Raw genomic sequence first — 57,671 nt, 5'->3', positions numbered from 1 at the left:
CACCATTCGATGCCCGTTTGTGCGTTCATCAACCCTTTTTGTACCAGAATGTAGCTTCCGAATTCCCGACTGCCTACTCGCAAATTATCCTGAGGGATACGGGACTTCAAATCCTCGAAATAACGGATGCGTTCCAAAAACCAGTTTTTGCGCTCGTTCAGAATGCGTCTCATGCTTCCATCTTCGGCAATGCCTACACATAAAATACGCAGATTGAATTCGTCACGCGTAACCGGAGCGGTTACGGGAGTGATCATCCAATCCAGCAGTTTTTCAATACCTTTTTCCGTGACTGCATACATTTTTTTGTCCGGTTTGTCAGACTGTTGCACCCAGCGGGAGGCTAAAAGCTCATCGTTTTCCATTTTGGAGAGGAGGGGATAGATCTGACTGTGTTTAGCCTGCCAATGTGGCTGGATTTTCAGCATTAGATCATAGCCTGATGACTCCTCGCGGGTAAGAAGCCCGAGCAATCCGTAGGAAAGTATGTTCATGCACATGTCTCCTTAATATTAGGGCTGGGCCAGCGAAAACAAATGCAAATTGTTCTCATTGACCGCTTTCATAAAAGTGTACACTGAAACTGTATGGTTTGACAACCTGACAGAACAACTGCCTCAATTTAGACAAAAAAGAGTGCGGACCCGGAGGTCAGCACCCAAACCATTTTAGAGAGATGTCTATTGCCCATAGCCCTCTGCGACAAGATCAAGTTCACCTGTATAGGAGTCGATGACCATGCCGTGTACGGGTACATTGGGCGGAAGCAATGGATGTTTCTTGATCACTTCCACAGTATGTTTTACCCCTTCTTCAACGCTGTCAAACCCGCGCAGCCACTTTTGCAAACGAATGCCCGAGTTCTCCAGCGTGCTCATGACTTCCTCAGACACACCCCGTTCGACCATATGTCCAATCATGGTCTCTGCGTGTAGGGAAGCCATACCACATTCCGTATGTCCAACAACCAGTACTTCATCGGCACCAAGCTCATAGATGGCGACAAGAACACTACGCATAACAGACCCGAAAGGTTGAGAGATAATTGCGCCAGCGTTTTTGATAATTTTCACATCGCCATTCTTCAGGTTCATGGCCTTGGGCAGCATTTCCACCAGACGGGTATCCATACAAGTGATGATGACCATCTTTTTGGTTGGAAACTTGCCAGCCGTATACTTTTCGTATTCTTTAGTCTCGACAAATGTTTTGTTGTAAGCCAGAATCTCTTGAATGTTGTTCATGTCCATTGCCTCCTGTTATCCAATACGATGAGCACAGCCACTTGCATCCAATGCAGCTTGTCCTACGTCCTTTGGTTTCATTTATTATATCACGGTCAGCAAATTGCATTATTCCGCGATTTAGAGGAATAATGCAATTTGCATCTGTCAAAAGTTGATTATACGCATTGCAAAAAGTATCATCAATAGGGAATCCAACTTTTTTTTGAAGAGGTGAACGTTAATAATGGAACAACAAGCACAGCAACAGCTGGAATCCTTCCGTAATCTGGCTCGCAAAATCAAGAGTTATCATGAAGCCATTGGTTTGCTTCACTGGGATCTGCGCACAGGTGCGCCCAAAAAAGGTGTACCAACACGTTCGGAAACACTTGGAATGCTGTCTACCGAAGCATTTAAGCTGCAAACCTCGGCTGACATGAAATCCTACCTGGATACATTAACAAGTCCAGAGGTGCTGGAACAGCTGGAAGATATCGACCGCCGTCAGGTGGAAGATTGTCAGAAAGAATATGATCGCAGTCAGTCCGTACCACCGGAAAAAGTACAAGCGTATACCGTACTTACCGCCAAATCGGAAACGGCTTGGGAAGATGCCAAGCATAATAGCGATTTTGCAGGGTTCTCTCCTTACCTCACCGATATTGTGAAGCTCAAGCAAGAGTTCATAGACTACTGGGGTGTGAAAGATACTCGGTATGATACCCTTCTTGATATGTATGAGCCGGAACTGACCGTTGAAAAGGTAGATGCGGTATTTGCCCGTCTCAAAGCGCGTTTGGTGCCCCTGCAAGAGAAGATGAATGCGTCGGGCAATAAGCCGAACACGGAGTTCCTGAACCAGCTGTTTGACAAGGAACAACAGGAAAAATTCAGTCTGTTTATTCTGGGACAAATGGGTTATGACTTCGAAGCTGGAAGACTCGATGAGAGTGTTCACCCGTTCGCAACAGGCCTGAATCCGGGTGATGTGCGAATCACGACGAACTATTTGCAAGATGATGTGACGAGTGCGGTCTTCAGTTCACTGCACGAAGGTGGACATGCCTTGTATGAACAAAATATTGACGACAATCTGGCAGGTACTCTTCTTGCCGAAGGGACGTCCATGGGTATCCACGAATCCCAGTCGCGCCTCTGGGAAAATATGATTGGCCGCAGCCTTCCATTCTGGACGCGCTATTATAAAGATTTGCAACAGCACTTCCCTCAATTAAGCGAGGTAGAACTGGAAGACTTCTACCGGGCAATTAACCGGGTTGAAAGCTCTCTGATCCGGATTGAAGCCGATGAGCTGACGTACAATCTGCATATCATCATTCGTTATGAAATTGAGAAAATGCTGTTTAACGAAGGCCTGGAAGTCAAGGACCTGCCAGAGACATGGAATGCCAAATACAAAGAGTATCTTGGTGTGGTGCCGCCGAATGATGGTATGGGTGTGCTTCAGGATGTTCACTGGTCGGGCGGTGACTTTGGTTACTTTGCTTCTTACTCGCTCGGCAATATGTATGCTGCACAGATCCTACATACACTGCGCAAAGAAATGCCGGAGTTCGATGCCCATATTGCCGAAGGTAACCTAATTCCCATCAAGGAATGGTTAACTGACAAAATTTATCGTTATGGCAAAAGTCGTACCCCTTCCGAATTGATTGTGGCCGTAACGGGTGAAGAGTTGAACCCGGACTATTTGGCAGACTATCTGGAAGCAAAATATACCGAGATTTACAAGCTGTAGGACAGCTATAACATCAACATATAATTTTGAAGAGCGGGGCAGAATTGCCCGGCTCTTCTTTTGCATGCAAGTTCTTAACCTTTTGTTAGGCATCAGCATATCCATAGTAGAGAGAACAGCTGAAACCAGTGAAGGAGGGAAATATCATGAAATACACGCCCTGGTTCATCCGGGCCATCGTCATTTTGCTCATTATCATTGTGGCTCTCACCAGCTGCAATAAAGATAAGGATGTAAACAAAATTACGATTGGCGAAGTCACACGTTCTGTGTTTTACGCACCGGAGTATGTGGCTGTGGCCCAAGGTTTTTTTGAGGAGCAGGGGCTTGAAGTGGACATTCAGACGACGGCTGGCGGAGACAAAACGATGGCAGCATTACTGGCTGGCTCAGTAGACATCGCATTGGTAGGAGCAGAGACGTCTATTTATGTCTACCAACAAGGCGCAGAAGATCCGATTATTAACTTTGCTCAGCTTACACAGACGGACGGAACGTTTCTGTTTGCTCGTAATCCCGATGGCGAATTCAATTGGGATCAACTGAAACAGAGTACATTCCTTGGACAAAGAAAGGGTGGCATGCCTCAAATGGCAGGCGAATTCACGCTGAAAAAACATGGCATCGATCCGCAGAATGATCTGGAATTGATTCAAAATGTGGATTTTGCCAACATTGCTTCTGCATTCGCTTCAGGGACGGGGGATTACGTGCAGCTGTTTGAACCTCAGGCGTCCATCTTTGAGAAAGAGGGTCGCGGCAAGGTTGTAGCCTCGTTTGGAACGGAAAGTGGCCATCTGCCTTACACGGTCTTCATGACCAAACAAAGTTATATCCATGATAACAAGGACATCGTTCAGAAGTTCACAAACGGCTTGCAAAAAGCACAAACTTGGGTAGATTCCCATACGGCTGAAGAAATCGCTGAAGTGATCAAGCCCTACTTCAAAGATATTGATCCGGCCATTTTGATAAGCAGTGTGAACCGTTACAAGGAACAGGGCACATATGCAACCGATCCAGTCATTGATGAAGATGAATGGAATAACTTGCTGGACGTTATGAGTGCTGCGGGAGAACTGAAACAGCGGGTGGATTCTCAAACGATTGTCGATAACTCCTATGCAGAGCAAGCAGCATCAACGAAGTAACCAGGTATTCAGGAAAGGACGTGAGCATGTATGCCTGAATCCGAAACGGTGATCAGACTGGAAGGGATTTCGCAAGTCTATGTCAGCGAGCGCGAAGCATCACTGGTTATCGAGAATTTGAATCTTCAGGTCGAACAGGGAGAGTTCGTAAGTCTTGTCGGCCCAAGCGGATGTGGTAAAACCACATTGCTGTCGATCATCGCCGGGCTGCTCACACCGACCACTGGCGAGGTCAAGGTTAAGGGGAAACGTATCGAAGGTCCATCTGCTCAAATCGGCTATATGCTGCAACAGGACTATCTGTTTCCGTGGCGTACCATTTTGGATAATGCCCTGATTGGACTTGAACTGACAGGTACCCTTAATGAACAGAGTCGTGAGCGTACGCGTGAGCTGTTGGCAGGTATGGGGCTTGCTGGCACCGAAAGCCAGTATCCTTCCGAGTTATCCGGGGGCATGAGGCAACGGGTGGCTTTGGTACGTACACTGGCTACGGACCCGGGAATACTGTTGCTGGATGAACCCTTCTCCGCACTCGATTATCAAACCAAGCTGCAGCTGGAGGATCTGGTTTCGGACACATTGAAGAAATCCGGCAAAACTTCGGTGCTTGTCACCCATGATCTGTCGGAAGCTATTGCCGTCAGTGATCGCGTCATTGTGCTGGATCGCAATCCGGGTCGCATTCGGCGAGAGTTCATCATTCCAGAAGATTTGCGGAATGCACAGCCTTTTTACGCAAGGGAGCAGCCGGGGTTCAATGAGCTGTTTCAGGCGTTATGGAGTGAACTGGATCAGTCCGGAGGAGGTGAGAAGAACGGGTGAATCAGACGAACCAGAAGCAGGAAATGCGTGATAAATGGATGAGACAGCTGCACCAAAGCCATATTCAGCAGGTTGCCAGATGGCGACATAAAGTGCTGGCGGTGCAGCTGTCCATGCTGGTGTTTATGTTTTTGCTGTGGGAACTGGCGGGAAGGCTGCGCTGGATTGATGTGCTTTTGTTCAGTTATCCCAGCAAAATTTTTAATCAGATCTGGAAGGACATCGTCAGTGGAGAACTATGGGCGCATGTCGGGGTAACCGTAGGGGAAACGGCAGTCGGCTTTTTGCTGGGGACACTCGTCGGAACACTGCTTGCGGTTCTGATCTGGTGGTCTCCTTTTTTGTCCAAAGTGCTTGATCCCTATATGGTCGTGTTCAACAGCATGCCAAAGGTCGCGCTGGGTCCCATCTTTATCGTCATGTTTGGTGCAGGATTTACGGCCATTGTCATGACGACTTTGTCAATTACAGTTATTATTACTACACTTGTTGTGTATAACAGTTTTAATGAAGTAGATCAGAACTATATTAAGGTTATCCGTACGTTTGGTGGTGATCGCTCCGAAATTTTCACCAAAGTAGTATTGCCCGCTTCCTTCCCTGCCATTGTTTCTACCTTAAAAGTAAACGTGGGGATGGCCTGGGTCGGTGTAATTGTGGGTGAATTTCTGGTCGCCAAGCAAGGGCTGGGCTATCTGATCATTTATGGATTTCAGGTATTCAACTTTACCCTTGTTTTATCGAGCCTGCTGATTATTGCGGCTGTCGCCACAGCGATGTACCAGCTCGTTGTATATGTAGAACGCAAGCTGCTGGCAGGACGCAGATAATGGTGTGAAGCATTGTGCGTGTATAAAAAATCATTCACAATATGTATACAATTTCACAAGAGGTGTCACGTTGCCCGAACCCGTAAAATCAAGTACCATACAATTACGAATATTCCGCGCAGTCCGGAATGAATGCGACGATTGGAGAAGAGGGCCTAGAGGCTTTTCGTCGCATCAATCAAATTGCCTGCGTCCCTCATCCGGGGCGCGTTATTGTGACCGACATGCATGCGCATGTCGGTTGATGCCGTTTATGAGTTTAATAGGTAATGGAGATATGCTGTTCTTGCAAATACAATTCTTTTGATTAGAGAAGAAATGGTTTTTGGCAGGATGTGTAATACTATGGATATGATATAGAACAGTAGACGCTATTAGGCAGTGGACAGGCGTTCACCTGGATAGGTATGGCTCGCTTGCTTTGACATTTTTGCAGCTTAGAGGAGAGGGAATGTTAGATGGGTTTTAGGGTAATTAAAACCGCAATCGCCGCGCTGATGGCCGTGCTGATTGCGGACTGGTGCGGCTTGCCTGGACCAACATCAGCTGGCTTGCTAGCCATTCTTGGCGTTGATGTAACACGAAAAAGAAGTATTCGCACCATATCTGCCAGATTCTTCGCTTCCGTAGTGGGGCTTTTATTTGCAAGTGTACTTTTTCACTTTCTTGGTTTCCATTACTGGGTACTGGCAGTCTACATACTAATTGCGTTTCCCGTTATCGTTCGAGCCGGATTCAAGGAAGGTATTGTGACGGGATCTGTCGTTGTGTTCCGGGTATTTGGCGGCGGTGAGATGGATGTTCATGTGGTTTTGGTACAAATTGGACTGCTGCTGATTGGTCTCGGTTCCGCGATGGTTGTCAATCTGGCCTATATGCCGGCTGCGGACCCGCAGATGCTGCGTATTCGCAAAAGAATTGATGAATTATTCTCGGTCATCTTCAAGGAGTTTGCAGCTACACTGCGCAATCCGAATGAAGTGTGGGCAGGAAAAGAGCTGATTGAAGCCGATAAGGCGGTGCTAGGCGGCATTGAAGCGGCCAAACGCTCGTTGGAAAATCAGGTCATCCACCCGAACGAGGGATGGAGTGTCTACTTTTATATGCGCAAAACGCAACTGGATTCCATCCAACATATGATGCATCTCGTATCCCAGATCTATCAGAAGATGCCGCATGCGGAAATGGTATCGGAGCTGTTCGACCAGCTCAGTCAGGATGTACTCACTGAATCTTACACCGGACGCACAGAAAAACTTCTCGCAGATGTGCAAGAAGAATTCAAACGAATGGAGTTGCCGGATACAAGGGAAGAATTCGAGATTCGTTCCGCGATTCTCCAGCTGTGCCGGGAACTCGCGCTGTATCTGAAAATAGCCAAGAAGGACAAAGCACCGTCTCCGATATCGGACCGGTCCCAATCTACAAATGAATAATAGAAAATAGTTGTCACCCTAGACGGATGCCCTGCATACACTTGTAAAGAATGATTGTATGGAGGAGGTTTAAAGATGTCATTGAGTCATAAACATCAATGTAGAGAGATCATCACGAAGGCGATCTGCGGCAAAGGTCGTAAGTTCTCTACCGTAACACATACCGTGACTCCGCCACATGGTCCGACCAGTATTTTGGGGGCTTGGATTATCAACCACCAATATGAAGCCGTATCAGCGGGGGACGGAATTGAAGTTATTGGTACTTACGATATCAACATTTGGTATTCCTATGACAAAAACTCACAGACGGATGTAGCCAAAGAAACGGTGTCGTATGTAGAGCATGTGCCTTTGTCCTATCTGGACCCGAAACACCGGGCTACCACGGTAGAGGTATCTGCGGATGCAACGCAGGAACCAAGCTGTGTGGAAGCCACGGTGTCGGCAGGTGGAGGCAGCGTAATTATCCGGGTAGAACGGGAATTCGCTGTTGAACTGGTCGCCGAAACCAAAGTTTGTGTGAAAGTGTGCACGGATGGCTGTGGAGATTACGAAGACAAGGATTATGACTTCGGCAGTGGAGATGGAGATTATGACGATCTCGATCCTGACTTGCTTGACGATGAGCTGTAAGCTTAGCGTTCTTAATTCATAAACTTAAGGTATCATATGCGCCGCGAGCGGCAGTGAAGAGGGCGTAAGCCCTCTTTTTTTCATTTTGGGCGAGAAACGGGAGGATGGACAGGATGAATGTGATGGAAGAGGCCGAGGAGGCGGTGCGCCGATATGAACGCATGCTCCCTCGCGAACGGACAAATCGCCTGAAACGATCCGGGATTGAAGTGCTTGCTTCGCAAGGCAGGCGTGATCGAGAGTTGGGATTGCGTGTTCGTTACGATGTAGAGATATGCTGTCTGCAAGCGATCCGTATCAAACGTAGGGACACCAGCGGTATGGGTGGAGCGCAAGAAAGTGTACTGGATCGCGAAGCCGCATCAACGTTGTTCAAACGTATTGAACGGCTTGCAACCAAAACCTTGTACACAGTTGGACTGGATCACGGTGCAGTAAGACTGGAAGCCTCTGGAAAGAGCGGTTGTGCAGTCATTTCGATTAACCCAAAGCCATGGAAGGGCATGACTGATCTCTCTGCCATGTATCGTGCAGGCTGGAAGCAGCTTCAGTCTGAGCTGGATGAAGAACGGCATCATAATGCAGCCCCGATACTTGGAATGGACCCCGAGTTCCTGCTTGTGCAGATGCCAGAGTCCAAAATCGTGCCCGCCTCCAGATTTCTCGAACGAACAGGCGTAGCTGGCTGCGATTCTGTGACGATTGGTGGACGACGAATATATCCTGTAGCCGAACTGCGACCTGCCCCAAGCTCTGAACCGCGTGAACTGCTCGCTCATCTGATGAGAGCCTTTGCGGCCGCATCCCGAAGCATTAGTGATCATTCGCTGATCTGGCAGGCAGGGGGAATGCCCCAACGTGGATTGCCACTCGGTGGACATGTTCATTTCAGTGGCGTTACGTTAAACGGGGAGCTGCTGCGTGCACTTGACAATTATCTGGCATTGCCACTCGCTGTTCTTCAGGACCCGCGAGGTTCTGGCAGACGTCCACGTTATGGGGCATTGGGGGACTTTAGGCTGAAATCCTACGGTGGATTCGAATACCGCACTTTACCCAGTTTTCTGGTATCTCCTCTGGTTGCCAAAGGTGTCGTTGCTCTGGCTGGTCTTATCGCAAGAGACTATCAGCAACTGCGTCAACGTCCATTGGCGAAGGAGGATATTCATACTGCTTTTTATGAGGGGAACCGTGAGGTGATGCAAGCGTATATTCCGGCATTGCTGGATGACCTGACGAAAATGGATGGTTTTGAACGTTATGAACAATACGCGGCTCCTTTAATTAGCCAGCTAAGACAGGGTAGGACATGGGACGAGAGTCGGGATATACGTAAACTCTGGAATATTCGAGCAGGTTCATGAAGAGTGGGCACTTTTTTGGTATAATGAGAAATAAGTCGATTTTGATCATCGTTACGGAAGAAATGGATCAGCAACCTGTGAGGGACGCGGCGGATGGCCGAAACATGAGGCGGTGGCACGAATCAGTTGCCTGACCGCCTTATTGCTCCTTCCGGTACAGCGTCTCTTCCTGACAACATTGGAACGGATGGAGGATACTCATGGCTCAGTATACGCCAATGATTCAACAATATTTGCAAGTGAAGGCCGAAGCGCAGGACGCTTTTCTTTTTTTTAGATTAGGTGATTTCTATGAATTGTTCTTTGAGGATGCGGTCAATGCTTCCCGTGAGCTTGAAATTACATTAACTGCACGCGCAGGAGGGGGAGAAGATAAAATCCCGATGTGCGGCGTGCCTTATCATTCGGCTGACAATTACATACAGCGCTTGATTGAAAAAGGATACAAAGTGGCCATCTGTGAACAGATGGAAGATCCAACAGTAACCAAAGGCATGGTACGGCGTGAAATTGTACGAGTCATTACACCGGGAACGGTGATGGAAGGCAAGACATTGGGGGATAAGTCCAATAACTATATGGTTTGCCTGACTGGAAACCAGAACACACTTGCACTGGCGGCCTGTGACTTGTCTACTGGGGAACTCTACGTGACCTCAGTTCCATACTCCCAAGAGTGGCTCAAGGATGAAATCGGGATCTACGAACCTTCGGAACTGGTGGGGGATGCTGCGCTGCTGGATACGGTGGCTACTCAGGCATCTCCAATCGGTCGACCTGTGGTGTACACACCGTGGACGAAGAGTAAAGAAGATTTGGTGCGTCAGCAATTCGGCGAAGCGGTATGGGCACGTCTGGAGCCTGAACGCCAAGCGTGTATAGCGCGTCTTTTCTCCTATTTAAGTGAGACACAGAAACGTTCACTCGGACAATTGACACAGGTTTCAACGTATGAGCCTGACCACTTTATGATACTGGACCCGTTTACTCGGCGTAACCTGGAACTGGTGGAAACCGTACGTGAGCGTTCCAAAAAAGGTTCGCTGTTATGGCTGCTGGACCGCACAGAGACGTCCATGGGTGCACGAATGCTGCGTCGTTGGGTAGATAAACCCTTGCTGCAAAAAGGCAAAATCAATGAGCGTTTGGAAGCGGTAGATACACTGTATAACCAGTTTATATTGCGGGAAGATCTGCGTGCTGAACTCAAAGACATCTATGATTTGGAACGTCTGGTAGGTCGAATTGCCTTTGGTAACGCTAACGGACGGGATCTGAATGCACTCAAGCTGTCATTGGACAAAATTCCGGGGCTGCGTCAGTATTGTGAAGATTCGCCTTCCACAACCCTGCAGCACATTGCTAGTGTTATGGATGATTGCAATGATTTGCGAGATGCAATCGGTCAGGCGATCGTTGATGAGCCGCCTGTGTCGGTCCGAGATGGTGGCTTAATTCGCGAGGGCTATCATGAGAGGCTGGACGAGCTCCGAGAAGCATCGGTGAATGGCAAGCAGTGGATTGCAGAGCTGGAAGCCAGAGAGCGTGAAGCGACCGGCATTCGTTCTCTGAAAATCGGTTACAACAAAGTATTTGGATACTATATTGAAATTACCAAGTCGAATCTGGCTTCTTTGCCGGAAGGCCGTTATGAGCGGAAGCAGACCCTTGCCAATGCCGAGCGTTACATTACGCCCGAACTGAAGGAGAAGGAAACACTGATTCTCGAAGCGCAGGACAAGATGGTCGATATTGAGTACGGCTTGTTCGCGGAATTGAGGGAACGGCTCAATCAGGAGATCGCCAGGCTGCAGAAGTTGGCTGAGCTGGTCGCAGAGATTGATGTGTATCAGTCCTTTGCGGTCATCAGTGCAGAGCGCAATTTCGTAAAGCCTACATTGACTGATGGATATGATCTAGTCGTCGAACAGGGACGTCATCCGGTGGTTGAAGCGGTGATGCGAGATGGAGCTTTCATCGCCAACAATACTGCAATGCAGAAGGACGAGGCGCACATTCTGCTGATTACCGGTCCGAATATGGCGGGGAAAAGTACGTATATGCGGCAGGTGGCACTGATTTCGATTCTGGCTCAGATTGGCTGTTTTGTGCCGGCAGGACAAGCTGAAGTGCCGATCATGGATCGCATTTTCACACGAATTGGTGCAGCAGACGACCTCATTGGCGGGCAAAGTACGTTTATGGTGGAGATGGCTGACATTCAGGTGATGACGGATAAAGCAACACCACGCAGTCTGATTATTATCGACGAATTGGGACGTGGAACATCCACTAGTGAAGGTATGGCCATTGCTCAGTCCGTTATTGAATATGTGCATGATATCATTGGCTGCAAAGCGCTTGTATCGACTCATTTTCATGAGCTTGCTCATCTGGAAGAGAGTCTGGACAAGTTGGCGAATTACTCCATGGCCGTTCAGGAGAGTGGGGACAAGGTTAATTTCCTGCGCAAATTGATTGCAGGGGCAGCCAGCAGCAGCTACGGAATCTATTGCGCACGGCTTGCAGGTTTGCCAGACAGCATCATTGAGCGGGCAAATGGCTTGCTGCACGGTTTCGAACATGCGGCTGCCCAGGTTGCAGTCGGCAGCGAATATGCAGGCAATAGCAAACAGCAGATTGGCGTTGATGTGCGAGGCGGTGCGGAGTTCCAGGCTGCAGATCACTCGTCATTGATCCGGGAGAGCGAGTCTGCGGTACCTGTTGAGTTCACAGTTTTGAGTGAAGATTCAGCAGGTAAACAACACGACAAGAAACAACACGAAAAGAAACAAAACGGTAAGCAGCAGTCGGGCTCCAAACATGCGGACGTGGTTCAACTGTCCATATTTGGTGATGACGAGCCAAGTGTAACTGCGAAACCGGATGTGGTTGCGGTTGACAAGCCCGCCCGGGAGTTTATCCGTCATATGAAAGATATTGATGTCATGAACATGACGCCGCTTCAAGCGATGCAGATATTGAATGATCTTAAGTTGAAGGCACAGCAATTATCCTGAGTATAGGGGAGGGGAAAACCTGTGGCGAAAATACATGTACTTGATGAACATATTGCCAACCAAATTGCGGCGGGTGAGGTCGTTGAACGGCCTGCTTCAGTTGTCAAGGAGTTGTTGGAAAACTCGGTAGATGCAGGTGCCACCAAAATTGAAGTAACAGTGGAAGAGGGCGGCCTGCTCAGCATTCGTGTCAAAGACAACGGTTCCGGTATCGAGGCTGAGGATATGGAAACAGCCTTTTATCGTCATGCAACCAGCAAAATAGCCCAGGGCCGCGATTTGTTCCAAATCACAAGTCTTGGATTCCGTGGAGAAGCCCTGGCCAGTATTGCCGCTGTATCTAAGGTAGAAGTGTTATCGGCCAGTGGAAATGACGGGCGAGGGCGCCGTATCGTAATTGAGGGCGGCAAACTTTGCTCCCATGAGGATGCAACCTCACCTCAAGGCACAGAATTTGCAGTGAAAGAACTATTTTTTAATACGCCAGCCAGACTTAAATATATGAAAACGATCCAGACCGAGCTGGGTCATATCTCGGATGTACTTTACCGCATGGCAATGTCTCATCCAAACATTTCGTTTAGGCTGCGTCATAATGAGAATGTGCTGCTTCAGACGCTGGGGAACGGGGATCTGCTGCAAGTGGTGGCAGCGATCTATGGTACAAGTGCTGCCAAAGCGATGCTCCCGATCCAGGGTGAAAATCTGGATTATCGTGTGAGCGGGCTCATCAGTTTGCCGGAATGGACTCGTGCCAATCGTGGCGGCATGTCAACCATTGTGAATGGACGATATATTCGGAATTACGGTCTCAATCAGGCTATTCTAAAGGCGTATCATACCTTGCTGCCTATTAATCGGTATCCGCTTGTCGTGGTGCAATTGGAAATGCATCCGTCCCTGGTCGATGTGAACGTACATCCGGCGAAGCTGGAAGTTCGTTTCAGCAAGGAAGCAGAGCTGTATGAGTTTGTTGAAACCACACTGCGAGGTATATTGCGGCAGGAAGTGCTTATTCCACAGGTAACCAAGCAGCAAATTAGACGTGGAGACAACAGTTCCTTTATTCAGGAACAATTCCTCTTTCCAAGAGGTCCTTTGAAGGATGAATCCGAATCGGCAGGTTATGGACAACAAGGTCCGTTGGGGAAACAGCCTGAGCTTGGTAAATTGACTCCGGAGGATGATGATCTGGATGCTCCGGCTGATGTGCAATCAGGTCCTGATGGAAATGGTGTGGGTCAGATGTTACCGTTGCCTGAAGCTCCACCTGAGATACCGCCCTCCTATGATCCATTTGGGATGATAAGCGGGGAATCAGGATCTAATGTACTGAAGCATAATTATAGTGATAACGAAAATTCCCATAGCGGTCCAGCTTCTGCTGTGAGTGGAAATAACGGTGCTGCTGAAGATCGTGCTTCGCAAGATGCCGCACCTTCCGCAGAGGATATTGGGTCATCTGCTCCTGCTTCACAGGGTGCTGCTTCTGCCTATCGTTCCCATTCGGTGAATTCTCCGGTTAGAGAAGGTCGTTCATCTTATAATCCGTCTGCACCGGGTGCAAAAGGAGAGCGGAGCTGGAAGGCTGCAAGTTTACCGGACCCGGAAAGACTGGCATCTGCTGTTAAATCAGATGTTTCGATGCCTGCATTTCCTGAATTAAGCCTGATTGGACAGCACCATGGGACGTATTTGATTGCCCAAAATCAAGACGGTCTATATCTGATCGATCAGCATGCGGCTCATGAACGAGTGAATTATGAGTATTACTACGAGCAGTTTGGCAATCCCGCTCAAGCCTCACAGGAGCTGCTGCTGCCCATTACACTGGAGTTCACACCATCCGAGACCGAAAAGCTCAAAACAAGACTGGCTTGGTTCGAGCAGGCAGGTGTTTATTTGGAACATTTCGGCGGACAGACCTTCCGGGTGCGTTCCCATCCGTTCTGGTTCCCCAAGGGGGATGAGAAGGACATTATTGAAGAGATGTCAGAATGGGTTCTAAGTGAACGAAGTATTGATGTTGCCAAGATGCGAGAAGCGGCGTCCATTATGTGCTCCTGCAAGGCTTCTATCAAAGCCAATCAGAAATTGACGGATCAGGAGGCGGAAGTATTGATTCAGCGTCTTGGTTCCTGCCGTCAACCATATACTTGTCCACACGGGCGACCGATTGTGGTGTCATTTTCAACCTATGATCTGGAGAAATTGTTCAAACGGGTCATGTAGCTATTTAGGAGGAAGTTATGTATATTACAACCGGTGAAAAGGAAGCAGGCCACCTTGTGGAACGTGCACGAAACCTTGCGGAAACAACGGGAGGGACCTATATATCGCGCCAAAAAATGTCTTTGCCTGCACTGGTCGCACATTATGGGATAGATGAGGTTCTGGTTGTACTTCAGGGTAAAGTACGTTTGTTTCGTCCGGATTCACCGCTGCTTGAGTTCCACCCCAGTATGGGATTTGTACGCGCCAAACGTGTGTTAAATGGAGAGGCTGACCCGATGCTGGAGGCGGGGGCTGTACTTGAAGGGGATACCGTTATCGACTGTACAGCTGGATTGGGCACGGATGCACTGGTATTCTCGGTTGCAGTAGGCAAAAGTGGCCGAGTGATTGCATGCGAAAGCTCCCTTCCGCTTTATACGCTGCTAGTGGAGGGAATGTCCCAATATGAGAGTATTAAGCCAGCGGTAAATGAAGCTTTCCGGCGCATTGAGCTGCGTCATGCAAATCATCTCGATTTACTGCGCTCTTTGCCAGATCGAAGCTGTGACACGGTCTATTTTGACCCCATGTTCCGTGAACCGATGATGGATTCAAGTGGCATCAAGCCTTTGCGGGATTATGCAAATCATAATGCATTGGATGAACAGAGTATTATTGAAGCGAAAAGGGTTGCCCGTAAGCGGGTGGTCATGAAAGAGAAGCGCGGCAGCGCGGAGTTTACGAGACTCGGTTTTGAAGTGCACGACCGGGGCAATGCAAAAACACTGTACGGAGTGATTAATGTTGAAAGCGGAAGTTAAACCGAAGCTGCTTGTGCTGGTCGGACCAACAGCTGTAGGCAAAACGAGAATGAGTATTGAGCTTGCACAGGCGTTCAATTGTGAGATTATTTCGGGGGATTCCATGCAGGTATATCGCGAAATGGATATTGGGACGGCCAAAATTACTTGCGATGAAATGAAAGGTGTACCCCACCACCTCATTGATATCCATGAACCGGAATACCCCTATTCCGTGGCGGAATTTCAGGAGAGCTGCACACGTCTGATTGGGGAAATTCATGAGCGCGGCAAGTTGCCTTTTATTGTTGGGGGTACCGGTCTGTATGTGGAATCGGTAAGTTACGGCTTTCAATTCTCGGACAGCGGCTCGGATGAAGCGTTTCGGGATGAACAGTTCCGTTATGCCGAGCAGTATGGCCCGCAGGCGTTACATGATAAGCTAAGGGTCATTGATCCAGTTAGCGCAGAACGACTGCATCCGAATGACCAGCGACGAATTGTTCGTGCACTTGAGATTTATCACCTCACAGGTGAGAAGTTATCCGAGCAGCTGGCTACCCAGAAAAAAGAGTCTCCATATGACCTGCTCATAGTGGGTTTGACGATGGATCGGCAGAAGCTGTACGCCCGAGTGGAAGAGCGGATTGATCTTATGATCGAGCAGGGTCTGATAGACGAGGTCAAGTCATTACTGGAGCGCGGCGTAGCGAGAGGGCATATCTCCATGCAGGGACTCGGCTATAAGGAAATTGCGGCTTATCTTCAGGGTGAAGTAAGCTGGGAGGCTGCCGTAGAGTGGCTGAAAAGAGATACGCGCCGGTTTGCCAAGCGGCAATTGTCCTGGTTCCGTCATATGAAGGACATTGAATGGGTAGATATGACGGATACCGAAGATTTTGCAGGCAATTATGCCCACGTATGTGAGCTGATCAAACGCAAATTTGACTGAATATAGAAGGTGGGTTTTGCCACCTGTTTAGGACTAAAGAACCTCTATCTTTTAGAAATGAAAGGTAGAGGTTTTTTATATGAAATCGTGACAACAATAATGCAGTTATAGGAAGCCTGTGATGATTCTATTGAAGAAAATTGTTGTAAAAAAATAACATAAATATTAAAATAATTAAAAAAATAAAATATTATAAAATGCGCTTGTTTAGTTTGGGTGAAAGGCTTTTCATCGGAAGGGGAGATTGTATGAGTGCGGAACCGAGCGGAGTGGCAAGTTTATATTTCTTTTTCTCAGGATTATTTGGAATTGGGTTTGCCATTGCGGGTCTAGTTGCCTTGATTTGGTTAATTATCGTTCTAATCCATACCAATACATACCTGAAACTCTTAATCAAAGATAGAAGAAATCGGCAAAATATGACGTTAGCCAGTGAAGAAGAGAAACCGTTTACAGGTCAGGAGAAGTGAAGAGGAATGCAGGCGAAAAGGGAGAATTTGTCCCTCTTTTGCAATTCCGGCAAGCGGTGTATAATGGATAAGTCTTCTAGTTGCAGGCGAAGCGTAGGCAAAGGTGCAAAATAGCAGACAAGGGGTTTTTGTGGATTATATGAATCCGTTCATGATATAATAGCACGAAAGCTACTCAGCGATATTGAATATTACTTAAACACGAATTCAAATGAACCAATGGGGGTACGGCTAATGAACAAGTCCATCAACATCCAAGATACGTTCTTGAACCAACTGCGGAAAGAAAACATTCCAGCTACGGTCTATCTGACCAATGGCTTTCAAATCCGCGGAACGATCAAGGCATTTGACAATTTTACGATCGTCATTGACAGCGACGGACGCCAGCAAATGGTCTACAAGCACGCCATCTCCACGTTCACGCCGCAACGCAGCGTATCGCTGATGCAGCAAGATAATAGCGGCGAAGCTTAAAAAATTACGAAACCTTTTTATCAACCATTTCGTCTACACGTATAGGAATTGAAACAGAGCAACCTTAATAAGGGTTGTTCTTTTCATTCCGGGGTAAATAAGCTTTATAGAAGCTTGAGCCAGCAGACGAATAGAAATTATGCAACCGAAAGGGAGTCAGGAGGTAACATGCCAAACGATCCGTTGTCGAGGTCTAACAATCGCAACAGTAATAACAAGTCATCCAAAAAAGCGAAGCCAAAGACCTCTAAAAAGAAAAAAATTACGGGTAAACGCGTTGGATGGACACTGTTTTTTACCATGGCAATCGCCATATTCTGTGCACTTGGCGGATATTTATTTATTATGGTGAGTGGGGAAAAGCTGCTCAAAGCCAATATGGACAAAACAACAATCAATGAAACTTCGAAAGTATATGATCGCAACGGACAGTTAATGGGCGAGTTGTCCATTCAAAAGCTGGAGCCAGTCAAAGAAGAGGATATTCCGGAATTAGTAAAGGAAGCCTTTGTTGCGACCGAGGATAAACGATTCTACGAGCATCAGGGCGTGGATATCTGGTCCATCGGACGGGCGGCGGTAAAAGACGTCATGGCCCGCTCCATGGTGGAGGGTGGCAGTACGTTGACCCAGCAGCTTGCGAAAAATATGTTCTTGTCCCGTGACAAGACCTTCTTCCGTAAAGCAACGGAAGTATCCATTGCGATGGCATTGGAGCGCAAGTACACAAAAGACGAAATTCTGACGATGTATTTGAACCGGATTTTCTTCGGTCATCAGCGTTATGGGATTAAGGCGGCGTCTGAATTTTATTTTGGGGAGTCTGACCTTAACAGATTAGAAATATGGCAAATTGCTACCCTGGCAGCGATGCCTAAAGGGCCTTCTGCCTATAACCCCCTGAGCAATCCCAACGATTCCAAGGCACGCCGCGCCGTGGTATTGCAGCTGATGTATGAGCAAGGTTACATCACCAAGGCGGAGATGGATGAAGCCAAAGAAGTAGATTATGACTATACTCCACCTGAGAAAGACCAGAAGTATCAAGCCTTTATTGACTATGTTCTGCGTGAAGCGGAAAAAGTGACTGGTAAAACGGAGGATGATCTGAATATCGGCGGGTACAAAATTTACACGACGATGGATGCTCAGGCTCAAACAGCCATGGAGAGTGCGTTCTCGGATGATAGCTTGTTTGAGTCAAGTAAAGATGATCAACCAGTTCAAGGCTCCATGGTAATTATGAACCATGAAAATGGCAGTCTCGTCGCTTTGCTGGGCGGACGGGATTATCAAACAAAGGGCTATAGCCGGGTAACACAGAGTCGCAGACAGCCTGGATCGGCATTTAAACCGATTGTGACTTATGCACCTGCACTTGAGTCAGGTAATTACAATGCAAACTCACCTCTCAGTAATGAGAAGCAATGCTTCGGAAATTACTGTCCGGGTAACTTGCATGGTTATTCTTCAACCATTAGCATGACGGATGCCATTACAAAATCGGAGAACATCCCGGCAGTATGGCTCTTAAATAAAATTGGTGTGAATACAGGTGTTCAGTTTGCAAAAAGCGTAGGTATTCAGCTTACGGATGAAGACAAAAACCTGGCGATTGCGCTGGGTGGTCTTAGCAAAGGTACGAATACGCTGGAAATGGCGCAAGCCTATAGTGCATTTGCCAATCTGGGTGAGTACCAGCAGGCGTATTCCATTAAGGAAATTAAGGATAGTTCCGGGAAAACGACCTTTAAACACGATAAATCGGATACAACACGTGTCATGAGTGAGCAGAATGCGTATTCCCTGACGCAGATGCTGCAAAACGTGGTGAATGACGGTACAGGTCGTTCCGCACGTCTGGATCGACCGGTTGCCGGTAAGACGGGAACCGTTCAAAGTGGTATTTCCGGCAACAGTGCCAACCGTGATGTTTGGTTCGTCGGATACACGCCAGAATGGACTGCTGCAGTATGGATGGGTTATGACAATCCTGATGCAAACCATATGCTCAAGAATAGCAGTAAGCTGTCAGCGGCGTTCTTTGCCAAAGTTATGGGGGATGCGTTAAAAGGAGTGCCTGTGAAGGACTTCAAAGCTCCAGCAGGAGCCCAGACACCACCTCCGCCGGAAAAAGAACCAGAGCAACCATCGCTTTCTGTTAGCGGGTTGAATGGTTCTTACGATCCATCTACACAAACGGTGTCATTGAACTGGACTGCAACAGGCGATTCGTCAACACAGTACCGGATTTATCGGAAAGAATCTTCCGAAGGACAGTTCACCCATCTCATTGATGCTGTAGGTTCGACCAGTGCACAAGATTTAAGTGCGCTCCCTGGGCTTACTTATGAGTATTATGTAACAGCCTATGATCTTGCCTCTGGTCTGGAGACGGATCCGTCCAATACCATATCTCTAATGATTGAAGCGGAGGAATTGGAACCGGAACAGCCAGATACGGGCACGGAGCCAGGAACGGAACCGGGGACCGAGCAGCCAGGAACAGAAAATCCGGACAACGGTTCTCCGGGGAATGGAAGTTCTGAGGGTAACAATGGCAACGGCAACGGGAACGGAAATGAAAATGGCAACAATGGTAACGGGAATAATGGAAACAATGGCGGGACAGGTCAAGGGAACGGACAGACCGGAGAAGGAAACACGCCGCCTGGACAGGGAACAACAGAACCTGGAGGTACGGGTGAGGGTTCCAATGATGGGTCTGTAACGACACCGGGTGAGGTAGTCACGCCACCAGATAGTGGAAACAGTGGTAACACTGGTGAGACGAATGCACCGCCAGATTCCCAAGCTGGAACCGGTGGTTAATGAGAATAAACCGCATTAATTAATTACAACCTAAAGCCTGCTCCCTGACGTTGGGGAAGCAGGCTTTTGGGTTTGTGTAATGTTTGGAGTGGAACAAGAGCCCTGCAACAGATGGGACAAAGCTTGATTTTGAGTGTATAACTTAAATATGGTAAGCTGTAACTATTCGTAATACGTTGTGCAAAGTCGATTCAGGGACTTGTGGAATCGGTAATGCGGACGGTATTCGCTGTTCACCAATATTCAGCAGGTCACGGACCTGTAGTCGGCAAAGAGGGGTTCGTATGAAACGGAAATTCGGGGACCGCGCGAACTGGCGCCGGATTACGAACCGACAATTTACATGCCGGTTCGTTCAATCCAAAATTTTCACAGGTTACATTACGCTGTATACGATACAAGATTTGAAAGAGCCTTTGTGGAAAACCTATGGAGGAAGTACCTTCTGCATTGCGGATAAAGGTTATTCCTGGCTGCAGTATTATCCGAAAGGCGAGCATTTTGTTGTAACGGCTATGTTTGACGATCAGGAGCGGATTGTTGAATGGTATATTGATACTTGCCGCAGTCAGGGAATAACTGATCAGGGTGTTCCGTGGTTTGATGATCTGTATCTGGATGTCGTCGTCCTGAAGGATGGAGAAATATTTTTGCTGGACGAGGATGAACTTGAAGATGCTCTTTCACGTAAGCACATTACGACGGGGGATTACGATCTGGCTAACCGGACAGCAAAGGACTTGCTGCATGCCATTGATGCACATGTGTTTCCTTATTTCCAACTGTCTCTGAAGCATAGACAAACCCTGTTTGAGAATGGGGAGTTCAAAAAAAATATTCAGATTTGAGTCATGGAAAAGTCGCAGAATTCTTCATCATCCTTCTAATATTAGAGCACCTGATAGAATACATTAATAATCAGGAGAGTTCAGCCCGATAAAATAGAGGTGATGGCGAATGAACGGACGGGTCATGGCTGCAGGAGGGCAACCGGGAGGCAGACCATCCAGACAAATTAATGTTGTTTTGCGTAACCAGGAACCTCAGATGCTGGTCAAAGAAGAGGAGACGGCAATACAGGCAGCAAAAGGCTTAGCCAAGCATACGCACTTTCAGGAAATTCAAGGTGAATTGGAGCAGCTGGTTGGACTGGAAAATATCAAGGATTTGGTATTTGAAATCTATGCTTTCTTACAGATTGCCCAGATGCGTACCGAAGCAGGACTGATAAGTGGGGCGCACGTGTATCATATGATTTTCAAAGGCAATCCGGGAACTGGAAAAACAACGGTAGCACGGATCGTTGCGAAGCTGTTTCAGAAGATGGGAGTTCTGAGTAAGGGTCATTTGATTGAAGTTGAACGTGCAGACCTGGTCGGGGAGTACATCGGGCATACTGCACAGAAAACGAGAGATCTGGTTAAGAAGGCACTGGGTGGAATTTTGTTTATTGACGAGGCGTACAGTCTGGCTCGCGGGGGCGAGAAGGATTTTGGGAAGGAAGCTATCGACACACTTGTAAAATCAATGGAAGATAATAAGAATCAATTTATCCTCATCTTGGCAGGATACTCGGAAGAGATTGATTTTTTTCTGCAAACCAATCCCGGATTACCTTCCCGTTTTCCGATCCAGGTTGAGTTTCCGGACTATAGCATTGATCAATTGATTCAAATCTCCGAAATTATGGCCAAGGAACGTGACTATATTCTCATGCCACAGACCATACTCAAACTAAAGCAGCATCTTCTTCAGGAAAAAAATGAGTCTCTTCATGCGTTCAGCAACGCACGATATGTCCGAAATGCGATTGAACGATCGATTCGCCATCAGGCAGTTCGATTATTGGAGCAGTATACCCAGGGGAATCCGGGAAAACTGGAGCTGATGACCATCCGCACAGAGGATTTGAAGTTTGAGCAAAAGTAAGCGATAATATAATTTTTAACGCAGCCGGCCGGGTTAACCGGTTCGGCTTAAAGCATGCCATGTAAGCATGAGTGGCACAGAATATATGCGGAGACGTAGAAGAAGGAGTGAATATACACGATGACAAATGGCACACATGATACAGATATGGTGAAGAAGGATCGCGCCGTGTTGGTGAGTCTGGTTACCGATGAGGTCAAACGTTCGGGTATTAACCCGGAGTACTCCCTTGAGGAGTTGGTAAAACTCGCCGAGACGGCAGGCGTGGAAGTGCTGAGTGTATTGTCACAGAACCTGAAAACCCGGGACACCAAATGGTTCATTGGTAAGGGGAAAGTGGAAGAACTTCGTGCAGTGGCTGAGGAAATGGGAGCAACAACAGCTATTTTTGACCAGGAGCTGTCCGGTGCTCAAGTTCGTAACCTGGAAGAAGCGTTGGATCTCAAAATTATTGACCGCACCCAGCTGATTTTGGATATCTTTGCGCAGCGCGCCAACACAAGAGAAGGTATTATCCAGGTTGAGTTGGCTCAGTTGAGCTATTTGTTACCACGTTTGTCGGGTCACGGGAAGAATTTGTCCAGACTTGGTGGCGGAATTGGAACGCGGGGTCCAGGTGAAAGTAAACTGGAGACGGATCGTCGACATATTCGTGGCCGCATAGATGACTTGAAGCGTCATTTGGAAGAAGTGACACGTCATCGCAAGCTGCACCGGGAACGTCGTAAAAAGACGGGGATCGTTCAGGTAGCCCTTGTAGGTTATACCAATGCGGGTAAATCCACCTTGCTTAAACAATTAACGGCGGCAGATGTGTATATTCAAGACCAGCTGTTTGCCACACTGGATCCAACCTCACGGACGATGGAACTGCCAAGTGGTAAAGAAATCGTACTCACAGATACGGTTGGGTTTATACAAAACCTTCCTCATGATCTGATTGCGGCTTTCCGTGCAACGCTGGAGGAAGTGAATGAAGCGGACCTTATATTACATGTGGTCGATGCATCATCTGCAATGCGTGAAGACCAGATGAGAACGGTACACACGATTTTGCAGCAACTGGGTTCAGGGGACAAGCCTCAATTGGTATTGTATAACAAAAAGGATGCTTGTACACCGGAGCAGCTTGAAATGCTTCCTTTGGATAAAGAACATATCAAAGTGAGCGCTCTGGATGTAGATGACTTGCTGAAAATTCGTGAGCTTATCCAGGCTGAATTGACTGGCGCTACCAAACGGTTCCGTATTCCGGCTGACCGTGGGGATCTTACATCTGTACTTTACAAAATTGGTGATGTAGTTGAGACCACATTTGAAGATAATGATGTAATTTATGAAGTGGAACTGCAAAAAGGCGAATATGAAAAATTCGGTTATTTACTTGAAGATTTCATACAACTGTAACGTCGATGACATATTTGTATGATAAGTTGACACGATAATTGATATTTGACGTCAGATTCGTGCTATGAAGGGGAATGAAGCAAGATGGCAAGTTTTGATTCAGAGATTATTGAACTACAACAACAGGTTGAACGTCAAATTGAAGGGCAATTGCAACAGATTGACCGTATCACCGATCATAACCAATGGAAAGTAATTAATGCTTTTCAGCGTAGAAAAGTCAGCGATTTTCACTTTGCGGGTTCAACGGGGTACGCTTATAACGATCGCGGGCGTGAGGTACTTGATGAAGTGTATGCCGATGTGTTCGGTGCAGAGGCGGCACTGGTGCGTCCCCATTTTGCATCAGGTACACATACCATTGCTACGGCTTTGTTTGGCGTACTCCGTCCAGGCGACGAATTGTTGTACATTACGGGTAAGCCCTATGACACATTGCATAAGGTCATTGGCAAGCCTGGTGATGGAACAGGATCGTTACGGGATTTCGGCATTGGCTATCAAGAGACGGCTCTGTTAGAAGATGGCGGAGTAGATTGGGTGGCGGTAGAGAAAAGTATCAATGCAGCGACAAAAGTCATTGGTATTCAACGCTCCAGAGGATATGATTGGAGATCTTCCTTCTGTATTGAAGAAATCTCTGATATGGTTACACGTGTAAAGGCGATCAAGGAAGATGTCATCGTTTTTGTGGATAACTGTTATGGTGAATTCACGGAGGAACGTGAACCAACTGAAATTGGGGTGGACCTAATGGCAGGTTCACTGATTAAAAATCCCGGTGGAGGTCTGGCGGAAACCGGTGGATACATATGCGGGAAGGAAAAGTACGTACAATTGGCTGCCTATCGTTTGACTGCTCCCGGAATTGGCGGTGAGGTTGGCGCGATGTTGGGAACAACTCGTGGCATCTACCAAGGACTTTACATGGCTCCGACAATTGTAGGACAGGCCATTAAAGGGAGCACATTCGCTGCGGCGATGTTTGCTGCATCCGGATTTGTAACCAAACCGGCATGGAACGAGATGCGTACAGATCTGATTCAGGCTGTACAATTCAGTACGGCCGAGCATTTAATTGCCTTTGTGCAAGGAATACAGCGGGCTGCTGCAGTAGATAGCCATGTAGTTCCTGAACCTTGGGACATGCCGGGTTACGAGCACCCTGTCATCATGGCGGCAGGTACGTTTATACAGGGTGGAAGTCTGGAATTGTCAGCAGATGCACCTATCCGTGAGCCTTATATTGGCTATATGCAGGGTGGTTTAACATACTCTCATGTTAAATATGGCGTTTTGATGGCATTACAGACGATGAAAGAACGCAAATTATTGTGAGTTTATCTAACACATCATTGACACTTAGTAATAACTAACTGTACAATAGAGTGAAGAAAAGATGACTGGAAGGTTGATGAATGATGGGTGACGAAATTCGCAGAAATATGGCCTTATTCCCGATAGGTATTGTAATGAAACTTACGGATCTGTCCGCGCGTCAGATTCGTTATTATGAGCAGCACAGCTTGATTGTTCCTGCGAGAACGTCAGGTAATCAGCGTTTGTTCTCTTTCAATGACGTAGAACGATTGCTGGAAATCAAGGCTCTGATTGAAAAAGGAGTTAACATCGCGGGTATTAAACAAGTGATGAATCCTGTATCCAAGGAGTCAGAAGAAGCGACTGTTATTACACCCGATACGGAAGTGAAACGCAGAGAACTTTCGGACTCCCAACTGCACCGTCTGTTGAAACAACAACTGGTGTCAGGTAAGAGACCGGGACAAGTATCTCTCATTCAGGGAGAGCTTTCCCGTTTCTTTAATAAAAAATAAGTTCGTATAACCTCGTAAGTCAGGGGAAATCCTGCTTTTGGGTAGGGGGACTCCTTGACCCATGCAATATTCTAATGTACAAATATAACAGGCAAGCCAATTACGGAGAGAAGAAAGGGAGAGGGTATCGTGAGTTTTACTAAAGAAGACATACTACGCATCTCAAAAGAAGAAAATGTACGATTCGTTCGTTTGCAATTTACCGATTTGCTTGGAGCAATCAAAAACGTTGAAATTCCTGTGAGCCAACTTACCAAGGCTCTGGACAATAAAATGATGTTTGATGGTTCTTCCATTGAAGGTTATGTTCGTATTGAAGAGTCCGACATGTACCTCTATCCGGATCTCGATTCTTGGCTGATTTTCCCTTGGGTAGCCGAGAACCGTGTTGCTCGACTGATTTGCGACGTATATCTTCCGGATGGTAATCCGTTTCCAGGAGATCCGCGTGGCATCTTGAAACGAAACCTGAAAGAAGCCGAAGAAATGGGATTCACTTCCTTCAACGTCGGTCCTGAACCAGAGTTCTTCTTGTTCAAAACAGACGAAAAAGGAAACCCGACTAACGAACTGAATGACCAAGGTGGATATTTCGACCTTGCGCCTACGGATCTTGGCGAGAACTGTCGCCGTGATATCGTAATTACCCTTGAAGAGATGGGATTCGAGATCGAAGCTTCCCACCATGAGGTAGCTCCAGGTCAGCATGAGATCGACTTTAAATATGCTGATGCTCTAAAAGCAGCAGACCAGATCCAAACGTTCAAACTCGTTGTTAAAACGATTGCACGTCAGCATGGTCTACATGCTACCTTTATGCCGAAACCGCTGTTTGGTATGAACGGTTCCGGTATGCACTGTAACCAATCCTTGTTCCAAGGCAAAGTGAACGCATTCGTAGACGAGTCGGACGAGCTGGGTCTGAGCAAAACTGCACGTCACTTCATGGCTGGAACTTTGAAGCATGCGCGTGCGTTTGCAGCAATTACGAACCCAACTGTGAACTCATACAAACGTCTTGTACCAGGTTATGAAGCCCCTTGTTATGTAGCATGGTCCGCCAGTAACCGTAGCCCAATGATCCGTATTCCAGCTTCCCGTGGTCTGAGTACACGTGTTGAGGTTCGTAATCCGGATCCGGCTGCTAACCCTTACTTGGCTTTGGCTGTTTTATTGAAAGCAGGTCTGGATGGAATCAAACGTGAGCTTTCCTTACCAGCTCCGATTGACCGTAACATCTACATCATGTCAGAAGAAGAGCGTGTGGAAGAAGGCATTCCAAGCTTGCCAGCTGACCTGAAAGAAGCTTTGAACGAATTGATCCGCAGTGAAGTTATCTGTGATGCTCTCGGCGACCACGCCCTGGCTCACTTCTATGAGCTGAAAGAAATTGAGTGGGACATGTATAGAACACAAGTCCACCAATGGGAACGCGATCAATATATCACATTGTACTAATAGCTCAATCCCTTGGCGCTCTAGCGCTGAGGGTTTTTTCTTTTTGTGGGCAAGGGGGAAATTGACGATAAAAATTAATGCCTCAAAATGGTCCCCCAAAAATAATAGTGATCAAGCATATCATTCGTGAATGCTTAACTTCCTTCATCAGCTTATTCGTTAATTAAAAAAGCCAGATAGAATATTATTATTCTATCTGGCTTTATATCTATAGGTCTTAGTCCTTAATTTCCGATAAATAGTACTCATATAACCCATCAATAGAAGAACTAGAAAGTAAGTGAGCGATTGCTTCAATCGATTCTCTTTTCCAATCAAACCAGCGCATTTCTTTTAACTTCATGATTTCTTCTTCTGAGAAACGCTTCCTTACTTCTTTTGCAGGATTGCCACCAACTATCGTGTAAGGAGCGACATCTTTTGTTACAACTGAGCCTGCTGCAACAATCGCACCTTCACCAATGGTAACACCTGGCATAATCATGGCATTCATGCCAATCCATGCATCGCTTTCTATAATGGTATCTCCTTTGGGTGAGAAGGAATGGCTAATTTGATGTGCAAACGGATAAACAGTGATCCACTCCGCATGATGATTGTTATTTCCTCCCATAAGAATAACGACACCAGTTGCGATGCATACATAATTACCGATAATTAATCGATCTATTTGCCAACCAAATTCCTCAATGGGGTTGAATAAACTCCTCGATTTGTCATCTCCCCATAAATATCTTACGCATCCATCTTCAAAAGAAGAATTGATATCATAATAACCGGAGTAATAAGAGTAATCGCCAACTTCGATGAATGGGTTGGTTACAATGTCTTTTAAATACTTAATTTCAGACCAGTGATTAAATTGGTTTATATTCATTTTAGTTTCCTCGCTTCTAAGTTATATTTCTGGGTAACTTAGAAGCATGATACGGTAGCTACATTCTTTAGTTTTTTTAGACGACGAACCATCTAAATCATCCTTCCTTAAGATATGAGGGCGATTATAGCAATGACCTCATTCTTTGTCAATCCTGTTCTCATAAAGAGATGTGTGTAAGTATTCTCGCTCAAAATGTATATGATGAAGAGAAAAATGTAGGATTTAATTAGACGAAAGTGCGTCTGTGAAAAAAGAGAACGTTTTAATTGTTTCCTCTGTCTCTACAGTATCTATATGTTGATAGTTTCATATAATTGCGGTATAATTTATTTATATTTTTAGAAATTAAATTTTGAACAATTAATTGGAGATGTTAATATGGAAGAAGAGAAACAACTCGTTGCCGCACAGCGGACATTTTTTTATACAGGCCAGACCAAGCCGATTGAGTACCGTATTCGTGCTCTTCAGCAATTAAGACATGGAATTGAGAAGTATCAGCAACGTATTCTTGATGCACTTCGTGCGGATCTCAATAAATCCGAAACAGAAGCTTATGGCTCAGAGATTCGCATCGTGTTGGGTGAACTGGATTTTGCATTGGAACACTTGGAGGAATGGGCTACACCAAAACCTGTGCCTACAAATTCTGCTATACCTCATGGCACAAGCCTGATTTATCCTGAACCTTATGGCGTTGCTCTTATTATTGCACCGTGGAACTATCCGTTCCAATTGGCCTTTGGTCCTCTGATTGGAGCTATTGCTGCAGGTAACTGTGCTATTATTAAGCCATCGGAATTAACTCCTGCGGTATCAAGTCTGACATATGATTTGGTTGATGAGATATTTCCCAAGAAGTACGTGGCTGTTATGGAAGGGGAAGTCGAGACAAGTACAGCATTGTTGAAGGAAAAGTTTGATTATATTTTCTTTACAGGCAGTACTGGTGTTGGCCGCATCGTTATGAAGGCTGCTGCTGAGCATTTGACTCCCGTTACGTTGGAACTAGGTGGTAAGAGTCCTGTCATTGTTCACCAAGATGCAGATTTGAAGCTGGCAGCACAGCGCATTGTTCGCGGTAAATTTCTGAATGCAGGGCAAACCTGTGTCGCTCCGGACTACCTGCTTGTACACGAGAATGTACATGACAAATTACTGGAATTGATCGATGCAGAGATTCAGGATAAATTCGGAGATGATGTGATGCAAAACGCAGATTTTCCGCATATCGTCAACGCGCGTAACTTCGACCGTTTATCGGTGTTACTCCAAGATGGCAAAACACTGATCGGGGGATGTTCTGAACGTGATCAGCTGCTTATTGAACCAACAGTACTGGGAAAAGTGGATTGGGAATCCCCTGTGATGCAAGAAGAGATCTTTGGTCCGATCCTTCCTGTATTTAAGTTTAACGACCTCAATCCTATGCTAGATGAGATTGTTCGCCGTCCAAAACCACTTGCATTATATCTCTTCACTAAGGATGAGGCTCTGCAGGCTCAGGTTCTGAATCAAGTATCTTTTGGTGGTGGTTGCATAAATGACACATTGTCTCATATGACTTCTCATTATCTTCCGTTTGGCGGAGTAGGAGAAAGTGGAATGGGTTCCTACCATGGTCAACAGAGCTTTGATGTATTTTCTCATCATAAGAGCATTCTTAAACGCAGTGAATAACAAGCTTACGTAGACCAATATAAGCAGTAGGCAGAAAAAGAGGTTGTCCCGTTCAACGGGACAACCTCTTTAAGTATCTTATTGTGAAACATCTAAGCTGCTTCAAAACATATTAATGAATATCACGGAAAAGGCCAATAACTTTGCCCAGAATGCTAACGTGTTTCAAACGCAAAGGTTCAAAAGTCGAATTTTCCGGTTGAAGACGAATATGATCTTTCTCTTTGTAGAACGTTTTTACCGTAGCTTCATCGTCTTCAGTCATGGCTACTACGATATCGCCGTTATCTGCAGTTTGCTGCTGACGTACGATAACATAATCTCCGTTAACAATGCCTGCTTCAACCATACTGTCTCCCACGACCGAAAGCATAAATACTTTCTGTTCGCCCACATAATGCGTAGGAAGAGGGAAATAATCTTCGATATTTTCTGTTGCTGTGATTGGAACCCCTGCAGTAACTTTACCAACTACAGGAATGCGAGCAACGCTGTGAGCAAACTGATGTGAATGCTCTGACTCTTCCTGGCTGAGAAGCTCAATGGCTCTTGGTTTGGTTGGGTCACGTCTAATTAGACCTTTCTTCTCCAAACGATCCAGATGTCCATGTACTGTAGAGCTGGAAGCCAATCCAACGGCTTCACCAATTTCGCGTACGGAAGGAGGATACCCCTTCAACCGGACTTCATTGCGTATAAACTCCAGAATAGCCTGTTGCCTGCTGGATATCTTCGACATACCGTATCAACCCCATTTTAGTAACGTTTGGGAAAATTATAACATAGAACCTCCGTTCGTACAAACATAAGTTCTAAATAAAATGCCATAAAATAAATGTTTTTTTGCGAATTTATATGAAAATTACTTTTGCTTCTAAGCAAATACTGCAAATGATAGTGCCATACTATAGAAGAAAGATAGTAGAAGAAAGATGAGTGATAGAACTCAATAAAAAAAAGCGAACAATTGTTCTGAAAAGTTATTGTGCAAAACAAGTGTTCGTGTTATATTGATTTCAACGGATAGGAACAAACGTTTGGAGGTCGATATTTAATGAGATATTCTACTTATCAAAGCATTTACGAACCGGTGCATTCAGAAGTGGTTGAAACTAACATAAGAAATTTTAAGAAGGTTTTTGCAAAAGGTAATATTCCAACCTGGGTGTTGAAATTTATAATCGTATCATTAATTATATTAGTTGGTTGCAGTACAGTGCTAACAGTATTTGCAGGCAATGAGAACGATATGTTGCCTGGAGGAAAGATGGCAGTTTCACAAGGAGATACGCTGTGGAGTATATCATTGGATCATAAACCGGAAACGATGGATACACGTGTATATATAGAAGCAATTAAGAAAGTGAATCAACTTCAGTCCACTTCAATAAAGGTGGGGCAAGTCTTAATACTGCCACAATTCACAGAATAAAACTGCATATTCACACGCGCTAATGCGTGTCAGCTTGACAAGCTGCCTTTAACATGTCAAAGTTAATAAGACTTTGTATTTTTGGAGGGGACAAGCTTGGATATAGATAGTCTGGTAGCACGTATTAATGAATTGGCCCGTAAGCAAAAATCGACTGGATTGACAGAGGAAGAGCTCGCTGAACGTGCCAAGCTTAGAGAGATCTATTTGAATAACATTCGAAGCAATTTCAGACAGCAGCTGGATACGATTGAAATTGTAGATGATGAGAATGATCAAGGCCACCAAGGCAAACTCAAACATTAAGGAAACCTAATGATATCATATATGATATTTAGGTTTCTTCCTGTTATCTAGAGGTTGCAAATTATAGGGGGAAATGTTGGTTTACATTTATGTAAGCCGATACAAAGAACATCTAAGGGGGATTCTCATGTCGCGTTCGTTCGAGAGAACGGTTCGGAAAAATTCTAAGCAGTTGAATCAGCAACGTAAAAAAAGCGGTCAACCGGTTTCCGGTACACCAGGTGAGGACGTATTCAAAGGACGCAGCCTTCTGTTTCCTATTTTTCTGATCGGACTAGCATTCCTGTACCTCTTTATGAGTACGTTTCTTGTTAAAGCTCCGATGACCACCTGGGACTGGGTGACCATGTTGCTGTATGTATTTTTGGCAGTCATCTTCATGCTCCGTCGTCCTTATGTCAAAATAGGAACTAACCGGATTTTGACGACAAAGGGCAATCGCGAGCGTTCAATTGGAGTTGACGATATCGTGAAATTCAGAATTGAGCCAGGCACAGTTGTGATTGAGCATAATTCACGAGGTAAGAGATGGGTGTTTACCAAACTACTCAATCGTTATGATACCGATGCAATTACTGAACGTCTTCTAAAATTCGCCAAAGCACATCAGATCACCGTGGAAACTTACGAGAAAAAGTAATTATTGCATAAAGGGGAAGATGACCGAAATGGCGTTAAAAGCGATTTTGTTCGACCTGGATGATACTTTGTTGTGGGATGAACGCAGTGTTCGAGAGGCCTTTCATGAGACTTGCCTGATCGCAGCGCAAGAGACTGGAATTAAACCTGAAGACCTTGAAGAAGCTGTTCGTAATGAGGCACGTAATCTATATGAGTCCTATGAAACTTTTTCGTTTACCAAAATGATTGGGATCAATCCGTTTGAAGGTCTTTGGGCGAACTTCACGGGTGGGGATCAGCAGGAGTTTCGCCAGCTGGAGCAGCTTGCACCTGCATATCGTAAAGAGTCATGGCGTCGTGGCTTGTTAAAGCTTGGTGTTGATCGTGAAGATCTGGCGGAAAGACTTGCCTCACAATTTGGGGCAGAGCGGAGATCGAGACCCCATGTCTATGAAGAAACGCTGGAAACATTAAGTCATCTACAAGGGAAGTTCAAGCTTTTGCTTTTAACCAACGGCTGTCCTGCGTTGCAACAAGAGAAACTTGATGGTGTTCCTGAATTAGCTCCTTTTTTTGACGAAATTATTATTTCGGGTTCGTTCGGTAAAGGAAAACCTGACCCTTCGATTTTCGAGCACGCATTGAGTAAGCTGGGAGTACAGCCTAAGGAGAGCATGATGGTTGGAGATAAGCTTACGACTGATATTCGTGGTGCTTTGTCTGCAGGCATTCAGTCTGTTTGGATTAACCGTGAGAATAAAGTGAATACCGAATCGTATGTGCCTGACCATGAAATCAAGCATTTATCCGAATTGGAACGCATTATTGCTGAATTCTCTATTAGTGCATCATAAATCGTATTTTTTTGTGTTCTGACCAAACATTGTAAGGTTTCATGAGATGTACTTCATCCATGAAACCTTACAATGTTTTTTTGTTTTGAGACAGCTAAAACTATACCGTATTAACGTAATTTAAAATTTTTTACTAAAAGTTATTGAAATTATAGAACTGCTGATTTAGAATGTAACTAACATACTAGTATGACTAGTATGCGAATGAAAGCAGCGAATTTCTTTGACTTACTTGAATGAAGAGGAAGCGGGGGTTATTCGCTAATATTTTCATATTCGTTGTAAGCGCTTTACATAGTTGAGGGAAACCTATTAATTCTGGAAATAAAACGGGCAACATGAAGTACCAAATGACGGTAAGTTTCTTAAACAATGGATACCTCTAGGGATTCCCAAAATTGATATCGCTTACATTATCTCTTTAATTTATTCTGCGGTGGGGGTGAAGTCATCTGATTACTTGTCTTCTACGAAAAGAAGAGATGATGAGAAATGATCGAAAACGCTTTTAGTTTATCAAGCTAAGGAACGGAGTGAAATAACATATGGAGTCGGAAACCGCTAAAACCACACTAACGATGACTTCTTTACGTAAAGAAAGCAGGTTAAGAACGGCTGCAGCTCTGCTTCGTAAAGATTGGCAATTATACTCACTGTTAATTCTTCCAATTATCTATCTTATCATTTTCAAATACGGGCCAATGCTCGGAAATGTAATCGCCTTCAGACGATTTGTACCGGGAGGTAGTATTTTTGGGGAGACGTGGGTTGGATTCAGGTATTTTCAAATGTTCATTCAAGACCCAACCTTTTGGAAGGTATTTGGAAACACACTCATGCTCGGTGGACTCGCGCTACTGTTCACCTTCCCAGTTCCGATCATTTTTGCATTGCTGCTGAATGAGGTGAAAAGCAAACGTTTCAAAAAGTTTGTGCAGACCGCTTCTTATCTTCCGCACTTCCTGTCCATCGTTATCGTTGCCGGAATGATTCTGCAATTAACGGCAGTCAATGGCTCGATTAACGGAATGGTTTCATTTTTCACTGGAGACAGTATTCCTTTCATGCAGCGAGCGGAATGGTTTAGAACGATTTATATCACCTCTGAGGTTTGGCAAGGTATGGGGTGGGGAGCGATTCTTTATTTGGCTGCATTGACGACAATTGATGATTCTTTGTATGAGGCAGCACGGATCGATGGTGCGAACCGATGGAAGCAAACCATCCACATAACCATACCGGGCATTTTGCCAACGATCGTTACATTGCTGATTTTGAACATGGGAAATTTCCTTGCGGTTGGATTTGAGAAAATTTTGCTCCTTTACAATCCGCTGATCTACGAGACATCTGACGTGATTTCTACTTATCTGTACCGGGTAGGTTTGCAATCCAGCAATTTCAGCTATGCTACCGCCATTGGTTTGTTCGAATCCATTATTGGACTGATCCTGGTATTCTCGGTTAATGCAATTTCACGCAGACTGACACAACGAAGCTTGTGGTAAAGGAGGAGCAATATGCTGGAATCAAAATCATACAAAGTATTTAAAGTATTCAACGCCATCTTTTTGCTGCTTGTGGTGTTCATCACGCTCTATCCGTTTTTGAATGTCGTGGCCCAATCCTTCAGTAGCGAGGCTTATATCAATTCAGGCAAGGTAAGCATTATCCCAAGAGGGTTTAATGTAGAAACCTACAAGACCATATCTCGAGACAGCATGTTCTGGACCAACTATAAAAATACAATTATATATACCGTTGTAGGTACGTTAATTTCCATGTTCATGACGACCATTTTCGCTTATGCCTTATCCAAAAAGAGATTAATGGGACGAAAGTTTTTGACCATGTTCGCGGTCTTTACGATGTTTTTCAGTGGCGGCCTGATTCCTAACTACGTCCTGATTAACTCCCTGGGCTTCAATAATACGATGTGGGCATTGGTTGTGCCTGGCGCAATCAGCATTTATAACATGTTAATTATGAAATCATTTTTCGAAAATATGCCTGAGGAACTTGAAGAAGCGGCAGCTATCGACGGTCTGAATACGTATGGCATTTTGTTACGGATTATTCTACCGCTGAGTAAAGCTGTCATGGCTACGATGGTTCTGTTTTACGCTGTAGGACACTGGAACTCCTGGTTTCCAGCCTTCCTGTATCTCGACAAAAAGGAACTGTTCCCGGTTACGATCTACTTGCGCAACATGATTGCAGGTGCAACCGGTGGGGCTTCGGCTGGTGCTTCAGCCGATAATCTGACTCAAATTTCTGCAAATATCAAATCGGTCACCATGGTACTCACCATTTTGCCTATTTTAACGATTTATCCTTTTGTTCAACGTTACTTTGTAACCGGTATCATGTTGGGATCTGTTAAGCAGTAATCCTGACCTAATAATATAGTTCAACATCTTGATTGCAAGGCCAATCTAAACCACATTCAGGGGGAGAATTGAATGAAACAGAGACCACGTAAGCTGGTAGGCAAGTTGGTATTGGCAACAATGATGAGTGTCGTTCTGGCAGCATGTAGCAGCGGAGCTGGTGGTGAAAAAGTCGAACCAGAATCCAAGGGGGCCATGGAATCCTATGGTGTAGGAGAAACCTTCAAAGCCACGGAACCATTTAATCTGTCTATTCTTTACAGTGACCAGCCTGCATACCCGTACAAGAAGGATTGGCTTCTCTTCCAAAAAATCACGGAAAAAACCGGAGTCACGCTGGAGCCTACCATCGTTCCAATGAGTGACTATTCCCAGAAAAGATCCCTTTTGATTAGCTCAGGAGATGCCCCGCTGGTTATTCCGAAAACCTATCCGGGTGAAGAATCTGCTTTTGTATCCTCGGGTGCGATTTTACCAGTGAGTGACTATGTTGATTTGATGCCCAATTTCAAGGACAAAGTAGAGAAATGGGGACTTCAGGATGAGCTTGAGGGCCTTCGACAAGAAGATGGGAAATACTACGTCCTTCCAGGTCTGCATGAAGAGGTATGGCCTGATTACTCACTCGTCGTGAGAACGGATATTTTCGAGAAAAACAATATTGCCATTCCGAAGACATGGGATGAATTGTATGATGCGGCCAAGAAGCTGAAAGAAATCTATCCAGATTCCATCCCTTTCTCGGATCGATTCAAGTTCAACAGTACATTGAATATTGCTGCTACGGGTTTTGGAACGAAAGCTGGATGGGGATTTGGCAATGGTTTAACGTATAAAGAAGATCAGGATGAATTTGTATACACATCGACCACCCCGGAATACAAGGAAATGTTAACTTACTTTAATAAGCTTGTATCAGAGGGGCTGCTTGATAAGGAAAGTTTCACTCAGGATGATGATCAGGCTACACAAAAATTCGTTTCTGGTAAATCGTTTATTATTAATGGTAACTCCCAAACAGTTGTTCTTCACCGTAATGACATGAACAAAACATTAGGTGAAGGGAATTTCTCCATCGCTAAAATTACCGTTCCTGGTGGTCCAAAAGGACAGTTAATGTCTGGCTCCAGACTTGAAAACGGTGTCATGATTTCAGGGAAAGTTAAGGATAACGAAAATTTTAAAGCAATCCTACAATTTATTGACTGGCTCTACTACAGTGATGAAGGTCAGGAATTTGCCAAGTGGGGTGTAGAAGGAGAAACCTTCACGAAACAGGATGGCGTCCGTAAACTGGCCGAAGATGTGAACTTTAACGGACTGAACCCAAAAGGTACGAAGGATTTACGTATTGATTACGGTTTCTCCGGTGGTGTATTTGCCTATGGCGGAACGACTGATTTATTGCAATCCATGTTTAGCGAGGAAGAACTGAAATTCCAGCAGGATATGAAAGATACCAAAGAAGTTGTTCCTGCTGAGCCGCCCATTCCTTACTCGGATATCGATCGGGAACAAGTGACGCTGCTTAGCACACCACTTAAGGATTTCTCAGATCAAAATACGCTTAAATTTATTTTGGGTGAACGTAAACTTACCGAGTTTGATGCGTTCGTAAAGGAATTGGAGAGCCAAGGCTTGTCCCAGTACATGCAGATTTCGAATGACACGTACAAGAAGTACAAAGAAAACAAGCAACAATAGTTGTAAACTGAAGTCCGCCCCAATTGCCGTTTCACTAAGGGAATTTTAGTGGGGCGGCAAATTGTGCTAAGATGGATGAATACGGCTGAGAGGAAGAGGTTAAGGAATGTCACTTAATCAAAAGATTAGAGGTTCAACCCGGGCTTATTCATACAATCTGATAAAGGAACGAATTCTGCACCTTGAACTTGAGCCTGGTACCAAGATTTCCGAGAAGGAAATTGCAGATGAATTGCAAGTAAGCAGAACACCAGTACGTGAAGCCTTCATGAAGCTTGCCGAAGAGGAATTACTGGATATCATTCCACAGAGCGGGACCATTGTCTCCCATATTAATCTGGAGCACGTTGAAGAAGGCCGATTTATGAGAGAGAAGATGGAGAAGGAAATTGTCACACTGGCGTGTACAGCTTTTCCTGAAGAATTCAGATTCAGACTTGAAACCAATATCGCCATGCAGGAAGTATGCATAGGGAAGAATAATTTCTATCGGCTTTTTGAACTGGATGAAGAGTTTCATCAGATATTGTTTCAGGGCACAGGAAAAATGAGAACATGGAAAATGCTGCAGCAGCTCAATATTCCTTTTAATCGTCTTCGTTTATTACGCTTGTCTGAAGATTCCGATGCAGAGGTTATTATTTCACAACACAAAGAAATATACCGGCTTATCACGGAACGTGAGACCGATCGAGCTGTTAAAGTTATGGAAGCTCATCTCAGACTTGTTGTTGTGGAACAAGAGAAGATGAAAGCAAAGTATCCGCATTATTTTATATAGAGCTCGGATGTTGTATACTATCTCCATATGCAGAAACCCCTGTTCGAAATGAACAGGGGTTTGTTGAGCAAAGGATAGAATTCGTTTTATTATGCTTGTTTGATAAACGTTGGATCCGGGTATGGATCTGCAATCCAGCCATCTTTTTCAATGAACAGACGCACGGCAATGATTTGTTTGTTCTCCATTAATGTGAAGAAGTGTGGTGTGTTCTCAGGAACCGAGATTACGTCTCCAGGAGACAATTCTACATTAAAGTAGCCTACATCATCTGTAGCTTTGATGACAAAAATTCCTTTACCAGCTACAATTGCACGGATTTCATCTTCAGCATGAGTGTGAATTTCTTCGAACTTGGCAAGCTTTTCTTCAATATCTGGTGTTTGTTCAGACAACGTAATTACGTCCCAGATTTGGTACCCGCGACGTGCAGCCAAATCTCTGATTTCATAGTCATATGTTTTGAGTACTTCTTCTTTTTGTTCATCCGTAAGTCCAAAGTTGTTTTGCAGATCCGTATTTAATTTGGAAGCGTCCCAGTTTTCATATAATACATCATATTTGTTTAAGAAATTTCGAACATTTTCGTCTCCAGTGATACGTTCGTTCGTATTTCGGATTACAATCTCAGCCATGTTCTTTCCCTCTTTTCCACTTGGTTTAATTGCTATTATATCGGATTCCTCTGTTTTTGTCGATTCGCAAATTCGTCCCGCCTTCACTTAAACCCGCAATGGGACTGATTAATCCCGATCTTTCACATTAAGTTAGTTTCTGTTAAACTAGGATTTAACGTTTTGCGGAGGTGACGATATTGGATAAGCTTAGCCTACACGATGCATTAAAACAACGAATATTGATCCTCGACGGTGCAATGGGGACCATGATTCAACAGGTTGATCTCACAGGCGCAGATTTTGGCGGAGAAGACCTGGACGGATGTAATGAAATGCTTGTACTTACACGTCCAGAGCTGATCCAGCGCATTCATGAGGAATATTTGGAAGCCGGTGCTGATTTAATTGAAACGAATACGTTTGGTGCAACGTCTGTTGTACTTGCTGAATACGACATTCAGGACCGTGCACGTGAAATCAACCTCGAAGCAGCAAGGATTGCAAGAGCTGCTGTGGATCGATTCTCGACACCGGAGTCTCCGCGTTATGTGGTAGGTGCCATGGGACCTACCACCAAAACACTGTCTGTAACAGGTGGGGTAACGTTTCAGGAGCTCATCGACAGTTATTTCGAGCAAGCGCTTGCTTTAATTGAGGGAGGCGTTGATGCGCTGCTGCTTGAAACCTCACAAGATACGCTTAATGTAAAAGCAGGTAGCATTGGGATTCAGCAAGCATTCGAGCAAAGTGGCATCAAGCTTCCTTTGATGATTTCAGGAACGATTGAACCGATGGGTACTACCCTCGCTGGTCAAAATATTGAGTCTTTTTATATATCCTTAGAACACCTTAACCCAATTTCAGTGGGACTAAACTGTGCTACAGGTCCGGAATTTATGCGTGACCATATTCGCTCGCTTTCCGGGATGGCTTCAGTTGCGGTAAGTTGTTATCCCAACGCAGGTCTTCCAGATGAGAACGGTAATTATCATGAATCTCCTGATTCGCTAGCACAGAAGATCGGTGCTTTTGCCGAGCAGGGCTGGTTGAACATCGCGGGTGGCTGTTGTGGAACAACACCTGCACATATTCGCGCCATGCGTGATACGCTTGCCAAGTACCCTCCAAGAGAAATGAACGGAACACATCCACCAGCATTGTCCGGTATCGATCCAGTCTATGTTGAACAGGATAATCGTCCCTACATGGTTGGTGAGCGAACGAATGTTCTTGGATCACGGAAATTCAAGCGCCTTATTGTTGAAGGCAAATATGAAGAAGCGTCGGAAATTGCCCGGGCTCAGGTGAAAAATGGGGCACATGTTGTCGACGTTTGTGTTCAGGATCCGGACCGTGAAGAAGCTGAAGACATGGAGAAGTTCCTTGAGCTTGTTGTCAAAAAAGTAAAAGTGCCGCTCATGATCGATACGACAGATGCAGCCGTCATTGATCTTGCACTTCAATACTCTCAAGGTAAAGCCATAATTAACTCCATTAACCTTGAGGATGGCGAAGAAAAGTTCGAGCTGGTCACTCCGTTGTTGCATAAATATGGCGGTGCTGTCGTTGTCGGAACGATTGATGAACGCGGTCAGGCCATTAGTCGTGAGGACAAGCTGGAGGTAGCGAAGCGATCTTACGATTTGCTGGTGAACAAATATGGATTAAAAGCCGAAGACCTGATTTTTGACACCCTGGTGTTTCCGGTAGGTACGGGCGATGAACAATATATCGGTTCGGCTAAAGAAACGATTGAAGGTATTCGTGTTATAAAAGAAGCGATGCCTGAATGTCATACGATACTGGGGATCAGTAACATTTCATTTGGATTGCCTGAAGCAGGACGTGAAGTGCTGAACTCTGTATTTTTGTATGAGTGTACCAAAGCAGGTCTCGATTATGCCATCGTTAGCACAGAGAAGCTGGAGCGTTATGCCTCCATTCCGGAGGAAGAGCGCAGACTTTCGGAAGAGCTTTTATATAATACGAATGACGAAACACTGGCCGCATTCGTAGCCGCGTTTCGTAACAAAAAGGTTGAGAAAAAAGAAAAAATTTCGAACCTGTCCTTGGAAGAACGCCTCGCATCGTATGTTGTTGAAGGTAGCAAAGAAGGCTTGCTGCCCGATCTGGAACAGGCACTTACCAAATATACAGCCCTTGAAGTAATCAATGGCCCGCTGATGCGGGGAATGGAAGAAGTAGGCCGACTGTTTAACAACAATGAGCTGATCGTAGCAGAGGTGCTGCAGAGCGCGGAAGTCATGAAGGCTTCGGTAGCTTATTTGGAACAGTTCATGGAGAAGAACGAGACGTCTGTTAAAGGAAAGATTATTCTAGCCACGGTCAAGGGCGATGTACACGACATCGGCAAAAACCTGGTGGAGATCATCCTTTCCAATAACGGTTACCGGATCATTAATTTGGGTATAAAAGTACCACCAGAGCGAATTATCGAGGCGTACAGAGAAGAAAAAGTCGATGCGATCGGTCTGTCCGGTCTGTTGGTAAAATCGGCGCAACAGATGATTCTTACAGCTCAGGACTTGCGCACAGCAGGTATTGACGTACCTATTATGGTTGGTGGAGCGGCACTGACACGCAAATTCACCAAAAATCGTATACGCCCGGAATATAACGGAATGGTTGTATATGCAAAAGATGCAATGGATGGCCTGGATCTGGCCAACAAGCTGATGAACCCTAGCACGCGTCAAGTGATGCAACTGGAGATGGACGCTGAAAAAGAGGCGGACGCAGCTGGTGCAGAAACCGTTACATCACTTCCCGAGCTTACACGGGTAGAGCGCTCGGATATCGCAATAGACAACCCGGTTCTCGTTCCACCGGATCTGGAACGACATGTTATGCGGAACTATCCGCTATCCCACATATTACCGTATGTGAACATGCAGATGCTGCTCGGGCACCATCTTGGTTTGCGTGGCTCAGTAGAGCAGTTGCTTGCTTCGGGTGATCAGAAAGCCACTGATCTGAAAGCAGTCGTGGATGATATTATGCAGGAGGCTGTGCGTGACGGGATTATTCAGGCGCACGCTATGTATCGTTTCTTCCCGGCTCAGTCCAGTGGTAACAGTGTCATCATCTATGACCCTGAGAATACCAATAATATCTTGCACACATTCACGTTCCCGCGTCAAAAAGTCGAACCATTCCTGTGCCTTTCCGACTTCTTGAAGCCGGTGGAATCCGGACAAATGGATTACGTTGGTTTCATGGTCGTAACTGCCGGGCATGGCGTACGAGAATTATCGACGGCCTGGAAGGAGAAGGGTGATTATCTCCGTTCACATGCTCTACAATCCGTAGCGCTTGAAGTAGCAGAGGGATTAGCGGAGCGGGTCCATCATATGATGAGAGATATCTGGGGATTCCCGGACCCAGCACAGATGACTATGAAGCAACGTCATGGAGCACGATATCAGGGAATAAGGGTATCATTTGGATATCCGGCATGTCCCGATTTGGAAGACCAAGGGCCACTGTTTAAACTATTACAGCCTGAGGATATTGGTGTGGAACTGACTGAAGGTTTCATGATGGAACCGGAAGCTTCCGTATCGGCGATGGTGTTCAGCCATCCGCAAGCGAAGTATTTTAACGTGGATAAGGCATAAAAGTAAAAGGTCAGGCAAAGCCCTCCGCATTGTCGGAGGCTTTTTGCTGGCAGTAGAAAGAGGTGCGATCCAGAGTGGAACTATATTTCCTGGGAACTAACGCTGGTGTACCTACGCTTCAGCGGAATGTAACTTCCATAGGGCTGCGCATGTTGGATGAGCGCAGAGCATTGTGGTTGTTTGACTGCGGGGAAGGAACCCAGCATCAGATTTTAAGTTCTCCGCTTAAATTGAGCAAACTGGAGAAAATATTTATAACCCATTTACATGGAGATCATGTATTCGGACTTCCAGGTCTGCTCTCCAGCAGAGCATACCAAGGCGGCACTACACCGTTAACGGTGTATGGTCCACCAGGAACTGAGCGAATGATTATGACAACCATGGAGTTAAGCCAATCACGTCTCAACTATGATCTAAGCATTGTGGAACATACAGGCGGAGTGCTTTTTGAAGATGAGAGCTTTATTGTGGAATCGGCATTGCTGGAGCACCGTATTGACAGTTATGGGTATCGGATTACCGAAAAGGATCGTCCAGGCAGTCTGGACCCAGCGAAAATGGCTGAGTATGGTTTGAAGCCAGGGCCGCTATTTGGTCGCTTGAAGAGAGGAGAAACCATTACCCTCGACAACGGAGACTCGCTTCGGCCAGAAGATGTGCTGGGAGCACCAAAGCGTGGGATGGTCATTACCATTTTGGGAGATACACGTCCGTGTGAGAATGTACAGCCCCTTGCCCTCAATGCCGATGTGCTTGTACACGAAGCTACGTTTCTGCATGATTTGGCTGATACGGCTCATGAGTACTATCATAGTACTTCGAAGCAAGCGGCTGAGGCGGCGAGAGCGGCACATGCAGGACAGCTGATCATGACCCACTTTAGCTCTCGCTACAAAGATGAAGACCAGTTGCAGCCCCTGCTGGAGGAGGCACAGTCGATATTCCCGAATACGAAACTTGCGATTGAACATGAACTGATTCCAGTAGTTCACTGCAAGAATGAGTCTCATTAGTGGATGTGCGAAGCAAAACAGCAAAACACGACCGGAGAAGAAGCCGTTAATTGCACGGGACTGAGGGGAAGTTATTCCCGAGGTCCCTTTTGCAATCTGGCCGGAAAGCGTGTAGGATGGGCAATATAAACAGGGAAATGATTCATATTATTTTCCGGGAAAGCGCAGGAAATGACAAGCTTGTACAGAAGGCGCGCGCTGCCATACGTCCTTGTTCGATTTGGTTCGACGTGTTACGTGCAGATGCGAGCATTCCATCTTTTTGCACTACTGTATACATAGGTTAGCATTGAAGTTCGAGACAAATAGTTAAGGGCATGAAATGTTAATGGAATAAAGAAAGGAAGTGCTGTATATGATTAAGGCCTATCTGATTGACCTGGATGGTACGCTCTATCATGGCAGACATCGTATTGAAGGAGCCGATAAGCTTATTCGGACATTGAATGAACAAGGCATGCCTTATTTGTTTGTGACTAATAATTCTTCACGTACACCGCAAGGCGTGGCAGATCATCTCAACGGGATGGGTATCCCCGCCGATGCGTCGCAAGTATGTACTTCTGCGGTGGCGGCTGCGGAATACGTGGCTAAAGAGACTCCAGGTGCGAAAGTGGCTTGTATCGGAGAAGAAGGGCTGCTGCAAGCGATTGAAGCTGCAGGGCTTAAACGAACGGATGATGAACCTGAATACGTTATCCAAGGAATTGATCGTGAATTTTCCTATCAGAAATTGACCAATGCGCTTCGCTGGATCAACGGCGGCTCTAAATTTGTCATGACCAATCCGGATTTGCAGTTACCTTCTGATGATGGACTTACACCTGGAGCAGGAACGATCGGGGCAGCGATAGAAGCAGCAACCGGAGTTCATCCTACTGTCATTGGAAAACCGTCAAGTATTATTATGAAGTCGGCCATTAGCCGATTGAACTTAAAGTCTGATGAAGTTGCTGTAATCGGAGACAATATGCGTACAGATATTGCGGCAGGGGCAGCAGCAGGATGCGAGACCCTACTGGTTCTTACCGGAATAACGACACGGGACAATATGGATAGCCACATCCAGGCGACCAAGGTTCGTCCTGATCATGTGTTTGAAGATTTGCATAAACTGATTGAGTGGCTGTCGCAGACGACAGGCCAAGCATCCAAGAAGGGGTAGATGTACGATGCCGGAATTACCGGAAATGGAAAACTACCGGACCTTGCTGTCCGAGAAAATACTTGATTTGCCCATTACAGGTGTAGTGGTTAACAATGAAAAGTCGATTAATACTGATCCTGATGTGTTCACCCGTGAACTGACAGGGAATCGTATCATATTTGTAGAGCGCCGGGCCAAACATCTGATCTTTCATCTGGCTAATGGTAAGCGGCTTGTACTGCACCTGATGCTGGGCGGAATGATTTTCTGGGGTACGGAAGCTGAACGTCCTGATCGTTCCACTCAAGTGGAGATTCAGTTTGGAGAATATACGTTGTTCTTTATTGGGCTTCGTTTAGGCTATCTGCACCTGCTTACTTCCAAAGAGACGGAAGAGGCCATGTCTGACCTTGGACCTGAACCACTTGATCGGCGCATGAATGCAGAACGTTTTGCTGCCCTGTTGAAAGGACGCCGGGGTACACTCAAAACTACGCTGGTCAACCAGCACATTATTGCAGGCATCGGAAATTGTTATTCGGATGAGATTGCATTTGCAGCAGGTTTGAGACCAAGCTCCAAAACGCAAAATATTGCTGCTTCACCTGAGCTCACAGCACGTTTGTTCCATTCTGTACAATCCGTGTTGCGGGAAGCTGCATCGGAAGGCGGTTATATGGAAATGCCGTTGATGCAGGGAGATACCAAGACAGGAAGTTTTGATGAGCAGTGCCGGGTATATGATCGTGAAGGGGAAACTTGCCCTCGCTGTGGGGGAACGATAGCGCGTGTGGAAATTACGGGCAAGAAGGCTTTCTTCTGTCCGGATTGCCAGCATGAGGCCTAACAGCGGAATCGGGGCACATGTCAGCACCAAAGGCGGATTTCTTCAGGCAGCCAAGCGGGCATATGATATCGGGGCTACGGCATTTCAGTATTTTCCGAAGAACCCGCGAAGCCTTGGTCTGAAAGATCTGGATCTCAAGGATGCTGAACAGTGCAGGGATTGGTGTGAGAAGCAGGGGATGGCTTCCATTGCCCACTCACCCTATCCCACGAATCCGGCTTTGGGCAAAACCCGGGGAGAGGCGGGTTTTCATGCAACCATTGCATCAATACAAAATGATCTGCATATTGCGGATGCCTGCGGTTCAGTAGGAACTGTAGTTCACTTTGGACATATCAAGAGCAATGAACCACTTGAAGGATATCAGAATCTCATAACCTGTCTTGATACCGCATTAGCAGATTGGGATGGACAGGCTAAGGTTTTGCTTGAAAATCAGGCTGGAGATCATGGCCCGATGGGAACGACGATGGAAGAATTGATACAAATTCGCAAGCTAAGCCGGTATCCCGAGCATATTGCTTTTTGCTTTGACACGTGTCATGCTTTTGCTTCAGGTATGTGGACGAATGGCAATGAGGCATCGATGCTGGAGAAAGGCAGACTGCTGGGATACTGGGATGCTCTTGCGGCTGTTCACTTTAATGATTCGAAATATCCTTCCGGTTCATGCAAGGACAGACATGCACGGATTGGACAGGGTTATATAGGAACAAAAGCGATGCAGGAACTGTTATGTGCGCCTGAATTTCAGCAAGCTGTAGTTGTGCTGGAGACCGAATCAGGCGAAGATGGAACACACCGTGGTGACATTGAGCTCATGCGTTCCTGGCTTTAATTGGGGAGAGGAGCGATTGTAATGCATGTTTTTTTGGATGATTACCGGGCATGTCCGAAAGGGTTTGTTCTGGCTACCAATGCAGAAGAATGCCTGATGCTGCTTAGAGAAGGTGACGTGGATATTTTATCCCTGGATTATGAACTGGGTCCGGATTCGCCGAATGGCGGTGAAGTTGCTGCTTCAATCGTTCGGGAAGGCTTATTTCCGCGCCAGATCTATTTGCACACGTCCAGCATGTATGGCAAACGTCAAATGTACGAATTGTTGTACAGTAATAAACCTGACTCTGTCACCATTCATAATGGTCCGATGTCGGGTGAGGTTATGCTTCGTGTTGCTGCGGGAGAACAAAGCTGATGAAGCCGATTACGACTAAAATGTTAATGCGCGGCGTATGGGAAGGCATGCCTCAGGCTGTATTTATCTATACCCCGTTATGCGGAACTTGCGCGGCGGCACGTCGAATGCTTGAAATCGCCGAACATTTGCTGCCCGAAGGGATTTTGACCGAGATGAATATTCACGATATCCCGGAACTTGTGCAGCAATTTCAGATTTCGAGCGTCCCTGCGGTTATGTTGTTTAATGGAGAACATGATGTGCCCAGAATGGTTTATCGGATGAACTCTGTCGAGCATCTGTTAGGAGAAATCCGGAAGGCGGTGCTAAAATGAGTGTAATCTCGATGGAGCATGTCTCTCTTAGACGAGAAGACAATCAGATTCTGGATGACGTCCATCTGCATGTTAAAGAAGGCGAGCATTGGGTGATTCTCGGGCGCAATGGTTCAGGTAAAACCACGCTGCTGGAAATGATGAATGGGTATATGTTTCCGAGTCAGGGGCGCATTGAGGTACTGGGTAACCTGTATGGACAATGTGATGTTCGGGAGGTTCGGAAAGAAATTGGTTATATCAGCCAAACATTGATTGAGAAACTTACACTTCGGGATCCGGTGTGGGAAGTTGTTGCAACAGGCGCTTATGCCTTTTTACGTTTCTATCAAACGATTCCGGATGATGTGAAGGCCAAAGCGATGAACCTGCTTGATGAAATGGGCTTTGCCAAGCTGGCTAATCATCCACTCGGCACCCTTTCTCAAGGAGAGCGCAAAAAAGTAATGCTGGCTCGTTCACTGATGGCAGATCCCAAATTGCTGATTATGGACGAGCCTTGTGCCGGACTTGATTTATACGAACGCGAGAAAATGTTGGCCGAAATTGATCGACTGCGTAAGCGTAATATTACTGTCGTTTATGTGACGCATCACGTCGAGGAGATCGTACCATTATTCACACATGTGGCCTTGATCCGTGATGGACGTATTGCTGCGGCAGGTCTCAAGCATGAAGTTTTAACACAAGATACAATTAAGTATACGTACGATGTTCCAGTTGATATCCAGTGGCATGATGGACGTCCCTGGATCCGCGTACGTTCTGGAGGGTAACACATTTTGAGTACACAGTCATCTTGGGGTGAAGGAGACTTTTCCCGTTTTATTTGCACAGCCAACCATGGCTTTGCGCCATATGCTCAAGAGGAATTGCGCCGCACGTTTGGTGCAGTCAAGAGCACGGTACTCGTACCGGGTGAAATTCTGCTGGCCGGTCTTCCTATCGCGGAAGAAGAGGTAGCGATTAAGCTGTTGCAAGAGAACCCGACGTTTTTACGTCATATTCAACCTGTTCAATTTCAGGAAAATACCGAAGATTCAGCGCAAGCGATGGAAAAATTGATTTCATTTGTACTGAATCATACCGAGTTAACAGGTACTAAAGTAACATTACAAGTTCGTAAAACCGAAGGGGCCTTCTGGCAGGAGAACGCTGTTTCTTTGAAACAACTGCTGACCGAGAAGCTGGATGCCCTTGGCTGTGAGTGGGTTGTCCGTGAGGCGGATCATGTTATATCTGTCTTCGTTGCAAATGACATGTTATATGCCGGCGTTTCCAGACCTGATCAAAATCTGTCGGACTGGAGTGGGGGAGCCGTTCGTTTTCAGAAGGAAGAGGGGCAAATCTCGCGGGCCAAATTCAAATTGCTTGAAGCGGAGCAGACGTTTGGTATCGACTTTACTTCTTTCCACAAAGCATTGGATATTGGTGCTGCACCTGGTGGTTGGACCTCTTTCCTGCTTGAGCGCGGGCTCGAAGTTACAGCTGTTGATCCGGCCAAGATGGATGCGACCCTGTTGGAATCGCCAAAGCTGACCTTTTTGAAAAAAAATGCAGGTGATGTACGCTTCCGCGAAGGGGAATTTGATCTGCTCGTATGTGACATGAGCTGGAGTCCCAAACTGATGAGCCGTCTTATATCGGACCTGTTATACAGTCTCCAGTCGGGGGGGACAGCGGTTGTGACAGTGAAGTTACTGCATAAAAAGCCGCTTGCGCTGATTAAAGAAGTCATCGACACATTTGAACGCTCACGGATGCAGATTCAACGCTCCAAACAGTTGTTTCACAACCGTGAAGAAATCACGTTATATATGATTAAGTATTAAGTCATTAATGGCATTAAATTTTATGCTTTACAATACCTATTTTCCTATACTATAATGATACCAATATTAACCATAACAAGTTGAGGGAAAGCATCCCGAAGTGAACGAGTCCGGAAATCCGGTCTGTTCCGCTTCGGTGAAGCTTTCCCTTTTTTGTTATGCATAACAAGGAGGAGTCTATATGAGACATCCGGCCAGGCTCGAGCGTGGAAGCCTGCTGGGAGGAAGATATCGTATCGTGTCCATTCTCGGTTCGGGTGGAATGAGCCATGTATATGAAGCAGAGGATTTGAAGTTGCCTGGAAAAACCTGGGCGATCAAAGAAAGCGTGACGGCATTGCCATACGAGGGCAGTATGGAGTCGGAAGCAGCTCTCCTGACCTCTCTGCGTCATCCCAGATTGCCGCAAATTGTAGATTTTTTTGTCCCGGATGAGCACGGGTATACGTATCTTGTGATGGAATACATTGAGGGATTGACTCTCAGTGACTATTTCAAGCAATGTCGCGGGAAGATTCCGCTTGAACATATGACGGAGTTTGTGCTTCAGCTGCTGGATGTACTAAGTTATTTGCACAGTCTGGACCCACCCGTCATCTATCGGGATTTGAAACCATCCAACATTATGATTACACCGGAACATGAAGTCAGACTGATTGATTTTGGGATAGCGCGGAGTTATAAAGCACAAAGCGTCGATGACACGGTTAAATTGGGGACAGCCGGATTCGCTGCACCGGAGCAATATGGTTCGGGACAGACGGATGCGCGTTCTGATCTGTATGGGCTTGGAGCATTGCTGCTCTATCTCATGACATGTGGAGCTTATACGGAATGGATTCAGGGAGTAGAAAGTTCCATTCGCAGTGATGTTCCACGTACCTATATTCCTGTTGCGAGAAGGTTACTGCGACTGAATCCGAATGAGCGCTTTCAATCTGCTGATGAAGTTCGTAAAGAACTGCTGCGCAGACCGGGAATAGCGACTGGTGGTTCAGAAACAACGGTGACGATAAGCGGAGGGACAAGAGTAATTGCTTTGACAGGCGCATCATCCGGAGTTGGGGTTACGCATACGGCCATAGCCATCAGTCACTATCTGGAGCGGCAGAACTTCAAAGTGGCCATAATCGAGATGTCGCCACGTTCTCAATCGTTTGCACGAATTCAACAAGTGGCGCATGCCGGTAAACCCGTGCCAGCAGGCAGACAGTTTGCAGTGGATGGTGTGCACTACTGGAAACAATCAGGACGCGCAGACATCCTGTCTTTGCTAGGTGGTAGCTATCAGTTCATTATAATGGATCTGGGGAGTGGTCAGGACCAGAACCGTCTCGAAGAGTTTCTAAGAGCCGATCTGCCCATTGTTATAGGTTCCGGTGCCGAATGGAGACAGGCTGAGATTGGATCTTTTGTCCGTTCTCACAACCGGTACCCGAGAGACAAATGGATCTACTGCCTGCCTCTTGCATCTGCTGATGCCGTTCAGCGCATACGTAAAACGTTGGACACTTCCAGTGTCTACGGTCTGCCCTTACATATTGATCCCTTTGATCGCGAACCGCAGATGGATAAGGTTTTTGCTCATATTCTGACTCATATGATGGGGCAGCTTCCCAAGAAACGTTCATTTTTTGCAAGAAAAAGAGTAAATGATTAGAAGAGATTGCGAAAGGAGAGCCTCTTTTGTCTAAATTAAGAAAACAAAGCCGTCAACTGATCTATGCTGGACTGACGGGAGCGGGAGCGATTGGTCTGTTGTTTGGGGCATATGTCATTTACAATGTCAAAACCATGAGTGATACGAGGTCTGAAGTGGAGGCTCGTTACTCGTCAGCTTATGAACAAAAAGAAGCTGAATTGATGCAACAGTGGAACTCAGGGGCACAGGGATGGGTGACCGTACGGGATGTTGAAGCAGGGGAGCCGATATTGCCTGAGGATATCAAACTCATTGCAGTTCCGGATGCACAGGCACCAAGGAATCTGTGGTCCAGCTCCAAGCAGATGGATGGTCAAGTGGCAAAAATAGAATTAAAAAAAGGAACAGCCATTACGACTGAAATGGTGTACGAGGATAGCCCGGCGCCGCCGGATTTAAGAAACCGTGAACTACAGGTCGTTTTATTGCCATCTTCACTCGTCAAAGGAGATAACATTGATATTCGTATTCAGTTTCCAACGGGTCAAGACTACATTCTCCTGTCCAAAAAGAAAGTCGAAAGATTAAATGCAGCTACCCTATGGATTACGATGACAGAGGAGGAAATCCTGTCCCTTTCAAGTGCAATTGTAGATGCCTATTTACATAAAGCTTCAATCTATGCCTTAACCTATGTAGAACCACAGTTCCAGACTCCAGCAATCCCGACATACCCTGCCAACAATGAAGTGTTAAAACTGTTGGAGAGTGATCCTAATCTTGTGCGTCGGGCTGAAGTGGAGTTAGCGCGGCAAGTGCGGAGTTCGCTAGAAAGCTCACTCGCCGCATCCATGTCAGCGCCATCCCAAGGCGTGGAGCAGGATGTTGCACAATCCTCTGTCTCTTACAATAACCGTCCTGGAGCGAATAACTCCTCGTCTGCGGATGGTGTCATCTGGAATGATGGTTCGGGCAACGCAGGAACGACAGGCAATGGGAGCGATAATGGTTCAGCGTCAGCTTCGAGTGCGGATGAGCAGAAGAGCTTGCTGACGGGCGGAGAGTAAAATATGCAGGGAAATCGATTGATAATTCATATAACAATGAGTATTTGAACCTTAAGGAGGCTTTGATAGCTATGCAAACATGGATTTTTGCCGGGCTATGTGAGAAGAATGACCTGATGCTGTACCTTTGCAAAATACTGGCAGCCTCCGGTAAACGTGTCTTGCTCGTTGACGGAACATTACAGCAGAAATATGGATACGGCGTTGGGGAAAGCCAGCAATCTCTGCGCATTACAGAGTTTGAAGGTTTTGATATCGCCTGTCAATTCGTAACTTCAACAGCGGTTGAGAGCCATCTTGAAGCGAGTGGTGAGAAATTGGAGACCTATGATTACGTTCTTTACGACATGGAAACATCACACTTTGCATCCCGTGATCTATGGCTCACGGCAGATATCCGTGTCTGGGTCAGTGATTATGAACGCTACAATCTGGAACGGGGCAAAGGCTGGCTTAAGCGATTGCTGGAAGAGCAGTCCCTGCCAGCAGAACTGCCGTTTCAACGCATCTTGATCAATGCTGTTGATTGCAAACTGGAAGCTCGATATTTGTGGGCATATCTGGAAGGTAGTCCGTTTGTATGGACAGGTGAATCGCTAATGTTGCCTTGGGATGAGCTGACTGCGGCAGTCAAACTGGAAAACGAGCACCATCGTCGAATTCGCCTGGGGCCATTGTCACGGAACTATAAAAAATCGCTATGCAGATTAGTGGAGCAGTTGACCGGGTGGGAAAATGTTCAGAGTCGTCGGGCCATGAAAGAAGCAGAAAGGATGAGGGCATGAGCACCATTACGTTTTGGAGTCCTTTTTCAGGAACAGGCAGCACCTCAAGTGCGTTAATCGGTGCCTATGCGATGGCACTTCAATATAGGACAAGAATTTTGCTTGTAAATACAGGTCCAGTCGGGAGCAGCACTGAAGCTGCCCTTCCACCAAAAGAAATAGAGGATCTGGGTTCAGTATTCACATTTGAGGAGGGGGGATGGGATGCTGTAGAACGGCTGCATATAAGCGGGAGCCTGAACAAGCATAATTTGAGGGATTATACGAAGCCACTCCTTAAAGACCGTCTGGATTTGTTGACTGGAAGAATTAACCGGTTGGAGCGTACCTCACAAGAGCATGTGGAGACTTTAAAAAGGCTGCTGGATGTAGCCAATGAATACTATGATCTCGTTCTTCTGGATGCAGACCGCGCAGGCACAAGTGCTCAGATTCTGCTGGATCAAGCTGACTATGTTGTGGTAAACCTGAATCAAAATATGAGGGACCTGGAACATTTTTTTGAAAAGATCAGACCTGAGTGTATGAGTGATCAAAAGCTGCATGTCGTACTGAATAAGTATGATCCACATTCACGCGCAACCATTACCAATATTCGTCGGCGTTTTCGATACAAGGGTTCGATATCGGTGCTGCCGTATACCACCGGATTTCTGGATGCCTTCAATCGTCGTGATGCGGCCGCGTACTTGCAATTGGAAGGTCTTAGCAACCATAAAGACATTCGTAAAGGGAGCTTTGCCGCAAGTATGGCTGAACTCGCTCGCCTCATTATGGACGGCGCAGGAATGCGTACCGTACTAAAGAGGTTGGAAAGGGGAGCCTGAACCTCCGATGCTCTGGAATTCCCTATGGTTAATATTAATTTTGCTGTTATGTCTTGCGTATGTTTGGTTCAAATATAGAGCTTCCCATCGTGAAAAGAATAACCGTGCTCCTGAGCGAGAATCCTTCACAATTGAAGTGCTGACAGAGAAAGTAAAGAACTCGCTTCATGAGCTTAGTCATAGCCAACTTGCTGATGCCGGGTTGCATGAAGAAGAATATCGTCGAAGAATCAATCAGCGTGCCGAGATGCGCAAGGCTCTTAAAGGTTGTGTATCAGGAAGCATCAGTGACAAAACGTATGTCAAAAATCTGATCGGTGATCTGCTCACTCACAGCATAGGACTGAACAAGTCAAATATCGATGAGGTCATTTATTTTGGAGAAACGGAGTTGCTGACGATTCAGGATCAATTCGAAATCGTGTTTTATCTATACCGGCAGCAATTCGGTGTCGATGCCTTGTCGCGCATGATTGATACTTATGACCTTGGCAGACTGAGGCTGGATGAAAGTGCAGATGACGGAGGGAGTTATTATATCTCCGAAGAGGATATCCGATATGTGTTTGAGTGTGAGTATAGAGAACTTGGATTTAGAGAAAAAACAGATATCATTGTTCAACGCATCTATCAACATTACAAAGGCTTCTCGGTTGTTGATGAAATAAGAGATCAACGGATAGATGGCGTTAGTGGTGGTGTTAGCGGCATGCTGGATGCAGTTCAGGATATGGGGCTACGACAGCCAGCTTCGTGGAACGATCTGTTGGAGGATGGACTTGAAGACGCTCCCCTCGAAGAACCACTTAGCGGAATGGAAAGTGTCTGGATCTTCTATAAAGGTAAGTCTATTCATCTGTCCTTCCTGTCATTTGGCAGTATCCGTGAACTGAAGAGGGTATGTCAAAATATTTATAAATACAACTATCCGGGACAGCTTTCGGAAGCGAATGGGTACAAAGTGAACGAGATGAAGGACGGATCACGTGTCGTTGTTGTCCGACCTCCCTTTGCCGAATCATGGGCATTCTTTGTCCGGAAATTCGATATTCCCAATGCCTCACTGGAGCAGCTGATTACCGGAAACAACGCAGATCTGCCCATTACTTTGCTGCAATATTTGATGAAAGGCAGTCGAATAACAGCTGTAACTGGAGCACAGGGGTCGGGTAAAACGACGCTGCTTATGGCAATGGTGAAGCATATTTACGCTTCCTATACGCTGCGTGTACAGGAGATGGCTTTCGAGCTGCAGCTGCGGCGTATATACAGTCGGCGTAACATTCTAAGCTTCCGGGAGACGGAGCATATTTCAGGTCAACAGGGACTGGATTTACAGAAAAAGACGGATGGTACTGTTAATATTCTCGGCGAAGTAGCAAGTGACGAAGTTGCAGCCTGGATGATTCAGATGTCCCAGGTTGCCAGTCTGTTCACCCTGTTTACCCATCATGCCAAAACGTTCCGTGATCTGGTCTTCTCCCTCCGCAATTCACTGCTCAAAACAGGTATGTTCCAACATGAACATATTGCTGAGGAGCAAGTAGTTAGTGTCATTAATTTCGATGTACATATGAAGAAGGATGCTGAGGGACGAAGATATATAGAACGAATCACGGAATGTCTGCCACGTGCGAATAAAGGAGACAGCGTGGAAGAACGGGCGGGTTTTACGTTTCGCAATGTAGTCGAGTACAGGGATGGCAATTACGTCGTCACAGCTCCAATCTCAATGGGCAGTATCACAGATATGCGGGATCAGATGACACTACAGGACGCTGCGCTGTTCGAACAGTTCATCAGGCAACATTGGGGTGATATCTATGACCGTTAAGTTAGTTCTTCTTTTGGTGCTGGCGATATGTGCAGGTGGTCTGGTAATCACGCTATTTATACTGAATCTGTTACGTCATAGAGGAGGGGATACTTCAAGTAAATACAAAGGGATCGCTACACTGAACGGAAATCGTACGCTGCGGTGGGGATCGTTCCTGCTACAGTCTTATCGCTGGGGCATGAAAGTGCCGCTGCTCTCTGTTTATATTTTACAAGTACAGAAACGAATCTCATATCGACATGTTGGCGACGAACCAGCATTAAGACGAATGACGATGAGTGTGGTTCTAATTATTTTCGCAGGATACGGGAGCATCAGTGTAATCCTGTTCCTTATGCAGCCGGGTATCGCCTTTGTCATATTGTCAGTACTCTGCGCTGTAGTTCTGAACAGTCTTGTGCTGGATATGTGTCTGAATCGTATGGAGAAGCGACTGTTGGTACAGATGCTGGATCTGTTTGCCGACGTGAGGCATCGGTATCATCAGCATGGAATGGTAGAGGAAGCACTGTATGAAGCAGCGGAAGCAGGTAAAGGAGAGGCTGCGGAGCAAGTGCTGTTGATATATGAAGCATTGACTTCGCCGGACCCGAACGAAGCTTTGGAACGTTACTATGAAATTGCACCTAATCGTTTTCTTAAAGGTTTTGCCGGTATTTCATATATGGTGATGGAATTCGGTGATAAAGACAGAGCACAGGGTTCGATTTACTTGAAAGGTCTGGGGAATCTGACGCAGGAAATTCATCTGGAGATTTTGCGGCGGGACAAATTGGACTATCTGTTAAAAGGGTTAAATATCATTGCCTTCGCCCCCGTTCTATTCACAGCTCCAATTGAACGCTGGGCCAGAGGAAGTTTTCCAACTATGGATGAATTCTATCGCAGCAAAATCGGGTTTGTTACCAAAATTTCAATCTATGTCATTATCATACTTGCCTACTTGCTTTTGCAAAGACTGCAGCAATATGATGAAACCCGATATCGGACTGGGCGCAAACACTCCAGGATTGATCAGTTCTTATACAAGCAGACATTCATCCGTAAAGTCGCGATGTTGTTCGCGGCCAAGCCTGGTAGTACCAACTATAGTCAAACCGTAAGACTAATGCGGGAAAGCAGTTCGGAACTGAAATATGAATGGCTTGCAATACGAAGGCTGATGTTATTTGCAAGCAGTTTTGTCCTGACCATTGGCTGCGTCTTTCTGCTGCATCAGGTTGAACGAAATCATATCTTACATGATCCTGTGAGAGATGACCGGATGTTTGGCGCGATGGGAGCGGCGGAATTGAAGCAGGCTACGGAAAAGACAAGCTTGGATCAAGCGGTACTTGAAAGCATCGAAATGAGGCGTGGAGCAACTTTTGATGAAGTCTCCAATGCATTGCAGTCTATGAATCCTGTGCAACTGGATCATGATACTCAGACGGAAACCGTTGCGCGCATTCTGCAGAAGTTGGAAGTATACAACAAGCAGTACCTCCACTGGTGGGAGCTAATTATTGCGATGATGATAGGTATAGCGGGTTATCACATGCCGATCTGGCTCATGCTGTTCCAGCGCAAGATGCGCAGTATGGACATGAAACATGAAATCTATCAGTTTCAGACGGTGATCTCGATCTTGCGGGAAATGGACCGTATGTCTGTCGAGGAGATGTTGGAATGGCTCAATCGCTTTGCAGTCATTTTCAAAAGGCCGCTGCAAAAATGTTTGTTGCATTTTGAACATGGGCCGGAGCATGCACTTGAACAATTAAAAGAGGAAGCAGGTTTGCCTGAATTTCAGCGTCTGGTGGAGAAACTGCAACTTGCACTCGGGAAAATTTCAATTCGGGAAGCTTTTGACGATCTGGATAGCATGATGGCCTTTTATTTTGAACAACGCAAGCAGGAATATACCAAGATGATTGATGTCAAAGCGTCCTGGGGAAGAATGATCGGATTTACACCGATGTATGCCTTGATCTTCCTCTATCTGGTCATTCCGTTGGTAGGTATGAGTTTCCTGCAAATGAACATTTATTATGAACAGATTCAGAAACTGTAACGGTCATGTACGTCACAGTCTGAAATAAATTAAAAACAATATATTTAGGAGGATTATCATGAACAATGCATCAAGCGCTTTAAAGGTGGCAGCAGGTATCTTTCTGACCATCGCCCTTATTACAATTGTAGTTTTGTTGTTTATTTCGGCTCAAGAGGCGACCAAAACGGCACAAAACAATTTTGCGGATATTCAGACCGAGTTATCCCAAGCTGCATTTACGGTCTATGACGGAACTACCATTAGCGGATCACAGGTTACAAACGCGTTGCGTAAATATGCGGACAAGGATCAGTTCGGTATTCAAGTTATTACAGGTAAAAATAAAGGAGGCCAATGGTACGGTAATCAGTTAAACATCTCCCAGGATCTCAATAATGCGGATTATGGTTCAGTGATTTCTCCAGATGATAAAGTCGGCATTATTAATCAAACCATGAGTGAAAAAGATAATCAGTATGTCAATCCAAGCGGTAAATTCAAAGCAATTATTGTAAAAGACAGATCTAACGTGGTAAGAGGGCTTATTTTCCAGCAATCCTGACAGGAGTTGGTTTAAGATGTCCCAGAATACACAGCAGCTTATGTTGTTCTGTACGGCGGTTGTCCTTTTTGTGACAGCCTGCCTGTACGGGCAGCAAAATATTAGGGTTCTATCAGACGCTCTGAGTCACATGGTGCAGACGACAACAGAGATGGAAGGGAGGCTGAACACTACTTTACGCATCAGTGAACCAACCCGTTATAGTGGTGCTGAGGTCTTACACACTGTAAGGCAAATGACAGGGACAACGGTCAGCGTAGAGGTAGACGGCAATGCATACGTCATTGATCCCCTTGTAAACAGAAAAGTAACCATACCAGTCCTGCTTAGTGCTTCGTATAGACCTGAGTTCATAAGAAGTGAGGCTGGTGAACTGCTGAAGATTGCATTTTGGAAGGAGGCCAGTACACCTTGATTAATGCCGCATCCAAGCTGCTAGCAGTTTTGCTGGCAGTGATTTTGCTTTATGTATACCCGGCAGCAGAGACTGCGGATCGACAGGATGACATGGCACGAATGGCCGTTGTTCAGACGGTTACACGTTTTGTTGATGCGGTCAGAACAAAGGGATATATTTCGCCCGGCATGTATGCAGAGTTCGAAGAGCAGATGGCTCGAACGGGTAACGCCTATGAGATTGCCATGGAGCATTTGCACAAAAAATATGTACCTCATTATTCAGATCCGATGGATCAGAGCACATTCTCAGGAGCCTATGAAACTGTGCAGGATGGCTATTATTCAGCTCAGATTAAAGCAAAGCTGTTTCCTTCTTCTGGTTTGCTGGCTTCAGACGATCCAGGGCGTAGATATACACTGGCAATGGGGGATTTTTTCACAGTAACCGTCAAAAATACCAATCGTACACCTGCCATGCTGATTCGTGAGTGGTTGAACGGGTCTGCGCAGGCTGCAGCGGTGTTTACCACATATGGAGGTATGGTGCTCAATGAAGATTACGTGTGACTTGTTCCGCTATAACCGAACAATTCGGGAAAAGCGGGGACTTAACTAAATAAGTCCAACTTTGCGACC

General features: G+C 45.9%; 52 protein-coding genes (1 of these 52 running past the window's edge). 47 read left to right on the top strand and 5 right to left on the bottom strand.

Going from position 1 to position 57,671, the window contains the following annotated elements; genetic code table 11:
* Positions 1-494, bottom strand: the 5' portion of a protein-coding gene (locus QP794_RS28735) for a PadR family transcriptional regulator (protein WP_024630484.1). The gene continues 73 nt to the left of window position 1, outside the view; the window shows 494 of its 567 coding nt (coding positions 1-494); it begins with the start codon at positions 492-494; its stop codon lies off the left edge, out of view.
* Between the two features lie 186 nt (positions 495-680).
* Positions 681-1,244 (bottom strand): beta-class carbonic anhydrase, encoded by a 564-nt coding sequence (locus QP794_RS28730; protein ID WP_024630483.1) that lies wholly within the window; start codon positions 1,242-1,244, stop codon positions 681-683.
* A gap of 226 nt (positions 1,245-1,470) precedes the next feature.
* On the opposite strand from QP794_RS28730, the gene QP794_RS28725 reads away from it, so the two are divergent.
* The 20 genes from QP794_RS28725 to glnA all read left to right on the top strand — a co-directional run bounded on the left by QP794_RS28725 (position 1,471) and on the right by glnA (position 26,621).
* Complete coding sequence (locus QP794_RS28725) at positions 1,471-2,985, top strand: carboxypeptidase M32 (protein ID WP_285080121.1); 1,515 nt, start codon at positions 1,471-1,473, stop codon at positions 2,983-2,985.
* A 146-nt stretch (positions 2,986-3,131) separates the two neighbouring features.
* Positions 3,132-4,136 (top strand): ABC transporter substrate-binding protein, encoded by a 1,005-nt coding sequence (locus QP794_RS28720; protein ID WP_285080120.1) that lies wholly within the window; start codon positions 3,132-3,134, stop codon positions 4,134-4,136.
* Between the two features lie 30 nt (positions 4,137-4,166).
* The gene (locus QP794_RS28715; RefSeq protein ID WP_285080119.1) at positions 4,167-4,961 is read left to right on the top strand and encodes an ABC transporter ATP-binding protein; all 795 of its coding nucleotides are present in this window, start codon (positions 4,167-4,169) and stop codon (positions 4,959-4,961) included.
* Between the two features lie 38 nt (positions 4,962-4,999).
* A complete protein-coding gene (locus QP794_RS28710; protein WP_373456216.1) occupies positions 5,000-5,791 on the top strand; it encodes an ABC transporter permease in 792 nt (263 codons plus the stop codon).
* A gap of 458 nt (positions 5,792-6,249) precedes the next feature.
* A complete protein-coding gene (locus QP794_RS28705; RefSeq protein ID WP_079349269.1) occupies positions 6,250-7,227 on the top strand; it encodes an aromatic acid exporter family protein in 978 nt (325 codons plus the stop codon).
* A gap of 75 nt (positions 7,228-7,302) precedes the next feature.
* On the top strand, positions 7,303-7,863 hold the full coding sequence (locus QP794_RS28700) for an outer spore coat protein CotE (RefSeq protein ID WP_079349268.1): 561 nt from the start codon (positions 7,303-7,305) through the stop codon (positions 7,861-7,863).
* A gap of 113 nt (positions 7,864-7,976) precedes the next feature.
* Positions 7,977-9,227 (top strand): putative amidoligase domain-containing protein, encoded by a 1,251-nt coding sequence (locus QP794_RS28695; protein ID WP_285080118.1) that lies wholly within the window; start codon positions 7,977-7,979, stop codon positions 9,225-9,227.
* Positions 9,228-9,427: 200 nt separating this feature from the next.
* Positions 9,428-12,247, top strand: coding sequence for a DNA mismatch repair protein MutS (gene mutS, locus QP794_RS28690; RefSeq protein WP_285080117.1), 2,820 nt, complete (start codon positions 9,428-9,430; stop codon positions 12,245-12,247).
* Between the two features lie 21 nt (positions 12,248-12,268).
* Positions 12,269-14,479, top strand: a complete 2,211-nt coding sequence (gene mutL, locus QP794_RS28685; protein ID WP_285080116.1) for a DNA mismatch repair endonuclease MutL — start codon at positions 12,269-12,271, stop codon at positions 14,477-14,479.
* Between the two features lie 17 nt (positions 14,480-14,496).
* Positions 14,497-15,282, top strand: a complete 786-nt coding sequence (locus QP794_RS28680) for a class I SAM-dependent methyltransferase (RefSeq protein WP_094937262.1) — start codon at positions 14,497-14,499, stop codon at positions 15,280-15,282.
* Positions 15,266-16,213, top strand: coding sequence for a tRNA (adenosine(37)-N6)-dimethylallyltransferase MiaA (gene miaA / locus QP794_RS28675; RefSeq protein ID WP_435874144.1), 948 nt, complete (start codon positions 15,266-15,268; stop codon positions 16,211-16,213). The genes QP794_RS28680 and miaA overlap by 17 nt, the downstream gene beginning before the upstream one ends.
* 248 nt (positions 16,214-16,461) lie before the next feature.
* Positions 16,462-16,683, top strand: coding sequence for a hypothetical protein (locus QP794_RS28670; RefSeq protein WP_285080114.1), 222 nt, complete (start codon positions 16,462-16,464; stop codon positions 16,681-16,683).
* 234 nt (positions 16,684-16,917) lie between these two features.
* On the top strand, positions 16,918-17,160 hold the full coding sequence (gene hfq, locus QP794_RS28665; protein WP_017687918.1) for an RNA chaperone Hfq: 243 nt from the start codon (positions 16,918-16,920) through the stop codon (positions 17,158-17,160).
* 168 nt (positions 17,161-17,328) lie between these two features.
* On the top strand, positions 17,329-19,992 hold the full coding sequence (locus QP794_RS28660; RefSeq protein ID WP_285080113.1) for a PBP1A family penicillin-binding protein: 2,664 nt from the start codon (positions 17,329-17,331) through the stop codon (positions 19,990-19,992).
* 284 nt (positions 19,993-20,276) lie between these two features.
* Complete coding sequence (locus QP794_RS28655) at positions 20,277-20,840, top strand: ribonuclease FAU-1 family protein (RefSeq protein ID WP_285080112.1); 564 nt, start codon at positions 20,277-20,279, stop codon at positions 20,838-20,840.
* 109 nt (positions 20,841-20,949) lie between these two features.
* A complete protein-coding gene (locus tag QP794_RS28650) occupies positions 20,950-21,921 on the top strand; it encodes an AAA family ATPase (RefSeq protein ID WP_285080111.1) in 972 nt (323 codons plus the stop codon).
* A 120-nt stretch (positions 21,922-22,041) separates the two neighbouring features.
* The gene (hflX, locus tag QP794_RS28645; RefSeq protein WP_285080110.1) at positions 22,042-23,328 is read left to right on the top strand and encodes a GTPase HflX; all 1,287 of its coding nucleotides are present in this window, start codon (positions 22,042-22,044) and stop codon (positions 23,326-23,328) included.
* An 84-nt stretch (positions 23,329-23,412) separates the two neighbouring features.
* A complete protein-coding gene (locus tag QP794_RS28640; protein ID WP_285080109.1) occupies positions 23,413-24,666 on the top strand; it encodes a methionine gamma-lyase family protein in 1,254 nt (417 codons plus the stop codon).
* A gap of 83 nt (positions 24,667-24,749) precedes the next feature.
* Complete coding sequence (locus QP794_RS28635; protein WP_024630466.1) at positions 24,750-25,163, top strand: MerR family transcriptional regulator; 414 nt, start codon at positions 24,750-24,752, stop codon at positions 25,161-25,163.
* A gap of 129 nt (positions 25,164-25,292) precedes the next feature.
* Positions 25,293-26,621 (top strand): type I glutamate--ammonia ligase, encoded by a 1,329-nt coding sequence (gene glnA / locus QP794_RS28630; RefSeq protein ID WP_024630465.1) that lies wholly within the window; start codon positions 25,293-25,295, stop codon positions 26,619-26,621.
* 217 nt (positions 26,622-26,838) lie between these two features.
* Here the strand turns inward: glnA and QP794_RS28625 are convergent, their stop codons facing one another.
* Positions 26,839-27,498 (bottom strand): CatB-related O-acetyltransferase, encoded by a 660-nt coding sequence (locus tag QP794_RS28625; RefSeq protein ID WP_285080108.1) that lies wholly within the window; start codon positions 27,496-27,498, stop codon positions 26,839-26,841.
* 381 nt (positions 27,499-27,879) lie between these two features.
* Between QP794_RS28625 and QP794_RS28620 the strand changes: the two genes are divergently transcribed.
* Positions 27,880-29,181 carry an aldehyde dehydrogenase gene (locus QP794_RS28620; protein ID WP_285080107.1) on the top strand — a complete coding sequence of 434 codons (1,302 nt, stop codon included), beginning with the start codon at positions 27,880-27,882 and terminating at the stop codon, positions 29,179-29,181.
* A gap of 112 nt (positions 29,182-29,293) precedes the next feature.
* Here QP794_RS28620 and lexA read toward each other — a convergent pair whose 3' ends face one another.
* Entirely contained in the window at positions 29,294-29,920 is a 627-nt protein-coding gene (gene lexA / locus QP794_RS28615) for a transcriptional repressor LexA (protein ID WP_024630400.1), read from the bottom strand.
* 315 nt (positions 29,921-30,235) lie between these two features.
* On the opposite strand from lexA, the gene QP794_RS28610 reads away from it, so the two are divergent.
* The 8 genes from QP794_RS28610 (at position 30,236) to QP794_RS28575 (ending at position 37,269) form a co-directional block, all read left to right on the top strand.
* Positions 30,236-30,613, top strand: coding sequence for a LysM peptidoglycan-binding domain-containing protein (locus tag QP794_RS28610; protein ID WP_285080106.1), 378 nt, complete (start codon positions 30,236-30,238; stop codon positions 30,611-30,613).
* Between the two features lie 96 nt (positions 30,614-30,709).
* Complete coding sequence (locus QP794_RS28605) at positions 30,710-30,919, top strand: DUF896 domain-containing protein (RefSeq protein ID WP_024630398.1); 210 nt, start codon at positions 30,710-30,712, stop codon at positions 30,917-30,919.
* A 127-nt stretch (positions 30,920-31,046) separates the two neighbouring features.
* The gene (locus QP794_RS28600) at positions 31,047-31,559 is read left to right on the top strand and encodes a hypothetical protein (protein ID WP_285080105.1); all 513 of its coding nucleotides are present in this window, start codon (positions 31,047-31,049) and stop codon (positions 31,557-31,559) included.
* A 28-nt stretch (positions 31,560-31,587) separates the two neighbouring features.
* Positions 31,588-32,394: an HAD family hydrolase gene (locus tag QP794_RS28595; protein WP_285080104.1), complete on the top strand. Its 807-nt coding sequence runs from the start codon at positions 31,588-31,590 to the stop codon at positions 32,392-32,394.
* A gap of 578 nt (positions 32,395-32,972) precedes the next feature.
* Positions 32,973-33,902, top strand: a complete 930-nt coding sequence (locus QP794_RS28590; RefSeq protein ID WP_373456214.1) for an ABC transporter permease — start codon at positions 32,973-32,975, stop codon at positions 33,900-33,902.
* A gap of 12 nt (positions 33,903-33,914) precedes the next feature.
* On the top strand, positions 33,915-34,784 hold the full coding sequence (locus QP794_RS28585; RefSeq protein WP_024630394.1) for a carbohydrate ABC transporter permease: 870 nt from the start codon (positions 33,915-33,917) through the stop codon (positions 34,782-34,784).
* Positions 34,785-34,856: 72 nt separating this feature from the next.
* Positions 34,857-36,488, top strand: coding sequence for an ABC transporter substrate-binding protein (locus QP794_RS28580; RefSeq protein ID WP_285080103.1), 1,632 nt, complete (start codon positions 34,857-34,859; stop codon positions 36,486-36,488).
* 106 nt (positions 36,489-36,594) lie between these two features.
* Positions 36,595-37,269 (top strand): GntR family transcriptional regulator, encoded by a 675-nt coding sequence (locus QP794_RS28575; protein ID WP_079349253.1) that lies wholly within the window; start codon positions 36,595-36,597, stop codon positions 37,267-37,269.
* An 89-nt stretch (positions 37,270-37,358) separates the two neighbouring features.
* On the opposite strand, the gene QP794_RS28570 is transcribed toward QP794_RS28575, so the two are convergent.
* A complete protein-coding gene (locus QP794_RS28570; RefSeq protein WP_024630391.1) occupies positions 37,359-37,904 on the bottom strand; it encodes a cupin domain-containing protein in 546 nt (181 codons plus the stop codon).
* 179 nt (positions 37,905-38,083) lie between these two features.
* On the opposite strand from QP794_RS28570, the gene metH reads away from it, so the two are divergent.
* From metH to QP794_RS28480, 18 genes are all read left to right on the top strand, one after another.
* Complete coding sequence (gene metH / locus QP794_RS28565; protein ID WP_285080102.1) at positions 38,084-41,524, top strand: methionine synthase; 3,441 nt, start codon at positions 38,084-38,086, stop codon at positions 41,522-41,524.
* Positions 41,525-41,598: 74 nt separating this feature from the next.
* Positions 41,599-42,540: a ribonuclease Z gene (gene rnz / locus QP794_RS28560; RefSeq protein WP_285080101.1), complete on the top strand. Its 942-nt coding sequence runs from the start codon at positions 41,599-41,601 to the stop codon at positions 42,538-42,540.
* 355 nt (positions 42,541-42,895) lie between these two features.
* Positions 42,896-43,705 (top strand): TIGR01457 family HAD-type hydrolase, encoded by an 810-nt coding sequence (locus tag QP794_RS28555; protein ID WP_079349249.1) that lies wholly within the window; start codon positions 42,896-42,898, stop codon positions 43,703-43,705.
* 7 nt (positions 43,706-43,712) lie between these two features.
* A complete protein-coding gene (locus tag QP794_RS28550) occupies positions 43,713-44,534 on the top strand; it encodes an Fpg/Nei family DNA glycosylase (protein WP_285080100.1) in 822 nt (273 codons plus the stop codon).
* Complete coding sequence (locus QP794_RS28545) at positions 44,524-45,372, top strand: deoxyribonuclease IV (RefSeq protein ID WP_285080099.1); 849 nt, start codon at positions 44,524-44,526, stop codon at positions 45,370-45,372. The genes QP794_RS28550 and QP794_RS28545 overlap by 11 nt, the downstream gene beginning before the upstream one ends.
* A 21-nt stretch (positions 45,373-45,393) precedes the next feature.
* Complete coding sequence (locus tag QP794_RS28540; protein ID WP_024630385.1) at positions 45,394-45,732, top strand: cyclic-phosphate processing receiver domain-containing protein; 339 nt, start codon at positions 45,394-45,396, stop codon at positions 45,730-45,732.
* Positions 45,732-46,049, top strand: coding sequence for a thioredoxin family protein (locus QP794_RS28535; protein ID WP_285080098.1), 318 nt, complete (start codon positions 45,732-45,734; stop codon positions 46,047-46,049). Before QP794_RS28540 ends, QP794_RS28535 begins: the two co-directional genes overlap by 1 nt.
* Entirely contained in the window at positions 46,046-46,825 is a 780-nt protein-coding gene (locus tag QP794_RS28530; RefSeq protein WP_079349245.1) for an ABC transporter ATP-binding protein, read from the top strand. The genes QP794_RS28535 and QP794_RS28530 overlap by 4 nt, the downstream gene beginning before the upstream one ends.
* A 6-nt stretch (positions 46,826-46,831) precedes the next feature.
* Positions 46,832-47,881, top strand: a complete 1,050-nt coding sequence (locus QP794_RS28525; protein ID WP_285080096.1) for an SAM-dependent methyltransferase — start codon at positions 46,832-46,834, stop codon at positions 47,879-47,881.
* 181 nt (positions 47,882-48,062) lie between these two features.
* Positions 48,063-49,541 carry a serine/threonine protein kinase gene (locus QP794_RS28520; protein ID WP_285080095.1) on the top strand — a complete coding sequence of 493 codons (1,479 nt, stop codon included), beginning with the start codon at positions 48,063-48,065 and terminating at the stop codon, positions 49,539-49,541.
* A gap of 26 nt (positions 49,542-49,567) precedes the next feature.
* Positions 49,568-50,590, top strand: a complete 1,023-nt coding sequence (locus tag QP794_RS28515) for an SAF domain-containing protein (protein ID WP_024630380.1) — start codon at positions 49,568-49,570, stop codon at positions 50,588-50,590.
* Between the two features lie 71 nt (positions 50,591-50,661).
* Positions 50,662-51,375: a hypothetical protein gene (locus tag QP794_RS28510; protein ID WP_285080094.1), complete on the top strand. Its 714-nt coding sequence runs from the start codon at positions 50,662-50,664 to the stop codon at positions 51,373-51,375.
* Positions 51,372-52,202, top strand: coding sequence for a CpaE/TadZ family protein (locus tag QP794_RS28505; RefSeq protein WP_285080093.1), 831 nt, complete (start codon positions 51,372-51,374; stop codon positions 52,200-52,202). The genes QP794_RS28510 and QP794_RS28505 overlap by 4 nt, the downstream gene beginning before the upstream one ends.
* 7 nt (positions 52,203-52,209) lie before the next feature.
* Complete coding sequence (locus tag QP794_RS28500) at positions 52,210-54,036, top strand: ATPase, T2SS/T4P/T4SS family (RefSeq protein WP_285080092.1); 1,827 nt, start codon at positions 52,210-52,212, stop codon at positions 54,034-54,036.
* Positions 54,026-56,092: a hypothetical protein gene (locus QP794_RS28495; RefSeq protein WP_285080091.1), complete on the top strand. Its 2,067-nt coding sequence runs from the start codon at positions 54,026-54,028 to the stop codon at positions 56,090-56,092. Before QP794_RS28500 ends, QP794_RS28495 begins: the two co-directional genes overlap by 11 nt.
* 58 nt (positions 56,093-56,150) lie before the next feature.
* Positions 56,151-56,636 (top strand): hypothetical protein, encoded by a 486-nt coding sequence (locus QP794_RS28490; protein ID WP_063562843.1) that lies wholly within the window; start codon positions 56,151-56,153, stop codon positions 56,634-56,636.
* 16 nt (positions 56,637-56,652) lie between these two features.
* Positions 56,653-57,051: a hypothetical protein gene (locus QP794_RS28485; RefSeq protein ID WP_285080090.1), complete on the top strand. Its 399-nt coding sequence runs from the start codon at positions 56,653-56,655 to the stop codon at positions 57,049-57,051.
* Positions 57,048-57,602: a hypothetical protein gene (locus QP794_RS28480; RefSeq protein WP_285080089.1), complete on the top strand. Its 555-nt coding sequence runs from the start codon at positions 57,048-57,050 to the stop codon at positions 57,600-57,602. Before QP794_RS28485 ends, QP794_RS28480 begins: the two co-directional genes overlap by 4 nt.
* Positions 57,603-57,671 lie beyond the last annotated feature (69 nt).

This window comes from Paenibacillus sp. UMB7766-LJ446, from assembly GCF_030226665.1.
In the GTDB taxonomy this organism is placed as follows: Bacteria; Bacillota; Bacilli; order Paenibacillales; family Paenibacillaceae; genus Paenibacillus; species Paenibacillus vandeheii.
Note: the sequence above shows the minus strand (reverse complement) of the source record. Positions and strands in the feature narration are given on the sequence as shown.

Bases quoted from the DNA above. Each gene is read 5' to 3' on its own strand.
- QP794_RS28730 (WP_024630483.1), bottom strand. From the start codon at position 1,244: ATGAACAACATTCAAGAGATTCTGGCTTACAACAAAACATTTGTCGAG.
- QP794_RS28725 (WP_285080121.1), top strand. From the start codon at position 1,471: ATGGAACAACAAGCACAGCAACAGCTGGAATCCTTCCGTAATCTGGCT.
- QP794_RS28720 (WP_285080120.1), top strand. From the start codon at position 3,132: ATGAAATACACGCCCTGGTTCATCCGGGCCATCGTCATTTTGCTCATT.
- QP794_RS28715 (WP_285080119.1), top strand. From the start codon at position 4,167: ATGCCTGAATCCGAAACGGTGATCAGACTGGAAGGGATTTCGCAAGTC.
- QP794_RS28710 (WP_373456216.1), top strand. From the start codon at position 5,000: ATGAGACAGCTGCACCAAAGCCATATTCAGCAGGTTGCCAGATGGCGA.
- QP794_RS28705 (WP_079349269.1), top strand. From the start codon at position 6,250: ATGGGTTTTAGGGTAATTAAAACCGCAATCGCCGCGCTGATGGCCGTG.
- QP794_RS28700 (WP_079349268.1), top strand. From the start codon at position 7,303: ATGTCATTGAGTCATAAACATCAATGTAGAGAGATCATCACGAAGGCG.
- QP794_RS28695 (WP_285080118.1), top strand. From the start codon at position 7,977: ATGAATGTGATGGAAGAGGCCGAGGAGGCGGTGCGCCGATATGAACGC.
- mutS (WP_285080117.1), top strand. From the start codon at position 9,428: ATGGCTCAGTATACGCCAATGATTCAACAATATTTGCAAGTGAAGGCC.
- QP794_RS28680 (WP_094937262.1), top strand. From the start codon at position 14,497: ATGTATATTACAACCGGTGAAAAGGAAGCAGGCCACCTTGTGGAACGT.
- QP794_RS28670 (WP_285080114.1), top strand. From the start codon at position 16,462: ATGAGTGCGGAACCGAGCGGAGTGGCAAGTTTATATTTCTTTTTCTCA.
- hfq (WP_017687918.1), top strand. From the start codon at position 16,918: ATGAACAAGTCCATCAACATCCAAGATACGTTCTTGAACCAACTGCGG.
- QP794_RS28660 (WP_285080113.1), top strand. From the start codon at position 17,329: ATGCCAAACGATCCGTTGTCGAGGTCTAACAATCGCAACAGTAATAAC.
- QP794_RS28655 (WP_285080112.1), top strand. From the start codon at position 20,277: ATGAAACGGAAATTCGGGGACCGCGCGAACTGGCGCCGGATTACGAAC.
- QP794_RS28650 (WP_285080111.1), top strand. From the start codon at position 20,950: ATGAACGGACGGGTCATGGCTGCAGGAGGGCAACCGGGAGGCAGACCA.
- hflX (WP_285080110.1), top strand. From the start codon at position 22,042: ATGACAAATGGCACACATGATACAGATATGGTGAAGAAGGATCGCGCC.
- QP794_RS28640 (WP_285080109.1), top strand. From the start codon at position 23,413: ATGGCAAGTTTTGATTCAGAGATTATTGAACTACAACAACAGGTTGAA.
- QP794_RS28635 (WP_024630466.1), top strand. From the start codon at position 24,750: ATGGGTGACGAAATTCGCAGAAATATGGCCTTATTCCCGATAGGTATT.
- QP794_RS28625 (WP_285080108.1), bottom strand. From the start codon at position 27,498: ATGAATATAAACCAATTTAATCACTGGTCTGAAATTAAGTATTTAAAA.
- QP794_RS28620 (WP_285080107.1), top strand. From the start codon at position 27,880: ATGGAAGAAGAGAAACAACTCGTTGCCGCACAGCGGACATTTTTTTAT.
- lexA (WP_024630400.1), bottom strand. From the start codon at position 29,920: ATGTCGAAGATATCCAGCAGGCAACAGGCTATTCTGGAGTTTATACGC.
- QP794_RS28610 (WP_285080106.1), top strand. From the start codon at position 30,236: ATGAGATATTCTACTTATCAAAGCATTTACGAACCGGTGCATTCAGAA.
- QP794_RS28600 (WP_285080105.1), top strand. From the start codon at position 31,047: ATGTCGCGTTCGTTCGAGAGAACGGTTCGGAAAAATTCTAAGCAGTTG.
- QP794_RS28595 (WP_285080104.1), top strand. From the start codon at position 31,588: ATGGCGTTAAAAGCGATTTTGTTCGACCTGGATGATACTTTGTTGTGG.
- QP794_RS28590 (WP_373456214.1), top strand. From the start codon at position 32,973: ATGACTTCTTTACGTAAAGAAAGCAGGTTAAGAACGGCTGCAGCTCTG.
- QP794_RS28585 (WP_024630394.1), top strand. From the start codon at position 33,915: ATGCTGGAATCAAAATCATACAAAGTATTTAAAGTATTCAACGCCATC.
- QP794_RS28580 (WP_285080103.1), top strand. From the start codon at position 34,857: ATGAAACAGAGACCACGTAAGCTGGTAGGCAAGTTGGTATTGGCAACA.
- QP794_RS28575 (WP_079349253.1), top strand. From the start codon at position 36,595: ATGTCACTTAATCAAAAGATTAGAGGTTCAACCCGGGCTTATTCATAC.
- QP794_RS28570 (WP_024630391.1), bottom strand. From the start codon at position 37,904: ATGGCTGAGATTGTAATCCGAAATACGAACGAACGTATCACTGGAGAC.
- QP794_RS28555 (WP_079349249.1), top strand. From the start codon at position 42,896: ATGATTAAGGCCTATCTGATTGACCTGGATGGTACGCTCTATCATGGC.
- QP794_RS28550 (WP_285080100.1), top strand. From the start codon at position 43,713: ATGCCGGAATTACCGGAAATGGAAAACTACCGGACCTTGCTGTCCGAG.
- QP794_RS28545 (WP_285080099.1), top strand. From the start codon at position 44,524: ATGAGGCCTAACAGCGGAATCGGGGCACATGTCAGCACCAAAGGCGGA.
- QP794_RS28540 (WP_024630385.1), top strand. From the start codon at position 45,394: ATGCATGTTTTTTTGGATGATTACCGGGCATGTCCGAAAGGGTTTGTT.
- QP794_RS28535 (WP_285080098.1), top strand. From the start codon at position 45,732: ATGAAGCCGATTACGACTAAAATGTTAATGCGCGGCGTATGGGAAGGC.
- QP794_RS28530 (WP_079349245.1), top strand. From the start codon at position 46,046: ATGAGTGTAATCTCGATGGAGCATGTCTCTCTTAGACGAGAAGACAAT.
- QP794_RS28520 (WP_285080095.1), top strand. From the start codon at position 48,063: ATGAGACATCCGGCCAGGCTCGAGCGTGGAAGCCTGCTGGGAGGAAGA.
- QP794_RS28510 (WP_285080094.1), top strand. From the start codon at position 50,662: ATGCAAACATGGATTTTTGCCGGGCTATGTGAGAAGAATGACCTGATG.
- QP794_RS28505 (WP_285080093.1), top strand. From the start codon at position 51,372: ATGAGCACCATTACGTTTTGGAGTCCTTTTTCAGGAACAGGCAGCACC.
- QP794_RS28500 (WP_285080092.1), top strand. From the start codon at position 52,210: ATGCTCTGGAATTCCCTATGGTTAATATTAATTTTGCTGTTATGTCTT.
- QP794_RS28495 (WP_285080091.1), top strand. From the start codon at position 54,026: ATGACCGTTAAGTTAGTTCTTCTTTTGGTGCTGGCGATATGTGCAGGT.
- QP794_RS28490 (WP_063562843.1), top strand. From the start codon at position 56,151: ATGAACAATGCATCAAGCGCTTTAAAGGTGGCAGCAGGTATCTTTCTG.
- QP794_RS28485 (WP_285080090.1), top strand. From the start codon at position 56,653: ATGTCCCAGAATACACAGCAGCTTATGTTGTTCTGTACGGCGGTTGTC.